Raw genomic sequence first — 57671 nt, 5'->3', positions numbered from 1 at the left:
ACTAAAAGCATTTCTTGCTGGGTTTTTGAAAGGCGGTGAATTTCATCGATGAAAATCAAGGGCTTGTAAAGGCTATTTTCATATTTTGCAAAAAGTTTTCTAAGCTCTTCAAGCTTAAAACTTCCTCCATCAAATTCATAAAAATCAAGCCCAAACTCAAAAGCTACAGCCCTTGCAAAGCTGGTTTTTCCACATCCTGCTGGTCCAAAAAAGATACTATGGGGCAGTTTTTGTTTAGCCAAAAAGCTTTGAAATATCCTTTTAAGCTCATCTTGCCCGCAAAGCTCATCAAGCTTTTTTGGGCGAAAATACAGAGCAAGATTTTGCATTTTATCTTATAATCTTTTTTATTCTTTATAAAGTTCAAAAGCCTTGTCTTGACTAAGATTTCTATCTCCAACAAGCACTTCATCGTTAAGCTTGATTTGAGTAATGTTCTCATTTTTACCCTCAAGCTCGTATTTCATCGTATAAGCATTGTCTTTTTGCACAAAAAACTCGTCCATATCAAACCAAATAAGCACTGGAAAAATAGCACTTGGCAAAATCTCACTATGAGCGTTTAAAAGCACACTGAAATTACTCGAATCACTTTTTGCCAAGCCACTAAGCTTGAATTTTTTACCCTTAGAACTTACTGAAAAGTCATTCAGCATAATTTCAGCTTTTGAGCGAGCAAAAAGCTCAAACAACTCTTCATTATCAAGCAAACTTTCATGATCGATCCAAGGATTGCTTGAAATCAAAAGCTCTTTAGGTAAGTCTTTAGCATTCATATCAAAGTTGATTGCATGTAGGTTAAGCTGCATTTGCTTTGATTTAAAATCCTCAATCTTAAGCTTTATATTCAAATCATCTAATTCTTCGCCCATTTTTCCCATGCTTTCCATCACAACTTTTGAGATATTAATATCATCATAAAGCTCTATATTTTCAGCACTCAAATGTGATTTTGAAGCAACAATGCCTTGAGCATCAATATAATCTTGCAAAAATACAGGCTGCAAAAATCGCTCTTCGTATGCAAAATTTGTGAATTTAAAATGTAAATATTGCATAAAAAATAATGAAAAGTCAAATTCTTTAGTCTTTAAAGCAAAAGAATTTAAGCTTGAGTCCTTATTGACATTTACTTTCAACACAAAATCTTCAAGCTTAAACTCAAAAATATCCTCATTAAAATTTATATTTGTGGGCTTAAATTCAAGATCTAAGCTTTGATTAAATTTGAGTTTTCCATTTAATGTCAGAAAAATTTCTTCTTGTATGCTTTGCTTAAGAGAATCTGGGCTAAAAAAATTCGCCACAAAAGTATTTGGAGCAAAATAGCTGTTATGAAAAGTGATCTCAACTTTTATAGGCTCTGCAAAAGCTGCCAAACTTTCATCATCGATTACAAAATTTGCAGAAGAACTAAAAAATCCTTTTTTTAACTCAACATCTGTCAGTGCATATTGACTTGAAACTTGCTCAAAAAATTCCAAGTTAAGTCCCCTTACAAATGCAACTTGAGCTAAATATAAAACAAACAAAATGATGATTACACTCGAAAAAATAACGCTTTTTTTCATTGGTTATGCCTTTTGTGGAATGTTAAAGCTGTATTTTAATATATTTTTTTAAAAAAACTTCTTAAAAAATACTTTGTTCTAAGAAAACGATACTTTCCAGCTTGTATTTTGATTAATGAAATTTGGTTAAAATACACTTTTAGCTTCAAACTAAGGATAAATTATGAAAATTCTTATCAGCGGTGGGGCTGGGTATATAGGCTCTCACACCTTAAGGCAGTTTTTAAATACCAAACATGAACTTTGTGTTTTGGATAATCTTTCTAAAGGCTCAAAAATCAATCTTGATGCCTTGCAGACTTTAAGAAAGTTTAGCTTTTTTGAGCAAGATTTGGCTGATTTTAAGGCGGTAAAAAAGCTTTTTAAAGAGCAAAAATTTGACGCTGTAGTGCATTTTGCAGCTAGCATTGAGGTGTTTGAGAGTATGAATGATCCTTTAAAATACTATCTTAATAACACCGCAAATACTTCAAATCTTATTCAAACTTGTCTTGAAGAAGGGGTAAATAAATTCATCTTTTCAAGCACGGCTGCAACTTATGGTGAGCCTAGCACTCCTGTTGTAAGTGAGACAAGCCCCCTTGCACCCATCAATCCTTATGGACGCTCTAAACTTATGAGCGAAGAGGTTTTGCGTGATGCAAGTATGGCAAATCCTGAGTTTAAGCATTGTATTTTAAGGTATTTTAATGTGGCTGGAGCCTGCATGGACTTTGATATAGGACAACGTTACCCAAAAGCGACTTTACTTATCAAAGTAGCAGCTGAATGTGCGGCTGGCAAGAGGGACAAGCTTTTTGTATATGGAGATGATTATGAGACTAAAGATGGCACTTGTGTGAGGGACTTTATCCATGTTGATGATATAGCAAGCGCACATTTAGCTGCTCTTGATTATCTTGAGAGTAATGATAGTAATGTCTTTAATGTGGGCTATGGGCATGGTTTTTCAGTCAAAGAAGTCATTTGTGCGATGAAAGAAGTTAGCGGGGTTGATTTTAAGGTAGAACTTGCACCTCGCAGGGCTGGTGATCCTAGTATTTTAATCTCAAATGCAGATAAAATCAAAAGCCTTACAAGCTGGAAGCCAAAATTTGATGATTTAAAGCTTATTTGCAAAAGTGCTTATGAGTGGGAGAAGAAGTGTTAAATTTTGACATATTTTGATTAATAATATAAATTTTAGGTAGTATTTTTGAATTTATTTAACTATTTTTTTGTTATAATTTTTTTGAATTGTTAGGTTTAGAAAGTTAAAATATCTGAGAGGGTTGTAAATTTGAGTGATATTGTTAATAATGAAAAAGAAGATATAGATTTATATTCTGATGTGGAAGAAATGCCACAAGAAGGTGAAATATATCCTGTAAAGGAAGTTAAGATTGAAAAAAAGAGCTTTAGTGTTTTTGAGTTAAATAGAAAAATCGAGAAAGGTGACATCATTGTTAGTCCAGATTTTCAACGAGAATTAAGGTGGAACGACGCACAGCAATCTGAGCTTATAGAGTCTATCTTGATGGGAATTCCTATACCCATTATCTATGCATATCAAGCTACAAAGGGACATTTACAGATAGTAGATGGTAAGCAAAGATTAACTACTCTAAACAAATTTTTATCTAATGGGTCTGAACTAAAGGGTTTGAAAATTTTGAATGAATTAAATGGTAGTTGTTTTGAGAAGTTAAGTGGTCAATATAAAACACAATTAGAAGACTATCAAATAGATATTTATGTGATAATGTCACCAACTCCAGAAAAAATTAAATATGATATATTTGATCGGGTTAATCGCGGTGGGACAAAGATTAATAATCAAGAAATGAGAAATGCCTTATATAATGGTGTAGCAACCAGCGTTATTAACGAGATGTGTAATTTTGAAAATTTTAAGAATGCCACTTCAAATCCTGATAGTAAGGCTATGAAAGATAGGTATTTGGCTTTAAGATTTTTATCTTTTTATCTTTTAAGAACTAAGAAAATAGATGTGGATTTTGTTGTGCCTATGGATGATTTCTTAGCAAAGGTTATGAAAGAAATTAATAAGAAATTTAAAATTGGAGATTTTAAAAAGTTTTTAGCAGATTTTGAAATGATAATGAATGAAATTTATACCAAATATAAAGATAATTTATTTCGTTTTAATCCAAAGCAAGAATCAAAAAATAAAAGGAAGATTAGTATGGCTTTGTTTGAATCGTTAACTTATGCTTTTATTGTGGCACTAGAAAATAGTAAAGAATTTCCAACTAAAGAAAATATTGAAAAATTCAAAAACGAATTAGATAAACCAGAAAGAATTACTTACGGTATAGATAGTAAGGAGAACATTGATTTTAGATTTAATAAAGCTATGGAGCTTATAATATGATTAAAAAAGTCCATATACAAAATTTTAAATCTATCAATGATGAGAAGTTGGATTTTAAACCTTTTACCTTGCTAACTGGAACTAATTCATCTGGAAAATCTTCGGTATTACAGGCTATAAATTTATTTATCCAGCCGCCCAATAACAGCCCTAAAAAATCAATGTATATAAAAGATTTTACCGATCATCTTCGCAGGTTTGATGAGATTCGTAATAAGCAAAATAATAACAATACTATTTATATCCAATTAAATGAAAGTAGTATTGAAATCAAAAAAGACAAAATCAAGGAAAATATAAATTCAAATTTATATTTTGAAGAGAACTTCTATTACTTATGTGCAAATAGAACACTTGTATCAGATATTACAAAGGAAGAGCTTGATATTAAATTTGGTATCAATGGTGAATTTATAACCAGTTATTTTAATTCACACAGTTATAATCCAATTAGTGATTTTTTTATAGAATCAAAAGAGGAGAGTGAAATATTAGCTTACTACCTTGATGTGTGGATACAAAGGATTTTAGATATTAAATTTAGTTTTAATGTGACAAAAAATATAGATACAATTATAGCTAGGTACATTCAAAAAAATTTAAATGCAGAATTTATTCCATCAAATGTAGCTACTGGATTAAATTTTGTTACAAAAATTCTTATTGTAGGACTATCTCTAAAGAAAGGTGATATCTTTGTTGTAGAAAATCCAGAAATTCATCTTCACCCCAAGGCTATTTCAAATTTGGTAGATTTTTTTGCACTATTAGTATCAAATGGGGTGCAAGTTATTTTAGAGACTCACTCAAATTATCTAATAAGCAAACTTCGAATTCTAGTTTATAAAGAAAAGTTAAAACACGATGATCTGATTATTTATTACAAGGATCAGTCGTATGATAATTTTGAAAATATTTTTGTTAATAGCTCTGGATTTTTTTCAAATGAGGATGGAAAAAAGATAGCGTTTCCAACAGGATTTTTAGATAATGGTTTGGCTGAACTTATGGAAATTAGATGAATTACTCCTTAGTGCTTGAAAATGAATTACTCCTTGAATACGAAAGATTCAAACAATGTAAACTTCCCACAGATAGAAAAAAAATAGAATTGTTATTGGCATTGTATAAGCCTTGGCATATCATCAATAAAGATCAAATATCTTTATTAGAAAAAAATGGCTTAGAATTAGACAATGATGAGAAATTACGTATAATGGAAAGTGGCTATGGAAACCTTTCTTTGGAGGATCTAGCTAAAATAACCTTATATAAGATAATTTTAACAATGAAATCTCGTAAAGGCTTACCTTATGTTAATATTCATGGTGGAAAAATAGAAAATAATTATGTTGCAACCTTTAAGACAGGTGTTTCTAGGCAAGTTGCAATCGATCATTTTTCGCTTTTATTTAAGAATTGCAAATCTATCTTTTTCTACGATAAATACCTTAAATCAGATGATTTGCGAAATTTTATGAACCAATGCAATGCTGATAACATAAAAATTTATTTAACAAGAGATAGGTATGAGAATTTTGGAGGTAGAAATTTTGGTATGAATATTAATATAGATCAAAGATATAGTAGAGATTATAATGAAAGCAAAACACACGATCGTTATATTCTAGTTGAATACGAGGTTTATAGTTTGGAAATTATATTGACAAGTGGTATGGAGCATTTGATATCCGATAACAAGGATTTTACTTACATAATTCGTGTAATTGAAAAACACAAGCTCTAGCTAATAATTTTTTTTTGTAATGTTTTAAAGCTATCGAGATGTTGCAAATTTTTACAAGTCTAGAATTTAGGCTTTCTGAGGAATTTTTATGCTTAAAAAACTTTTTGCTGTTTTATCGAAGCAAGATAAACGCTTTTTATTTGCCTTGCTTGCTTTTTCTGTGTTTATTTCTTTTATAGAAAGCTTTGCTATAAGTCTTATCATGCCTTTTGTGAGTTTAGCAAGTGATTTTTCTTATTTTCAAAGCAATGCCTTTTTAAAGAGTTTTTTTAGCAAATTTAGGCTAAGTGAATATGAATTTGTCGCTCTTTTTGGGTTTTTTTTAATCCTTTTTTATCTTTTTAGAGCCTTTTTAAATGCTCTTTATTTTCATCTTTTAGCGCGTTTTTCTAAGGGGCGGTTTCATTTTTTTGCTTTGAGGATTTTTAAGCGAGTTTTGTTTTTAAATTATGAACGCTTTACTCAAAAAAAAACAAGTGAAATCATCAAAACTATCTCTAATGAAACTTACAATCTTAGCACCATGATCGCTTCTTTTATGCTTTTTTTAAGTGAAAGTTTTGTGCTGCTTTTAATTTATATTTTGCTGCTTTTAGTTGATTATAAAATCACTTTGTTTTTATCGGTTTTTTTGCTTATAAATGCTTTTATTTTACTGCGTCTTTTAAGTCCAGCTATAAAGCAAGCCAGCATTAAAAGAGAAAAGGCGATGAGTGGCTTTTTTGAGAGCTTAAATACAAATTTAAACAATTTCAAGCTCATTAAACTTAAGGGCGAGGAACAAAGCGTTGCAAGGCTTTTTGGCGAACAAAGCAAGCTTTTTTCAAAGGCAAATATCAGCAGTGAAAGCATTAATGCCTTGCCAAGAATTTATCTTGAAGCAGTTGGTTTTTGCGTTTTGATTTTCATCGTGATCTTTTTACTTTGGCAAAATAAAGGCGATGTAAGAAGCTCTTTGGCGATGATTTCTATCTTTGTGCTCGCACTTTACCGCCTTATGCCTTGTGCAAACCGCATTATCACAAGTTATCATGATTTACTTTATTATAAAAACTCACTTGACATTATCTATAAAAGCCTAAATGAGCCTTATGAAAGGCTTGAAGATGAAAAAATCAGCTTTGAAAAAAAGATAGAACTTAAGGATTTAAGTTTTCATTATGAGGGCAAAAAAGACTTATTTCATGGGCTTAATTTCACTCTTAAAAAGGGTGAAAAAATAGCCTTTATAGGACAAAGTGGCAGTGGAAAAAGTAGCTTTGTGGATATACTTTGTGGGCTTTTAAAGCCAAAGGCTGGGCAAATTTTAGTTGATGATAGCGTGCTGAGTGAAAAAAATCTCAAAGCTTATCGTCAAAAAATAGGCTATATCCCTCAAGAAATTCATCTTTATAATGATAGCTTAGCCTTTAATATAAGTTTTGAGCAAAATTTTGATGAAAAAAGACTACACAAAGTCATAGAACAAGCCAATCTTAAAAATTTTGTCTCAAATTTAAAAGAAGGCATATATACTCAAATTTCAGATTCCACCCTAAGTGGAGGACAAAGACAACGCATAGCCATAGCAAGAGCACTTTACACAGAGCCTGAAATTCTCGTGCTTGATGAGGCTACCTCAGCCCTTGATAATGAAAGTGAGGCAAAAATCATGAATGAAATTTATGATTTAAGCAAGGATAAAACCCTCATCATCATCGCTCATCGTTTAAGCACTATTAAGCATTGTGAAGCGATTTATAAACTAAAAGCTGGGATTTTAAGGAAGCTTGATGCTAAGCAAAAAGAGCTGATTTTATCTCAGTATAAAGAAGAAAAATGAAAATTTGTTTTATCATCGCGAGTTTAGGAAATGGCGGAGCTGAACGCGTTTTAGTCAGTCTTGCTAATGAGTTTTGTAAAAAACATAACGTGCAAATCATTAAATTTGATGATAAAGAAAGCTTTTATAAGCTTGATGAGAGTATATATTTAAAAGAACTGCCTAAGTTTAACTGGCATAATTTATATCATAAAATAGCAAGCAGGATAAAGAAATTCCTTGCTTTAAGAAAGGCGATGAAAGAGGCTAAGGCTGATATTTTCATCTCTTTTTTAGATACTACAAATATTGCTTGTGTGTGGGCTAAAATAGGCTTAAAAACGCCTTTGATCATCAGCGAGCATAGCACTCAAAGTTATTTAAAAAGCAAAATTTGGCGTTTTTTAAGAAGACTAAGTTATCCGCATGCTCAAGCTTTAACCGTGCTTTCTTTGCAAGATAAAAGCTATTATGAAGCCTTTGTAAGCAAGGTTGAGCTTATCTTTAATCCTTGTCATTTTAGCATATGCCAAAATCCTAAAAAAGAAAATTTAGTGCTTTTTGTAGGCAGGCTTGATGCTAATAAAAACCCAGCCCTTTTTTTAAGGGCAATTTCAAATTTAAGTGCTGATTTAAGAGCAACTTATCGCTTTTGCATAGCAGGAGATGGCGAGCTTAAAGATGAGCTTATCTTACAAGCACAAGAACTTGGCATAAAGGTAGAGTTTTTAGGCAGGGTAAAAGATATGCAAAGCCTCTATGAAAAAGCAAAAATTCTTTGCCTTTGCTCCTTTGTGGAGGGCTTACCAACGGTTTTGATCGAAGCTTTGTTTTTTAAAATCGCTCGCATAAGCACAGATTATGTTAATTCAGCTAGGGATTTAATCAGCCCAGACTTTGATGGCTTTTTAGTGGCACTTGATGATGAAAAGGCTATGGCTAAGGCTTTAGAAAAGCTAATGAGTGATGAGAGCTTAAGAGAACAAATCGCACAAAAAGCCTTAAAACGATGTGAAAATTTTTCAATTCAAAACATTGAAAAACAATGGTTTAAACTCATAAGCGAGCTACAATGAAGCCCTTTTTATCAGTTTTAATTTGCACTTATAATAGACTAGAGCTTTTAAAGCAGGCTTTACAAAGCGTGCTAGAGCAAGACTTTAAAGACTTAGAAATCATCATTAGCGACGATCACTCAAATGATGGCACAAAAGAGTTTATCAACACTTTTGCAAAAAATGAACCTCGTCTTAAATACAGCCTTAATACCAGCTATAAAAAGGGTCCAAATGGAAACAAAAATAACGCCCTTGATCAAGCAAGGGGCGAGTATATTTTGTTTTTAGATGATGATGATATGCTTTTAAATGGGGCTTTAAGCACGCTTGTAAGTAAAGTTAAAGAGGGCTTTTCTCATGTTTTTGGCAATTGCTTGGTTGAAAAAGATGGGGTTTTAAGCACTGAATTGAGCGGAAAAGGCTTTACTAAAGATACTGAAGTAAACAAAAAAGACTTTTTACTAGCTAAGATGAATGGGGAGTTTTTGGGTATGTTTAAAAAATCCTTGCTTGAAAATAGCCGTTTTGATGAGAATTTTTGGGGCAATGAAAGTGTGCTTTGGCTGAACTTATATAAAGAAAAAAGCTTTTATATACACAAGGCTTTGAGAATTTATCGTATCAAAAGAGCAGATAGTGTTACAAATCAAGCCTTTTTAAAGGCTGATCGTGTGTATTTAGGCTATGCAAAGATGGCTGAGCTTTTAGAATGTGAGCTTAAAAAGACTAAGGATAAGGATTATAAAGCTGCTACAGCAATGCAGTATAAAATGGCAGCTTATTATGCAAAGATGGCAGGGCTTTATAAAAAAATGTATATTTATCTTTTTAAAAGTTTGAGTATAAAGCCTAATTTTCCAGCACTAGCCTTACTTTGTTTAAGTTTTGTTCCAAAAGCAATGTTACAATATTTTTCAAAAATCAGAGTGAGTTTAAAGTGCAAAAATTAGGAATTTTTATCTATTCTTTAGGAAGCGGTGGGGCTGAACGCGTTGTAGCTACGCTTTTGCCATCTTTGTCTTTATTTTATGAGGTGCATATCATCTTGATGAATGATAAAATTTCGTATGAGCTCGAAAATGCTCAAATTCACTTGCTTGAAAACTCAAAGCCAAGTGAAAATGCACTTTTAAAATTTCTTAAACTTCCCTTTTTGGCTCTAAAATACAAAAAACTTTGCAAAAACTTAAAGCTAGATAAGCAATTTGTCTTTTTAAACCGCCCAAATTATATAGCCTTGCTTGCTAGACTTTTTGGCTTAAAAATCCCTCTTATCATCAATGAATGCACCACTCCAAGCGTTATGTATCAAAGCCTTAGCCCAACTTCACTTGTAAATAAATTTTTAATACAATGGCTGTATCCAAAGGCTGATTTAATCCTAGCAAATTCTAAGGGCAATCAAGAGGATTTAATTTTAAATTTTAGCATCAATGCTAGCAAATGCAAACTCCTTTATAATGCCATTGATTTAGAAAAAATCACACAAAAAGCAAATGAGCCTATAGACTTTAAGGATGATTTTATACTCAGTATCGGTAGGCTTGATAAGGGTAAAAATCACGCCCTTTTAATCAAAGCTTATGCAAGGCTTGATACAGAGCTAAAGCTTCTTATCTTAGGCGAGGGTGAGCTCAAAGATGAGCTTGAAAGCTTGATAAAAAGCTTAAATTTAAAAGAAAAAGTCTTTTTGCTTGGTTTTGATAATAATCCTTACAAATACCTAAGCAAATGTAAATTTTTTGCCTTTGCTTCAAGCTTTGAGGGCTTTTCAAATGTTTTAATAGAAGCCTTAGCTTGCCATTGTGCTGTATTAAGCTCAGATCATAAAAGCGGAGCTAAAGAGCTTTTTGGGGATAATGAATTTGGACTTTTAGTCAAGGTAAATGATGAAAATGCCATGTTTGAGGGCTTAAAAATTATGATAGAAAATGAAAGCTTAAGAAAAGCCTATCAAGAAAAAGCTTATCAAAGAGCTCAAAACTTTGATAAAAACGAGATCGCTAAAAAAGCTTTAGAGTTCTTAAAAAGCTGTGAAATCAAGGAAAACTAAGATGAAAAAAAATCAAAATTCGCCTCAAAAAACAGAGCCCTTAACAAGAAATTTTTTTGATATAAGTCAATTTTCTTTAAAAAAAGAATTATTTATATACATGGCTTTAGCCTTTGTTTTTAGCGTGCTATGTAGGCTTTATTGGGTGCTTTGGGCAAGTAATTTTAGTGAGTTTTATTTTAATGATGAGCTTATGATTATCTCAAATGATGGATACGCTTTTGCTGAGGGTGCAAGAGATATGATCGCTGGCTTTCATCAGCCAAATGACTTATCTTATTTTGGCAGCTCCTTATCTACGCTGACTTATTATCTTTATAAGCTCACGCCTTTTAGTTTTGAGACTATCATTTTATACATGAGCGTATTTTTTAGCTCCCTTGTTGTCTTGCCTGTTATGCTTATTGCTTATGAGTATAAAATGTTAAAAGCTGGCTTTTTAGCAGCCTTACTTGCAAGCATTGCCAATAGCTATTATAACCGCACTATGGCAGGGTATTATGATACTGATATGCTTGCTATTGTGCTTCCTTGCTTTGTGCTGTATTTTATGATCAGGCTTATCATCAAAAAAGATAAATTCTCCCTCATCATTTTGCCTTTTGTGATGATGTTTTATCTTTGGTATTATCCCTCAAGTTATACTTTAAATGTTGCTTTTGTTGGGCTTTTCTTGCTTTATACTCTTGCTTTTCATCAACAAGAAAGGATAAATTATGAGGCTTTAAGCTTTATGCTTATCGCACTTGCTCCTATTGCTTGGTTTTATCAAGCTGCAATTTTAGCCTTACTTTTTGCATTTTTCAATCTCACAACTCGTTTTTTTACACTCAAAGCTTTAATTTGGCTTTTGATCTTAAGCCTTGTTTTTCTTTTTTTAAGCGGTGGGCTTGATCCTATTTTGTATCAGCTTAATTTTTACATCTTTAAAAGTGCTGCTGTAGGAAGCGTGAGTGAGAGTTTTAGCTATTTTAATGTCAATCAAACCATACAAGAAGTAGGAAGCATAGATTTATCAGTCTTTATGCAAAGAATTGCAGCCAGCGAGCTTGCCTTTATATGTGCGGTTTTGGGCTTAATCTTACTCATCAAAGATCACAAAAGCTTTTTACTAGCCTTACCTATGCTCGCACTTGGTTTTTTGGCTTTACGCGGGGGACTTAGATTTACCATTTATGCGGTGCCTGTGATGGCTCTTGGCTTTGGGTATTTTGTGCATTTTTTAGTTCTTAAATTTGCTCGCTTTAAGATGGCAAAGCCTTTTATACTCACCTTTGCACTCATTATCAGCTTAGGTTTTGCTTTAAAACATATCTACGAATACAAAGCCCCAAGCGTGTTTAATGCAAATGAAGCTCGAATTTTAGATAGGCTTAAAAGTATAGCTAATGCTGAAGATTATGTGCTTGCGTGGTGGGATTATGGTTATCCTGTGCGTTATTATAGCGATGTTAAAACCTTAGCTGATGGAGGCAAGCACTTAGGCAAGGACAATTTTTTACCATCTTATGCTCTAAGTTTTGATCAAGTGAGTGGGGCAAATTTAGCAAGATTAGGTGTTGAATACACCGAAAAAAGTTTTTATGATAAAAATGACAGCCTTTTGCAAGCTGATCTTTTAAAGGCTATGATGAGAGATTATAATGCAAGTGAAGCAAGCTTGTTTTTACACGCTCTTAAGGATAAAAACTTCAAAGCAAATGAAAAAACAAGGGATATTTATTTTTATTTACCAGCTCGTATGTCGCCTATTTTTCCAACTGTAGCGAGCTTTTCACATATTGATTTGCAAAATGGGCAGATTAATGATCCTTTTGTTTTTAGCACAGCTTTAGCTTTAGGAAAAGATGAAAAAACAGGCTTTTATTATTTAAGTAATGGTATGTTTTTAAGCGATGATTTTACACATATAATGCTTGGTGAAAATGCCTATGCGATCAAGGCTGTATATGAATTTGACTCTATAAAAGATGCTTCTTTTAAGCAAAGAATGATTGATGAAAATGGTAATTTTTATGTATTTTATCTTAAAGAAAGCTTAAGTTATCCTATGCAATTTATCATTATGGATAAAACAATGTTTGATAGTCTATTTGTCCAGCTTTTTTTCTTTAATAATTACGACAAAGATTTATTTGAACCAGTCATTTTAGATAAAGATGCGAAAATTTATAAGCTTAAGCGTTAGGTAAAGCTGTGAGAGTAGGATTTTTAAGCCATAGTGGGGCAAGTGTATATCATTTTAGAATGCCTATAATTAAGGCTTTAGAGGCAAGAAATGATGAAGTTTTACTCATCTTACCAAAAGATGAATACGCTTTAAAACTTGAAAAAATGGGCTTTAAGGTTGTTTTTTATGAGCTAAAAAGAAGCTCTATCAACCCTTTTGTAGTGTTTTTGAACTTTCTCTCGCTTTTAAAGCTTTTAAAAAAGCTTAAACTCGATCTCATTCAAAGTGCAGCTCACAAAAGCAATACCTTCGGATTAATCGCTGCAAAATTTGCAAAAATTCCTTATAAACTCGCGCTTGTTGAGGGCTTAGGTAGCTTTTATATCGACAATGACTTAAAAACTCGCCTCGTTCGCCTTAATATAGAGCTTTTATACAAAATTTCTTTTACAATCGCTGATAAATTCATCTTTGTAAATGAAAGCAACGCTCATTTTATGCAAAATCTTGGCTTAAAAGAGGAAAAAATCATCATCATCAAATCAGTTGGTATAAACTTAAGACAATTTTTTCCTATGATTGCAAACAAAGAGCAAAAAGAGCATTTTTTCAAAGAACACAAGCTTAATCCTCATAAACCTTTGGTTATAATGGTTGCAAGGGCTTTATGGCACAAGGGTATAAAAGAATTTTATGAAGCAGCTTTAAACTTAAATAACTTTGCAAATTTTATTCTTGTTGGCGGACGCGATGAGAATAAATCCTGCGCTGATTTAAAGTTCTTAAATGAAGGCAAAGTGCGTTATCTTAGCGCAAGAGAAGACATCGCTTTTTTGCTTAACTTAAGCGATATTTTTGTTCTACCAAGCTATAAAGAAGGCTTTCCAGTCAGTGTTTTGGAAGCAAAAGCGTGTAAAAAAGCTGTGGTGGTAAGTGATTGTGAAGGTTGCGTGGAAGCTGTAAGAAACGGCGTTGATGGGCTTTGGGCAAAAACCGCAGATAGTAAAGACTTAAGTGAGAAAATCAAACTCTTGCTCGATGATGAAAGATTAAGAGTAAATTTAGCCAACAACGCTTATAAAGACGCTCTAAACTACGATGAAAATCTCATCGCTGCAAGGTATTTAAAACTCTATGATAACCTTATAAAAAGCTAAAAATCAAATTACTCTACCATTTATAAATCTCAAGATAAATGAAAAATATTTTAGAGTGAAAAACTCATTAAATTTCATTTAACAAAACACATTATAATCAAGCTTTTAAAGCACAACTTAAAACAAAGAAAGATTATGTATAAACACTTTTTCAAACGCGTTTTGGACTTTTTAGCAGCTTTGTTTTTGCTTATTTTACTTAGCCCTTTAATGCTTTTTGTAGCTTTAATGCTCAAACTCGTGCAAGGAGGCGTGATTTTTACGCAGGCTCGTCCGGGTTTAAATGAAAAGATATTTAAAATTTATAAGTTTAAAACTATGAGCGATGAAAGAGATGAAAAAGGTGAGCTTTTGCCAGATGAAGAGCGTTTAAAACCCTTTGGTAAGCTTGTTCGCTCGCTCAGCCTTGATGAACTTCCTCAGCTTTTTAATGTCTTAAAAGGCGATATGAGCTTTATTGGACCGCGTCCTTTACTCGTTGAGTATCTGCCTTTGTATAATGAAGCTCAAAAACACCGCCATGATATGCGTCCGGGTATTACTGGCTGGGCTCAGGTAAATGGGCGTAATAACATAAGCTGGGCGAAAAAATTTGAGCTTGATCTTTATTATATAGAGCATTGTTCGTTTTTTTTAGATCTTAAAATAGCCTTTTTAACCCTTGAAAAAGTGCTTAAAAGAAGTGGAGTAAATAAAGATGGCAACGCAACCACAAGCAAATTTAATGGCTCAAACTGAAAAAATTTATATTTATGGGGCAAGCGGACACGGGCTTGTGTGTGCTGAAGTAGCTTTAAATATGGGCTATAAAGAAGTGATATTTTTAGATGATGATACAAAAAAAGGCATAGGCTTTAATGAAAGCTTAGAAAAACACGATATTTTTATCGCCATTGGAACTAATCACACAAGAAAAATCATCTTTGAAAAAGTAAAAAAAGCTGGCTTTAAGTGCGTGAATTTAATCCATTCAAGCGCTATTATAAGCCCAAGTGCAAAGCTTGCAAAAGAAGGCATTTTAATCATGCCTCAAGTTGTTGTAAATGCTAGGGCTGTGATTGAACAAGGTGTGATTTTAAACTCAAGCTCTGTAATCGAGCATGAATGTTTTGTAGATGAGTTTAGTCATATCAGCGTAGGTGCAAAACTTGCTGGAAATGCTAAAGTTGGCAAGCAAAGCCTAGTTGGCATAAATGCTTGCATTTTACCAAATATAAGCTTGGCTCAAAAAAGTACATTAGCAGCTGGGGCAGTTTTAACTCAAAATACAAATCAAAGTGGCGTTTATATAGGCGTGCCAGCAAAATTTATAAAGGAGCAAAAATGAGGTATTTTTTATCCCCACCTCACATGGGTGGCAAGGAGCTTGAGTTTATAGAAGAAGTTTTTAAAAGCAATTATATAGCCCCTTTGGGTGAGTTTGTAAATCGCTTTGAAGAAAGTGTAAAGCACTACACCAAAGCCGCAAATGCTCTAGCTTTAAACTCAGCCACAGCAGCACTGCACCTTGCTTTAAGGGTAGCTGGAGTAAAAGAAGGTGATGTCGTGCTTGCTTCAAGCTTTACTTTTATCGCTTCTGTTGCGCCCATTTGCTATCTTAAGGCTAAGCCTGTGTTTATTGATTGTGATGAGACTTTTAATATCGATGTAAATTTGCTTAGAAAGGCTATACAAGAAAGCCCTACACCACCAAAAGCCTTGATTTTAACTTATCTTTATGGCAATGCAGCCAAGCTTGATGAAATTCTAGCACTTTGCAAAGAACATAATATCATTTTAATCGAAGATGCGGCTGAGGCTCTAGGAAGCTTTTATCAAAACAAGGCTTTAGGCACTTTTGGAGAATTTGGAGCATACTCATTCAATGGTAATAAAATCATCACCACAAGCGGAGGTGGAATGCTTGTAAGCAAAGATAAAGAAAAGCTTGAAAAAGCAAGATTTTATAGCACTCAAGCAAGGGAAAATAAAATTTATTACGAACACAAAGACTATGGCTATAATTACCGCTTAAGCAATGTTTTAGGAGCCATTGGCGTGGGACAAATGGAAGTTTTAGAAGAAAGGGTGCTGAAAAAAAGACAAATTTATGAGTGGTATAAAGAGTTTTTAGGCGAAACTTTTTGCTTTTTAGATGAGCTTAAAAATTCAAGATCAAATCGCTGGCTAAGCACTGCTTTGCTTGATTTTGATACAAATGAACTTTTTGAGTATGAAAAAGAGGGAAAAGCTGGCTTTAAAGAAGCAAACTTGCACCCAAAAATTCAAAAGCTTATTAAAGACTTGCAAAATGAGGGCATAGAATCGCGTCCTTTGTGGAAAAGTATGCATACCCAAGAGCTTTTTGAAGGCGAAAAATGCTATATTAACGGCAATAGCGAGCTATTTTTTAAAAAAGGCATTTGTTTTCCAAGTGGCACAACTTTGAGTAAAGACGAGGTAAAACTTATCAGCGAACTTGTGCTAAAAAGCGTCAAAGGCTAATTTATGAGGGATAGTTTTTATAAAAGCAAAAGATTGATCTTTTTTTTGTGCTGTGATTTGATATTATTTGCACTTTCGATTTTTTTGGCTTTTGAGTTACGATTTAGTGGGGATATCCCAAATATCTTTTATGCTGGTATGTTTAAAGCTGGCGTGATTTTGCTTGTGCTTAAAATTGGCTTATTTTTTATCTTTAGAATTTATAAGGTAGCATGGCGGTTTTTTTCTTTGAATGAAGCGCGCAAGATTTTTGTGGCTTTGGTGCTGGCTGAGCTTATATTTTTAGTGATATTTTATTTTTTTGATGATTTTTTCAACCCTTTTCCAAGAAGCGTTATAGGTATAGATTTTGCCCTTTCTTATATCTTCATCGGCACGCTTCGTATTTCAAAACGTATGCTTGTGGATTTTAGAAAAACGCGTTTTGAGAAAGAAACACCTTGTGTGGTTGTAGGAGCAACTTCAAAGGCTTTACATTTACTCAAAGGTGCCAAAGAAGGCTCTTTAGGACTTTATCCAGTAGCCGTAGTTGATGCAAGAAAAGAACTCATCGGCACATATTGTGATAAATTTATCGTTAAAGATAAAAGCAAGCTTGAAGAGTTAAGCAAAGAGGGCGTAAAAACAGCGATCATTGCTCTAAAGCTTGAGCAAGATGAACTTAAAAAGCTCTTTGATGAGCTTGTGGGATATAGGATAAATGATATCAAACTTTTTTCTTTCACAAGCAATCAAACAAAAGATATTAGCATAGAGGATTTGCTTGCTAGAAAGCCAAAAGACTTAGACAATAACGCTGTGGCAAGCTTTTTAAAGGATAAGATAGTCCTTGTAAGTGGAGCTGGAGGGAGCATAGGAAGCGAGCTGTGTAAGCAATGTGTCAAGTTTGGGGCTAAAAAGCTCATTATGCTTGATCACAGCGAATATAACTTATATCAGATCAATGAAGATTTAAGCAAACATAAAGAAAAAATCGTGCCTGTAATGATGAGCTTGTTAGATGAAAGCAAGCTTGATACTCTTTTAAGCACGCACAAACCTGATTTGATCTTGCACGCAGCTGCTTATAAACATGTCCCGCTTTGCGAGCAAAATCCGCACGCTGCAGTGATTAACAACATACTTGCAACAAAGATACTCTGTGATTTGGCTAAGAAAAACAAGGTTAAGCGTTTTGTTATGATAAGCACAGATAAAGCCGTGCGTCCAACAAGTATTATGGGTTGCACAAAACGCGTATGTGAGCTTTATACTTTAAATTCTTCAAGCAAGGATTTTGAGGTTGCTTGCGTGCGTTTTGGCAATGTGCTTGGCTCAAGTGGAAGTGTGATTCCTAAATTTAAAGCTCAAATTGCTGCAAATGAGGCTTTAACCATCACGCATAAAGATATAGTGCGTTATTTTATGCTTGTTAGCGAAGCAGTTCAGCTTGTATTGCAAGCAGCCGCTATTGCTAAAGGTGGCGAGCTTTTTGTGCTCGATATGGGCGAGCCGGTAAAAATCATTGATCTGGCTAAAAAAATGCTTACACTCTCAAACAAACCTGAACTTGGGATCAAAATCACCGGCTTAAGAAAGGGCGAAAAGCTTTTTGAGGAGCTTTTGATCGATGAAAACGATGTTAAAACGCAGTATGAGAGCATATTTGTAACCAAGAGTGAGCCTTATGAGCTTACAAAGTTAAATGAACAAATTCAAACGCTTTGCCTAAGCAAAGATGAGGATATAAGCGCACTTTTAGCCAAAATCGTGCCAGAGTTTAAGCACAACACAAAAGAAGGATAAAATGTATATTAAAGACATACAAAAATTTGAAGAAAATCGCTACAAAGCAAGAGCGTATATGAGTTATATACTCACAAGAAATTTACCAAACAAACTCCCTAAGATAGAGCTTTCAAGTGTATTTAATGCCCTTGATAAGCTCGCTCATGAAGTGAAAAACTTTGACGCTTTATATGTGCTTGATCCTTCAGGCAAACAGCTTGAAGACACCATCAGTCTTAAAAAGGAATTTTGCACCGGTAAAGGCGAGGATAGAAGCAATAGAGCGTATTTTTATAGGGCTGTGAAATTAAGACGTTGTGTTTTAAGCGATCCTTATCCTTCAAGCTTGCATAATGAGCTTTGTGTAACAGCTTCTATGCCGATTTTTAACGCGCAAAATAAGCTTGAATGCGTTGTGTGTATAGATATGAAACTCGTTGAAATTCTTAAGATTATCCAAGCGAGTCAATTTGAGTTTTTCTTTATGCAGTTTTCTCGCGTGGTGTATTTTTGTTTTGCTTTTGTGCTTTTTATCATCACTTGCTTTTTGCTTCACAGAGGCATTGTTAGCCTTTTTTATCAAAGTGGGATTGAAATTCAACAAATGTTTGAAAGCACGATTGCGATTACTTTAGCCTTGGCTATCTTTGATCTAGCTAAAACCGTGATTGAAGAAGAAGTGCTTATGCGAAGCAAAAAAGAAAAAAGTGGTATTCAAAAAACTATGGTGCGTTTTTTAGGCTCTATCATCATTGCCCTAGCAATAGAGGCTTTAATGCTAGTCTTTAAGCTTGTAACTGGCGAATTATCACAGATGATTTATGCCATTTATCTTATTGTAGGCGTGAGCGTGTTGCTTATCGGCTTGAGTATTTATCTGTTCGCGGTAAAATACAAAGGGGAGTATTTGAGTGATTAAAACAAATTTTTGTTTTATTAATTTAAAAATAAAGAAAAAAATGTTATACTTTGTCTTCGCTTTTTAACTTGAAATAAGCTTAAAAAGGGTAAAATACACAAAAGTTTTTGTATAATCGTTTAAAATTTGAAAGGACAAGTCGTGAAATTGTTAGTTGTTGATGATAGCTCTACGATGAGAAGGATCATTAAAAACACGCTAGAAAAACTAGGACACAGCGAAGTTTTAGAAGCTGAGCATGGCGTTGAAGCTTGGGACTTACTCAGCAAAAATGATGATGTAAAAGTTGTGATTACTGATTGGAACATGCCTGAAATGAATGGGCTTGATCTTGTCAAAAAAATTCGTGCTGAAAAAAAATACGAAGATATGCCTATCATCATGGTTACTACAGAAGGCGGAAAAGCTGAAGTTATCACAGCTTTAAAAGCTGGGGTAAATAATTATATCGTTAAGCCTTTCACTCCGCAAATTCTTAAAGAAAAACTAGAAGATGTTTTAGGCACAGGCTCAAGCACCCCAGCCGAATAAGAAAAGACAGCTTTTTGAATGCAAAATCATTATAATGAATTTTTCTTTAAGGTTGATGAAGTCTATAAAAATATATTCACCGACTTTATCTTCGAACTTGGAATAGACGCCCTTGAAGAAAAAGATGGTGGCTTTTATATACGATCAGATGAAGATTTAAGCGATATCATAGATGCTATTTTTCTTCTTAAAAGCAAACTAGAACAACAAAAAAACACAACGATCAATCTTGAAAGCAAATTTGAACAAAAAGAAAACAAAAACTGGATAGAAGAATACAAAAAAAGCGTCGCTGCAATACAAATTGATAATTTTTATATACACAGCTCTTGGCAGGAAAGCAAAAAAGGATTGATAAATATACAAATCGATCCAGCTCTTGCCTTTGGCTCTGGACACCACGAAAGCACACATTCTTGCATACAACTCTTGCAACAATACGCCAAAAAAGATATGAAAGTCCTTGATGTAGGCTGTGGAAGTGGAATTTTAAGCATTATTTTAGCTAAACTCGGATGTAAGGTTGAGGCTTGTGATACTGATGAAATCGCCGTTGAAAGTAGCTTAAATAATGCCAAACTCAATCAAGTAGGTTTTCAACGCATTTGGCAAGGTTCTCTTAGCGATACAAAAGAAAAATATGACTTAATCGTTGCAAATTTAGTCGCTGATATCATCTTGAGCCTTGCAAAAAACCTGCAAGAAAGCCTTAAAATAAATGCTTATTTAATTCTTTCTGGGATTTTAGATAAACACGAAGAAAGAATTAAGCAAGCATTTGTAAATTTAAAGCCTATTACAAGCCTTAAAAATAACGAATGGCTCAGTTTGGTATATCAAAAGGAAAGATAAATGAACGAAAATAATCCAAATCAAAAAAATAACAACAATAGCAACAATTTTTTTAACAAAAATCCAATTTTTCTCTTTGCGATTTTTGCCCTTGTTGCTATATTTTTATTTAGAAGCTTTGTAGATAGTGGCTCTATAATGGGTGGCGAAGGTGGCAGTTTGGCCGGAGCAAGTAGCACGCAAAATGTGCCTTATTCTGAGCTTAAAAGACTTGTAGAAAACAACCAAATCGCTCAAGTAAGCATAGGACAAACAAGTGTTAAAGCCCTTTCCAAACAAAATGTGCTTTATGTAGCCAAAAAGGTAGGCAACGATCCAAGCTTCATCGCCTTGCTTGATAGCAAAAATATCTCTTATGGAGCATATTCTGAAAGCAATTGGTTTACTGATTTGCTCTTTTCTTGGGTTTTGCCGATCTTCATTTTCTTTGGAATTTGGATGTTCTTAGCCTCAAGAATGCAAAAAAATATGGGAAGCTCAATACTTGGCATAGGAAGCTCTAAAAAACTTGTCAATTCAGAAAAACCAAAGGTTAAATTTAACGATGTAGCCGGTGTTGAAGAAGCTAAAGAAGAGGTAAAAGAAATCGTTGATTTTTTAAAATATCCTGAAAGATATATCAACTTAGGCGCTAAAATTCCTAAAGGACTTTTACTCGTTGGACCTCCTGGAACTGGTAAAACCTTACTTGCAAAAGCAGTTGCTGGAGAAGCTGATGTGCCATTTTTCAGTGTAAGCGGATCAAGCTTTATAGAAATGTTTGTGGGTGTGGGCGCATCTCGTGTGAGGGATTTGTTTGAAAATGCCAAAAAAGAAGCTCCGGCTATCGTTTTTATCGATGAAATCGATGCTATCGGTAAAAGCCGTGCAGCTGGTGCTGCTATGGGTGGTAATGATGAAAGAGAGCAAACCTTAAATCAACTTTTAGCCGAAATGGACGGCTTTGGCACAGAAAGCTCACCTGTGATCGTTTTAGCCGCAACCAATCGTCCTGAAGTGCTAGACGCAGCTTTGCTTAGACCGGGACGCTTTGACAGACAAGTGCTTGTTGATAAGCCTGATTTTAAGGGACGTTGTGATATTTTACGCGTGCATATGAAAGATGTTAAAATTTCACCTGAGGTTAAGGTTGAAGATGTTGCGCGCCTTACAGCTGGGCTTGCTGGGGCTGATCTAGCAAATATCATCAATGAAGCTGCGCTTTTAGCTGGACGAGATAGTAAAAAATATGTCGAGCAAAAAGACTTAATCGAAGCTGTAGAAAGAGCCATAGCTGGACTTGAGAAAAAATCTCGCCGTATTAATGAAAAAGAGAAAAAAATCGTGACTTATCATGAATGCGGACATGCGCTAATTGCTGAGACAACTAAGGGTGCAAAAAAAGTCAGCAAGGTTTCAGTTATCCCAAGAGGCTTAGCTGCACTTGGCTATACTCTAAATACTCCAGAAGAAAATAAATTTTTAATGCAAAAACACGAGCTTTTAGCTGAAGTTGATGTGCTTTTAGGCGGAAGAGCAGCTGAACAAGTCTTTATCGGTGAAATTTCAACTGGAGCAAGTAATGATTTAGAGCGCGCTACTGATATCATAAAAGCTATGATTTCTATGTATGGAATGAGTGAAATCGCTGGACTTATGGTGCTTGAAAAGCAAAGAAATGTTTTTTTAAATGGCGGACAAACTATAAAAGATTATTCAGATAAAATGGCTGAGAGTTTAGATGATTATGTCAAAAAGACGCTTGATGAAAGATATAAAGGTGTCTTAGAAACACTTAGCGCATATAAAGGAGCCATAGAAACCATGGTAAGTGCTCTTTATGAAGAAGAGACTATAGAAGGTGCTAAGGTTAGAGAGATCATTAAAAATTATGAACTCGAAAATGATATGCCAACCCGCTTACAAGAGCAAGAAAGCAAAGATATAAAATAATGAAAATAAGCCTTGTAAAATCAGCCTTTGTTTTACTTATCACTGCTGTTGTTGTATTTGTGGTGGTATGGATTTTTTGGCGTTTTTCTTGGCTATTATTTTTTATCTTACTTGCACTTTTTTTTATCCACAGAAAGCCTTCAAGAGAGCTTGTTTGTATGGACAAAAAAGCCGTCTTAGCTCCGATTGATGGTAAAATCATCGCGATAAAAAATATCACACATAAGGATTTGGGCGAGTGCATAGAACTTGATATTAAAAACCTGCTTTATGAAGCTGGTGTGATTTATACAAGCGCAGCTTTGCAGGTGCAAGAGATTAAAACGAGGCATGGGCTTTTCCTGCCTTCAAGTTTTGAGCTAAGCAAAAGCCTTAATGAACGTATTTTTATACTCGCCAAGCAAGAAAAACATTTGCTAGCCATGCGAATTTGTGCTGGTTCTTTAGATAGAAGCATTAAAATTGACAATCTTAAAGAAAGCTATCAAGCCGGCGAGGAGCTAGGCTTTACGCTCAATGGCACAATAAGCTTACTTTTGCCAAAAGATACTCGTTTGCTCGTGGGTGTGGGCGATGAGCTTAAAGCTTGCACTTTGCTTGGCTATCTTTCTTAAAGGTTTAAATATGCAAGAACACAAACCTCAGCTTAGCTATATCCTGCCAAACCTTTTCACAGCCGCATCGTGCTTTTGTGGAGTGATTTCTATCATCTCTTCGATCAATTCAAACTTTAAATTTGCAGTGTTTTATATCTTTTTAGCCCTCGTTTTTGATGGACTTGATGGACGCGTCGCAAGACTTACAAATACCACTTCTAAATTTGGTGTTGAGTTTGACTCTTTGGCTGATCTTGTCGCTTTTGGCGTAGCTCCGGCTGTGCTGTTTTATGTAAGTTTTGGATATGAATACGGCAAAATAGGTTCTTTAATCACAGGCTTTTTTATTGTCTTTGGAGCTATTAGACTTGCTCGCTTTAATGTCACCACAGGCACTTATGAACCTTCAGTTTTTATAGGACTTCCCATACCAACAGCTGCTATTGTAAGTGCGATTTATACCTATGCTTTTTTAAGCTATGAGTGGCTAAAGCCTTATGAGATCGTATTTTTATGCTTGCAACTCATGCTTGCGTTTTTAATGGTAAGCAATATCCGCTACCCAAGTTTTAAAAAGATGGATTTAAGTAAAGCAAATATGCTTAAAGTCTTAGTTTTACTCATCTTAGTTTTTTCAATGCTCTATCTTTTCACGCTTGAAAGCATACTTCTTATCGTAAGTATATATGTGTTTTATGGGATTTTACGAGCAGCTTGGAATTTGCTTACTAAATTTAAAAGACTAAAAAAAGACTAAGTCTTAAAAAGTATGAATGAAGTCTTCTGTTTTTAACATATATATCCATTTTTAAAATTTAAAAACCTTATATAAATGCTTTTTCATTTCCCAAAATACCCCAATATATTCATATAAGAGATAAAAACATAAAAAAATATACAAACCAAGACAAATAGCTTTTTTCTAAAAAATATGGCTTATTATGATAGATAAAGCTAAAATGGATTAAAATCCCCTATTATGATAAAAGCTTTCAAGCTCTTTAAGCTCATCTTCATCAAAGCCAGCTTTTAGTCTTGCTTCAGTGTTTAGCACCTTGCCAGCTAGGCTAAATTCTTTGAATTTTTCACAAATTTGTATAAAGCTTTCTTTTTCATCTTTGCTTGCCTTCCACCATATATCGCCCATGCTTACATGAGTGATCTCATCTTCTAAGATGGTATTTAAAATTTCTTCTAAAAATGTTTTTAGAGCATGCTTGGTACTTTGGAGTTTTTTAACCACAAAAGGATTAGCATCAAGCCCTCTTGCTTCTAATCCTCTATGCACTACGCTCATTCTATATTTAAGTGAGTTTGCAGTGGCTTTTAGGGCAGCTTCTAAGTTATCATGCACTGCAAAGTCCCCATACTCAAAGCCAAGCTCGCTTAAAGCCCTTTGCAAAAGCTTAAAATGCTTGATCTCATCATCTGCTATCTTAAGAAAATCCCTATAAAAACTAAGGTCTAAGCCATGAAAGCGGTAGCTTGAATCAAGGGCTAAATTTATAGCACTATACTCAATATGTGCTATAGAATGAAGCATTTTTGCTAGGGCTTCATTTGAGTTTATCTTGCTTACGCGGCGAATTTTCATGGGCTTTTTTACGCTTAAATTTGGGTGGATATTATCTTTTAACACAGCCTTGTATTCATGATCAAAGATAAAAAGCTCTCTTTTAAAATCATCATAAAAATCAAAAAAAGTTTCAAATTTAAGCCTTAAATCTTGCTCATATAAAATATTTTCTAAATTCCTAAAAAATTCCTTATTCATTTGCCTGCCTTTGTGCTATTATAACAAAAAAAATTAAGGCTTGAATATGAAAAAACTCAGTAAAGAAGAAGAATACATACTCATACACAAAGGCACAGAAGCTCCTTTTACTGGGGCTTATAATGATTTTTTTGAAAAAGGCGTGTATATATGCAAGGCTTGCGGGGCTAAGCTTTATAAAAGCGAGGATAAATTCCCAGCTCATTGTGGCTGGGCAGCCTTTGATGATGAGTATGAAGGGGCTATTTTAAAACAGCAAGATAAAGATGGTATAAGAACTGAGATTATGTGTAAAAATTGCGGAGGGCATTTAGGGCATGTCTTTTATGGGGAGGGCTTTACGCCTAAAAATACGAGGCATTGTGTAAATTCACTTTCCTTAGACTTCATCAAGGATTAAGCTCGTGTTTGCTAGCGTAGAATCTCAAATTTATAGTATGTTTTTAATCTCTATCACTATACTTGCGGTTTTAAATCCCTTTGGTAATCTTACTCAATTTCTTACTATGACAGGTGAGCTTGCTACACCCATACGCCAAAAACTCTTTCGCAATATACTTTATACAGCCTTTATCATAGTTATGGTGTTTTTATTAACCGGTTCTTTTATTATGCGTTATGTTTTTAGTGTGAGCCTTGATGATTTGCGTATCGCTGGAGGCTTGATACTCATCATCATGGCGATAAAAAACTTACTCTTTGTGGCAAAAAAGCAAGAACTTTTGCATTATCAAGGCTTAGATGAAAAGGACTTGCTAGCAGCTAGCGTTGTGCCTATGGCTTTTCCTATGTTAGTAGGACCTGGAACTCTTTCAACAGCCATAGTTGCTTCAGAGGATAGTGGCTTGCTTATCGCTTGTGGGGCTGTGGTGTTTGCTTTTGCTTTTATGTTTTTACTTTTTCATTTTGCAGCCACCATTGAAAGGATTATCGGTAAACTTATCTTGCATGTTTTTTCACGCATAGCTCAGGTTTTTATCATGGCTATAGGCATTAAGATGATGATTATAGGCATTAAAGATATATTTCATCTTTAAATGCAAAAATCCTCATGATCAAGCCGAGCTAAAAACTGCCTTACTCTTGGATGTTTTGGATTTTTAAAAAAGTCTTGAGTTGAGTTTTGCTCTAAAATTTCACCCTCGCTCATAAACACGATCTCATCAGCTACTGATTTAGCAAAATTAAGCTCATGCGTAACTATAAGCATGCTTTGATCTTTTATGTTTTTAATGACTTCTAACACCTCTCCTACTAGCTCAGCATCAAGGGCTGAAGTTGGCTCATCAAAGAGCATAAGGCTAGGATTTACAGCCAAAGCCCTTGCTATGCCTACTCTTTGAGCCTGCCCCCCACTTAGCTCAAAAGCATAAGAATGAAGCTTATCTTTTAAGCCCACAAGTTCAAGTTTTTCATAAGCTAGCTCAAAGGCTTGTTTTTTAGGCATTTTTTTAACCACTATCAAGGCTTCAGCTACATTTTCTATAGCATTTTTGTTGATGAAAAGGTTGTGATGCTGAAAAACCATAGCTGTTTTTTGACGAAAAGCGGCTATTTCTTTTTTATTGATATGCTTAAAATCAAGGCTTAAATTATCCAAACGCACACTGCCGCTTGTAGGAAGTTCAAGTAAATTAATACACCTTAAAAGTGTGGATTTTCCTGCCCCACTTGAGCCTATGATGGCGATGATTTTTCCTTTTTCAAGCTTTAAATTAATATCTTTAAGTATAAGTTTGTCTTTAAAACTTTTGTATAAATGGTTAATTTCAAGCATTAAGCATAAGCCTTTCTAAAGACTTTCATCTTTTTTTCAAGTAAGGAAAAAAGAAATTCAAAAAGCATACAAACACCCCAATACATCAAAGCAGCCATTAAATACGCTTCTAAAAATTTAGAACTTCTGCCAGCTTCAATCTCAGCAAGTCCCATTAAATCATGCACAGTTATGGTAAAAGCTAGGGCTGTATTTTTAAGCTGGATAATGAAAAAATTACACAAATTTGGCAAGGTAATCATAAAAGCTTGAGGTAAAACTATGCGTTTAAAGCTCGCAAAAGCACTCATACCTAAAGAATACGCTGCTTCAAGCTGTCCTTTATCCACACTTAAAATAGCTGAACGCATGATCTCAGCTAAATACGCACTCGCATATAAAGAAAACACTACCAAAGCATAATAAATCGCATCAATTTGTCCAAAAAAATCAGAGCCAAAAGAAGCTGGCAAACCAAAATAAAACACAAAAAGCTGCACTAAAAGTGGCGTGCCTCTAAAAAAAGAAATATACACTATGGCAATCTCATTTAAAAGGCGGATTTTATAAAGGCGAATTAAAGCTAATATAAGCCCAAAAAATAAGTCCAGCACAAAAGAAAGAGCAGCAATGAATATGGTATAATAAATACCCGGATATATCCTTGCTGCACTGGCTAAAAAATAATCAAAATCAAACATTTTAAGCTGATTTTCCTAATTTACCTGCTTAAATCAAGCCCAAAATACTTTTGTGAAAGCTCGCCTATCTTACCATCTTGCAAGGCTTTTTCAAGGGCTATATCAAGCTCTTGTTTTAAAGCAAGTGAGTTTTTCCTAAAGACTAAGAACACTGGCACTTTTTCAAAATAAAACTCAGTCACTTTAATATCCACACCTTGAGCCTTAGCATAATCTAAACTAGCAATTGGATCGTTAATGATAGCATCAAGCCTTGAGTTCGCAAGATCAGCAATGAGTGTAGGCGAGGTTTTATAATGCACTATTTTTAAATCAAGCTCAGGATGATCTTTAGCATATTTTTCAAGATTAAAAGCGTGGTTACTGCCTATGCTTACCCCAATTTTCTTGCCCTTTAGCTCATCTATGTGCTTTGCAGTGCCATTTTTAGAAAGGATTAAAGCACTCACGCCGTAAAAATAAGGCTTGGCTGAAAAGAGGTATTTTTCTTCTCTTTCTTTTGTTTTTGAAATTTGATTAGCAATCACATCAAACTTAGCCCCATCAAGCCCTGAAAAAATAGCATTCCAAGGCACAGAAACAAAAGTTAGCTGAGTATCTTTTAAATATGAGGCTAGGATTTTTACCACCTCATTATCAAAGCCTGTAGCCTCATTGTTTTCATCAAGATAAGCAAAAGGTGCATAAGCGTTTTCACTGCCAACCTTAAGTTCTTTTGCAAAGAGCAAATTTGAAACGATAAATACAAAAATAAGAATTTTTTTCATGGTTTTTTCCTTTTAATTTGAAGTGTAATCTGCGTTAAAATACTTTAAAGACAAAGCTTTAAGCTCGCCTTTTTGCCTTGCTAATTCAAGGGCTTTTGAAATTTTGTTTTTAAGCTCAATATTTTCTTTAGCAAAAACAAAAAATACCGAAGTTTTTTGCAAGCTTAAATCAGTGATTTTAATTTCCACCCCTTGAGCCTTAGCATAATCAAGAGCGACTATAGGATTGTCAAGCAAGGCATCAATTTGCTTATTTTTAAGGGCTAAAAACAAGGCTCCATAATTTTTAAAATGCACTATTTTGGCCTTTAAATTTGGATGAGCTTTGATAAATTCTTCTATCTTTAAAGCTTGATTAGAGCCAACTACAGCTCCTATTTTTTTATCTTTTAAATCCTCAAAGCTTGTTATATTTGATTTTGGTGCTGTGATGAAGTTTAAGAAGACATTAAAATAAGGCGTATCAGAAAAAATGTATTTTTCTTCTCTTTCTTTGGTTTTAGCAATTTGATGAGCAAGCATATCAAACTTAGCCCCATCAAGCCCTACAAAAAGGGTATTAAAAGACTGAGGTGCAAACTCAAAGCTCAAATTCTCATCAATAGTGCTTAAAAGCTTTAAAAGCTCTATATCAAAGCCTACAGCTTCATTATTTTCACCCACATAACAAAAAGGCTTATAGCTATTTCCTGTGCCAACTTTTATCACTAAAGCATGGGCAAAATGTGTATAAAAAACTAGGCTTAAAAGTATAAAAAGTAGTTTTTTCATGGTTTTTCCTTTTGATTTAAGAAAACTAAAATTCAAGTAGCCAAAATGCTACAACAAAAAATGAAATTCAAAAAAAAGCATAAAAAAGATAAATAACAGTGCTCAAAGGCACATACAAGGAGAAAAAAAGCGATAAAAAAGCTGGAAAAAAGTATAAAAACTTGTCATTTGTTCTCCTTTTTTTAGTGAAATGATAGTTAGGATTGTATTCTTTTTTTCCTTAAAGAAAACTAAAGTAAGAAAAAATAAAATACAAGTTTAAAATTTTATAAGCCTTTTTTGAGCTTTCGTATCAAAAAACGGGCTGGGTGAATGTGTGCAATTTGGCTTTTGTTTAAAAAAAGTGGTTCATCACAGATTAAAGCACTTATGTATCTTGCAGCGATGATAGCACTTGCAAAGCCCCTTGAGCCGTGTGCTATGCTAAGATAAAGATTGTCTATATACTTTGGCTTAGGCTGGCCTTTAGTCTTGCTCCACAATAAGCTTTTATATGCTTTTTTATAATAGACCTCATCATACATAGCTCCAAAAATAGCAAAACGATCTGAAGAATACGAGCGAAAAGCCACTCTTGAGCCTATAAATTCAGGTTTTAAATTTTGAGGTAAAAATTCCTTGATATTGCTAAGATTTAAAGCATCGTCACTTTGCAAAGGCTCTTTGCTTGTATTTTGTCTATCATAGCTTGCTCCTATGAGTTGTAAATTCTCTTTAGGCACGCACACATAGCCTTTTGAGCTAAGAGCGTGTTTGGTGCGTAAAAAGGGCTTATATAAGCTTACTTGTCCTCTTACCTTGCTTAAATTCATCGCTTCATACTGGATAAAATCCTTACTCTCACTACCTAAGGCATAAATCAAAATGCCATATCCTTTAAGAGGACTTTGTTCCTTAAAATGAAGCTTAAAGCCCTCATTTTCATAAGTAAAATGCGTAAATTCATGTCCTAAAAAAAGCTCTGCCTTGCTTTTTATGAAAAGCTTATTTACTATATCTTTTGGGCTTAGATCAAGTCCTTGGTCTAAAAAAGCTTGATTAGCCTTTATATCAAATAAGGGATTTTCTTTTTGCAAGTTAAACCTTTCTTGCATAAGCTCATTATATGCAAACTCATAAACCCCATTTGGCTCAAGTTTTAAAATTTGCTGATAAAACCTACTCGCTTCATAAAAACAAAGCTCGCTAAACTCGCCCAAAGCTACTTTTGGCTTTAAGATTAAAGAGCTTAAAACACCGCTTTCATTGCCACTTGCCTCGCTTGCTATGCTTTCATTTTTCTCAAAAACACTGATTTTAAAGCCTCTTAAAGAAAGCTCATAAGCAAGGCTAGCACCTGCTATACCTGCACCGATGATAGCGATTTTATTATTTTTAGCCTTTTGGCTTATGCTTTGAAAATACGCTTCTTTATCCTCAAAATCAAAGCCCATAAAATAGGCTTTTATCATCTCTCTTTTGCAATAACCTTTGCATTTTTGGACTTTAAAATTGTATTTTTTAAGGCTATTTTGCAAAAAAGATGAGGCTGAAAAGGTGCAAAGTTGAGCATTGAGCTTTGAAAGTCTTGCTATTTCTTTGATGATATTTTCATCAAATGCGCTTTGATTTTTTGCTGGTGAAAAGCCATCTAAATACCACACATCAGCCTTAAAATCAAGCTCTTTAAGCGAAATCGCAGCCTCATTAAACACAAGATCTAAAAAAACATCTTTAAAATAAAATCTATATGAGCCATTTTTTTGCTTTGGATACAGCTTTAAAAAAGGCTCTAAAAGCTCTTTAAACTCTTCATATAAACCAAGTTTTTGATAAATCATTCTTAATTCATCTTTTGGGATATAAAAATTTTCCAAACTCACATAAAACAGCCTTTGCTCGCCTTTTTTATCGCGTAAAAAACGTTTTAGGCTAAGAAAGAAATTTAAACCTATACCAAAACCAAGTTCAGCGATGATGAAAGTAGGATTATTTTTAAGCTCAAAAGCCTCGCTATAGACAAAACGGCGTTCTTCAAGGGCATTTTTATGGCTAAAATAAAAATCATCAAAATCCAAAGAAAAAGGGGTATTTTCCTTAAAGATAATCTTTGCTTTTTCCATGAGAGCTTAAGGATTGTTTGCAAAATAATTATCCACACCAGCAGCTATGCCCTGTGCTACAAGCTCTTGATAACTTTTGTTTGCTAGTCTTTTGCCCTCTTCTGGGTGGGTAATATAGCCTATTTCTATAAGCACAGCTGGCATATCTTGAGCGCCTACTAAAACCCAAAATGGAGCCTCTCTTACTGCTCCATCAACGACTTTGTATTTACTTCGTATTTTGCTTAAGAGATTTTTTTGTATGTCTATGGCTAGGCGATTTGAGGCGATAATCTTTTCTCTGCTTAAAGAATGTAAGAAATTTTGTCTTGAGAAAAAATTTGCTTCTTCAAGATCGGATTTGTTTTCAGCAGCCGCAACTTCTTTGCTTCTTTCACTTCTTGCTGGGCTTAAGAAAAAGGTTTCTAAGCCTTGCATGGTTTTAGCTTTATTTGCATTTGGTGCAGCGTTTGCGTGTATGGAGATAAAAAGATTTGCTTTTTTATCATTAGCTATTTTTGTGCGATCTCTAAGATTGATAAATTTATCACTTGTTCTTGTGTAAAAGACTTTATAGCCTTTATTTTTAAGTTCCTCGCCAAGCTTTAAAGCTACGCTTAAGACTATGTTTTTTTCAAGCAACTTGCCTCCACCCCCAACTGCACCGCCGTCTTTTCCGCCATGTCCTGCATCTATGACGATGACTTTGTTTTTTGCACTTGCTCTTGAGCTAGTGTTTTTTGGGCTTGTTTGAGTGCCTTGGTTTTGCTTGTTTTGGGTGGTTTTGGTATTTGAATTTATTTTATTTGAATTTGTTTTGCTAGTTTGTGTTTTAGCATTTATTTGAGAGTTGTTAAAGCCTAGAAAAAGGCTTTTTTTATCAAGCTCTTTAAAAAGTTTAAGTTCTTGCTTTGAGCTAAGCACTACACGAACGATTTTAGGCGTGTATTGAGTAAGGCTTATATCTGCATTTTTAAAATCAAAATTTTTTCTCTTACCCTCAAGCACGCCTTCAAAATTAATCACTATGCGGTAAGCGTCCTTATCTTTCATCTGAAAAATTTGAAGCTCGTCCTCGTCAAGCTCATCACTAAGTCTTAGCATAATACCATTTGTTTCTTTTGTGCTTCCTAGTACAAAAAGCTTTTCTTTGGCTTTATTTTCTTTTGTTTGACTTGTTTTTTGTGGAGTTTGTGTTTTAATTTGTTCTGAATTTGTAGTGCTTGTTTTTTTATCGACTTGCTCCGTTTTCTTTGGCTTATTTTGCTCATCTTTAAATTCAAGTTCAAGCGAATTTTTATCAAGTTTAAGATCAAAATCTGGTTTTTGATCAGCATAAATTACTAATCTTGTGGTTTGTGGATCAAACTGAGCAAGTAAAATTCGAGCTTGAGCTATTTTAAATTCTTTTCTACCTGTATCAAGAGCAGCTTTAAAGTCGATGATATAGCGGTAATTTTGCTTTTCTTTAAGCTCTGATATGCGAAGCTCTTGTTGTTTGAGTTCTTCATTGAGGCTTAAGATGATATTATTTTGTTCTTGCTTAGCTTGCAAAACAAAACGTTTTTTTTCAGCTTCATTTTGAGTTTTTGGGCTTTGTTTTATATCGCTTGAGTTTTTTTCTTGCGTGGCTTTGGTGTTTTGGACGTTTGTTTTTGCTGGTGCTTGCTTATTTTGAGCTTGCAAAGCTTTAATCTCATCTGCTTTAATGCCACTTTCAACAAGTTCTTTCACATAGCCTTTATCATCTAAATTCAAAGCATTTGAGCTGATAACTAAGCGTTTTAAAATTTCGATTTTGCTTTTTTCATCTTCGTTGATTATACTTTGAATGTATAAATTTTTAAGCTGATGATGAAAATCTTGTTTATTGCTTGAACGAGCAAAGTTTTTATCAAAATTTAAAAGCTGTGCTTCATACGCCCCAAAGAGTTGCACGCACAGCAATAAAAAGACAAAAAAGACTTTACGCATCTTCACCATGAACAAGCTTGTGCATAAGCTCTTTAACGCTAATAAGCTTTTCTAAACGATAGCCATTTGCCCCGGTAAAAAATAATCCCGTTTCTTTTTTTCCACTATACGCATCATAAAGCCTATCAGCTATGCAGTAACCTACTTTCGTCGCTTCTTTACCGCGCTGGCAAGGCGAAACGCAGTTGCTGATACAATTGATCTTTGGTCCTTGTCTTTTATCTACAAGATCAAGTAAATTTGTGCGAACACCTCTTGCAGGATAACCTACTGGAGAATGGATAAGCTCGATATCTTCTTCTTTACAAGCAAGTAAAACTTCTTTAAAATGTTCGCTTGCATCGCATTCAAAGGTGCCGATAAAGCGAGTTCCCATTTGAACGCCACTTGCACCAAGTGAGATCATTTTTTCTATATCGTTTTTATCCCATACGCCCCCAGCTGCGATGATAGGAAAGTCTCCCCAATTTTTCGCTTCCTCAGCTACTTGAGGCACGACATTTTCAAGCTGATATTCACTCATTAAGCATTGCTCATAAGTAAAGCCTTGATGTCCGCCACTTTTTGGACCTTCTACAACAACAGCGTCTGGCAAACGTTTGTATCTACCAAGCCATCTTTTGCAGATGATTTTCAGCGCTTTTGCTGAAGAAACGATAGGCACAAGGGCTACATCTTTAAAATCAGCTGTAAATTCAGGTAAATTTGTAGGTAATCCTGCCCCGCTTACGATAACATTAAAACCCACCTCACACGCATCACGAGCTATCCTTGCATAATCATTGCTCGCACAAAGTATATTGCACCCCAAAGGTGCATCACCACAGACTTTTCTTGCATTTGTGATTAAAGCTCTTAAGCCTTCTTTTGAGTAGAAGTTTTCGCTTCCATAAGGCTTTAAATTTAACTCTTTGCTGATATGACTTCTGTTTTCATAATAGCCTGTGCCAACCGAAGAAATGATACCAAGTCCGCCATTTAAAGAAACAGCAGAAGCTAGGCGATCCCAGCTTATACCAAGTCCCATTCCGCCTTGAAAAATAGGATTTTTAATCGTATGTTTGCCTATCTTAAGTGGTTTTAACTGCATTTAATTAACCTTTAATTTTGCAAATTTTCTTTTGCCGATTTGTAAAATATACTCACCAATACCAAGCTTTTTTTGCTCGTCATTTTCTTTTTCGCCATTAATGCTAACTGCATTAGCGTTTATATCGCGTCTTGCAGCACTTGTTGAGCTTGCTAGCTTGCAATGCACTAAAGCTTTTGCAAGCCAAATTTCACCTTCAATCTCAAAGCTTGGCATATCACTTGGCATTTGATTTTGACTATGCACCTTATCAAATTCAGCCTTTGCATTCATCGCTTCATCTTTGCTATGATATCTTTGACACAACTCAAGAGCAAGCTCTTCTTTTGCCTTTTTTGGGTGGATTTTGCCTTGCTTTAAATCCTCTTTTAAGCACTCAAGCTCTTTGGTGCTTTTAAAGCTTAAAAGTTCATAATACCTTAACATCAACTCATCATTAATGCTGAGTATTTTAGCATATATATCATTTGCTTTTTCGCTAATGCCTATATAATTTCCTAAACTTTTACTCATTTTATTGACACCATCAAGCCCTTCAAGCAATGGCATCATCATCACGACTTGTTCTTTACCGACATTATAAATTCGTTGTAAATGCCTACCCATAAGGAGATTAAACTTCTGATCTGTTCCGCCCATCTCTATATCGCATTTTAAGGCTACGCTATCATAGCCTTGTAAAAGTGGATATAAAAACTCGCTGATTGAAATCGGGCTTTGTTCTTTAAAACGTTTGGTAAAATCATCTCTTTCAAGCATTCTAGCCACGCTAAAAGTGGAGCTAAGCTCTATAATACCAACGCTTGAGAGTTCATTTAACCATACTGAATTAAATTTGATAATGGTTTTTTCTGCATCAAGGATTTTAAAGACTTGCTCCTCATAAGTTTTGGCATTTTTAAGCACCTCTTCCTTGCTTAGCTTTTTTCGTGTTGCGCTTTTACCGCTTGGATCGCCAATTTGCCCGGTAAAATCGCCGATTAAAAACTGAACTATGGCTCCATGCTTTTGCAAAAGTGCCATTTTGCTTAAAACCACACTATGTCCTAAATGCAAATCAGGAGCTGTTGGATCAAAGCCAGCTTTTACAAAGAAATTCTCGCCTTTTTCATAATAATTTTTAATCAAAGTAAGCAATCTCTCCTCATCGATGAGCTCAGCGACACCTCTTTTTATATCTAAAATAATTTCATTTAAATTCATTCATATCCTTTATTTGCCATTATATGCGTCATTAAGTGAAGTAAAATCCAAAATTTTATAACGATTTTTTAAACGCTCTTTGATAGTTTCGATTTTTGTATTATCTGGAAATTCTATATGTGCTTCAAAATAATCTAGACTTGAGTTTTGCGCGTTTGCTAGAGTTATGGAAAGTACATTGCCTTGCATTTTAGATAAGGTAGTTAAAAACTCAGCCAAAGCACCTTTTTTATTTTCCAGTGAAAAGATGATTTTATAGCTTTGCGTTGCGTCGTTGTTCCACTCCACAAAAACCATAGGCTTTTGCTCTTCAAGCATTTTATCAGCCTTTTCGCAAAGTTTGTGATGAAGCACAGCATTACCCGCTTCAGCAAATGCCACAACCCCATCGCCTCTTTTAGGGCGACAGCAAAAATCAAAGTCCATATTGGCGATTTTGTGATTACTTAAGACGATAATATTGCCAAATTTTTGCTCCTTAAGCTCGTATTTATCAAAAAGATAAGATTTTTTAGCGTATTTTTTAAGCATATTCACCACATCTTTAAAATACACGCTATCGACGCTGATTTGGCGAATTCTTTTATTTAACCTTTCATCATCTATCCATTTTAGGATAGTTTGATGACTTTCATTAAAAACAAAGGCAAGGATATTTACTGCACTTTCTAAGTCAATCTCTTTGATCTTTTGCTTGCAAAATTCTCTAATATTAGCCTTTGCTTTAGCAGTTTTTACGCTATCTATCCATGAACAGCGGTATAATTTATCATTTGAAGTAACTATGCGGACAATATCGCCATTTTTAAGCTCAGTTAAAAGCGGAACCTTAACGCGATTGACATAGGCTGTTTTTGCGTGAAGCCCTATTTTAGTATGTACTTCATAAGCAAAATCAAGCACAGTCGCACCCCTTGGTAGAGTAAAAATCTCTCCTTTTGGAGAATACACCGCCACATCTTCGATATAAAGGCTGTCTTTGGCGTATTCGTATAATTCAACAGCGTTATAATCCCCCTCGTTTGCATTGATACTTGAATTTTGCATAGAAAGATCACTAATCCAATCAAGCTTAGGTGTAGCCACGCTTGAACCTTCTTTGTATTTATAATGTGCGGCTACGCCAAATTCAGCGATTTTATGCATATCAAAGGTGCGAATTTGGGCTTCGATGATATTTTTAGTATCAAAAAGTGTGCTATGTATGGTTTGGTAACCATTTTGTTTTGGCAAGGCTATATAGTCTTTAAAACGAGACACAAGAGGATTAAAATGAGTATGCAAAATCCCAAGCGCGATATAGCAATCAAGCGTATTTTCAACCAAAATTCTTACCCCAAGCAAATCAAGCACCTCTTCTATAGAAATGCCTTTTCTTTGCATTTTAAGATAAACAGAATAGCTATGCTTAATGCGTTTGTGTATCTCAAAACTTCCTTGTCTAAAGCCGTTTTTATTAAACAAAAGTTCGACTTTTGAGATAAACTCATTTAAACTTAACTGCATATATTGATCGTTTGAATTGATATAGTTGTTAATCTGCTTAAACTCATCTGGCATCAAATACTCAAAGCTTAAATCCTCAAGATAGTTTTTAATACTTGAAATTCCAAGCCTATGGGCTATAGGAGCATACACTACTAAGGTTTCTTCACTAATCCTTTTGCGCTTATCCTCTCTTAAACTTCCTAAGGTAAGCATATTGTGCAATCTATCGCAAAGCTTGATCACCAAAACACCCACATCTTCTATACTTGCTAGGAGCATATTCCTAAAACTTAGGGCTGATTTGGCAAGATTTTTACTCACTTTTGAGTTGAAATTATCCTCTCTAATCTCAGTGATCTTAGTCAGCCCTTGAACAAGCCTAGTTACTTCAGTTCCAAAGTCCTTTCTTAGCTCTTCTTCGCCATGTGGCGTATCCTCGATCACATCATGAAGCAAAGCCGCGATAATCATAGCTTCATTTGAACTTAAAAAAGCAACCAAAGCAGACACCAAGATAGGATGCACAGCATAAGCTTCACCACTCTTTCGAACCTGTCCTTCATGAGCAAGCGTACAAAACGCAACCGCTCTTTTAAGATCCTCACTTGGTGCATATATCTTAAAAAGTAAATTTGTAGCTTGATCTAAGTCTTTGCAATGCTTGATATCTTCGATGAGTTTATCAAGCATAAGTTCTTCATCGATTACTTTCAATGCCACTCTCTAGGGTGATTTTTTCTTCTGCGATCTCATAAAGAGCGATATCAGCAAATTTGACTTTATTCTTATCCAAATCCACTAAGGGCATAGCCCCATTAGCAAGCTCTTCAGCTCTTTTTGCTACAACTAAAGAAAGTTTATAGCGATCATTTCCCATTTTTTGTAAAGCTTTTGCAGCGATTTCTTCTATTCTTTGCATTGATTTTCCTTTATTTAATTTTCTTGATTTTTAACCACAGAGCAAATACTCATATCACCTTGTATGATTCTAAGCAAATTACCCTCGTGAAACATATTACACACGATGATAGGAAGTGCGTTATCTTTTGCTAAGGCTATAGCCGTATCGTCCATGACTTTGATATTGTCATGCAAGGCTCTTTCATAGCTGATTGTATGTAAAAACTGAGCATCATCAAATTTGTGCGGATCTTTATCATACACCCCATCAACTTTAGTCGCTTTAATGATAACTTCAGCCTCGATCTCAACAGCTCTTAAAACAGCCGTTGTATCAGTGGTAAAATAAGGATTTCCAGTGCCAGCTGCAAAGATCACAACGCGTCCTTTTTCAAGATGTCTTTGAGCGCGTCTCATAATATAAGTTTCACAAAAAGCTTCCATTTGTATCGCACTTTGCACTCTTACATCAAGTCCAGCACTTTCTAAGGCTTCTTGCATGGCTATAGCATTAATCACGGTTGCAAGCATACCCATATGATCGCCACTTGTGCGCTTGATAAGCCCATCTTTAGCCGCTGTAACGCCTCTTATGATATTGCCCCCGCCTATAACTATGCCAACTTCTACATCATTAATGAGTAGCTCTTTGATCTGCGAAGCGATGTATTTAAGCACTGAATTTTCTATGCCAAAGCCATTATCTGCAGCCAAAGCCTCGCCTGAAAATTTAACCAAAACTCGTTTTTTCTTTTGCATACCTCATCTCCTTTAAGCTGTTATTATACTCTAAAAGCCTTTAAAATTAGTTAATTTAGGCTAATTAATTCTAAAGGATTGATGTGAAATTTCTCTTGAGTTACCTCAAAAGTAAGATCATTTTTTACCCTACCCAAAACCTCGCCTTTTTTGACATTTTTGCCTACCTTAAGTGTAGGTGCAATCTTATCTAAGTGAGCATAAATCGTATGAAGTCCATTATTATGCTCGATAATGACTACTCTTTGGAGCAAATTTGTCTCTTTAGCAAAGACAACCTTGCCACCAAACACACTTTTAACCCTTGCGTCAGCTGTTTTTGAACGCAAAATCACATTTTCATTAAAAATTTTGATATTATAAATGGGATCTGTAAAATTACCAAATTTTTGTTTAACGATAAAAGAATCAAGTGGAGCTATAGTCTTTTGTCCTTTGTATTTTTTAACAGCTGTATTTTGATAGCTTGAGCCAAGCTGACGCACAGCTTGATTGTTGCTTGAAGAAGAAGTGTTGCTCGCTTTTTCTTGTTTATCGCTTACGATTTTAAGTTCAGCTAGGGTATTTCTTAGCTCAACTTGCTGTTTTTGCACATCATTAAGCTTTTTTGTATAAATATCCTTGTCTGTTTTTTGTCTTTTAATCTCATCAATTTGCTCAAGTTTGAGCTTTTCAAGCTTAATTAAATCATCGTTGTATTTTTTTAAATTTGTATTGATTTTATCGATTTGAGCTTGTTTTGCGTTAATCTGCTTTGAAACAAGCTCATAATCCTTTGAAAGTCTATAAAATTCCTCTTTCAGCACCTCATCAAGCGAATTTAAAAGCTCAAAAGCGATAAAGCTTTCTTCACTTTCTATATATCCGCTTGGTATAGGCAAATCAAAGGCAAAATTTTCAGCGATTAAACTCACAAGTTTGTTTTCCATAGCGTTTTTGTCTTTAAGCAAATCTTGATTTTGCGAATTTAAGGTTTTAAGCTCTTTATTTTGAAGCTTTGCATTTTCTTCAAGCTTTAGTGTTTCTTGGCTGAGTTTTTGAATTTGTCCGGCAAGATTGTTAAGGTTTTTTTCGCTTGCTAAAATATCCTTAGCTAAGTCATCAAGCTTTTTTCCAAGTTGCTTGCTTATCCTTTCACTCTCTTTTAAATCCTTTGTTTTTTGACTCAACTCATCAGCAAATGAAAAAACAAAAAGTAGCACTAAAAGCCACAAAATTTTCATTTTTTAACCTTAAACATTACCGAATTTACACAAAGTAAAGACACAAGCAAACTTAAAGCAAAGATAATGCTTAAATGTAAGATAAAATTCATCTTTGGCAAACTAATATCTACAGCATTTAACGCACTTTGGATAAAACCAAGAGAAAAAATTTGAGTGAAAAAAACAAGCAAGATTAAAAAGGCAATGAAACAATCAAACAAAACTACCCTGTATAACATAAAAGAGCGAAACCAAAAAGGAGCACCAAAAAGACACATAATCTCAACCCTTTCAGTATGCTCAAAAAGCCAAATTCGCATTTGTTTTAAAAAGAGCACAAAAGAAAGCAAGATGATGATAAATAAAAACAACCAAAAGACAAATTTAATCAATACAAGCAAGCTATAAATTTTATCATAAGTCTTTGCAAAAGCCTCGACTCGAATCACATTTGGCATTTTTGAAAGCTTATCTTTTAGCTCTTTAAGCTCGCTTTGAGTAGGCAAGTGATTGAGTTTAAGGCTATAAAAGTGTGGCAAAGAACGTTCTAAAGCAGCAAGATTGTTTGCTGAGACATCGTTTTTAAGCCTTTGCATAAAGCTTTTTGTATCAAGACTTTGCAAGGTTTGTAGTGATGGAATTTGATTTTGCACGCTGGTTTGAGAAAGTTCTTTTGAGCTGGCTATGATAATGCTATAATCTTTGTTTAAAAGACTTTCATAATGTTTCACGGTTTGATTGATGATGAGTATAAACTCAAAAGCAAACATCATAAAAAGAAGTGGCAAAATAAGCCCTAAATGTGTTTTAAATGATTTCATTGACTTTTCCACTTTCTATATCAAAGCGTCTGTATTCAAGCCTAAGATTGCTTGGAATTCTATGCGTTACGACAACAACACAAGTGCCAAGTATCTCTCTTGCTGATTTTAAAAGCGTCCAGATAATATCTGAAGAGTATTCGTCCAAATTCCCAGTTGGCTCATCGCAAAGCAAAAGCTTGGGATTATGAGCTAAAGCCCGAGCCATAGCTGCTCTTTGCTGTTCGCCGCCAGAAAGCTGATCTGGTTTTTTATCTGCTTTAAAAGTAAGTTCAACATGGCTGAGTAACTTCGCGCTTTGTTCTTGACAAATTTTTTTAGAATAACCTTTAATCATCAAAGGCAACATAACATTTTTTTCTATGCTGTATTCTTTGATGAGTTTATAATCTTGAAAGATAATGCCTATATTTTGGCGAAGTTGCAAAAGTTCTTTATTTGAGATACCATTAATCACACTACCACACACCTCAAGACGTCCAGATAAAGGCTCTAAATCTGCGTAAAATGATTTTAAAAGCGTGGATTTTCCACTCCCACTTTTTCCGGTAATAAAAACAAAATCATCATTTTTAAAAGAAAAATTCGCCCGCTCGATGACTAATTCATCATAACCTAAAGATAAATTCTGCGCTCGAATCATAATTGGCATACTTTTCCTTAATAAAAAACTAAATTCTAAATTATGCTCTATTTTATCTTAAAAATCAAGAAATTTAAGCCCTTGATTTTTAAATTTCTTGATTTAAAAAGTCTAAAAGTTTTTGTAAAGCTTTATAATTTTGCTCTGTCTTAAAAGGCTCATTAAACAAAAATGAAAGCTTTTCATCAAACAGCAAATATGTATGTTCTGGGCTATAAAAGCTACCAAAAGCAATTTTAAGCACCACGCTTTGCTCGTCTTTGATATACACATTTTCAAGACTTAAAAAATAATCCTCACCCCTAAAATGCCTTTTTTTAAAGTTTTGCTTGAGTTTTTCTACACTCATTAAGGGTTTAAAATCCTTTAATTTAAAATCAAAGCACGCAAGCTCATTATCATCAAAAGTTTCATTATATACACATAGATCATATATATCTTTTTCTTGTCTTTTCCATCTTGCTTCGTATTTGCTCGTAACGCCCAAATCTGCATTTTTGTTAATCTGTGCTTTGCAAGTTTGTAGGGCTAAAAACTGCTCTAAAGTAAAGTCAAAATACGCCTTGCTGTCTGTTCTTAACTCAAAACAAGCACCTTTTTGAAGCACTCTTTGGCAGTTTTTTACAAAATCAAAACTCACAACCCTTCTTTGAGGCTGTTTGTCCCAAGGCACTGGAAAATGCAAAAATATTTTTGCAAGGCAGTGATTTTTAAGCACGCTAAGCAAAAGTCTAGCATCATTTTGTGTCAGCAAAACATTGTCTAAGCTCTCTTTCATCGCTAAATTTGCAACTTGTTCTAAAGCTGGTGTGTAAATTTCAACACCTAGCATTAAAATGTTAGGATTTTCTCGTGCCTGATAGAGCAAATGCCTACCCGAGCCAAAACCTATCTCTAAATATACCTTTTCAAATTTTTGCACATTTTCAAGCAAAGATAAAATATCATTTTCGATGAATTTGTTTTTTTTAAGCAAATGTGTCTTTTTAAGCGCAAAAGCTTCACTAATCACCTCTTTAGCGAAAGCGTTTTTAAACACAAGCAAAGCCTTTTGCACATAGCCAATTTGCGTTGGTTTGCTGTGCTTTTCAGCCTTAATCACAAAAGCCTCATTTTGTTTCACAATTTGCAAGAAAAAGCACTCATCAACTACCTTTGTAAAAAGTAAGCTTGAGCGCGTATCATGACAAGCCCACAAAAAGCTTACTTCTTCTTGCATAAAAGGCAAAACAAGTGGCTTAACACTTTTGCATTTAAAATTTGGCATTAACCGCCTACCCTTACTCTAGCTGAAGGTTTAGATTCAATGCCATTGCTATCTACGCTAATGACTTCATAAGTATAACTTTGCCCTTGCACGGCTGTAGTATCTTTAAAAGTTGTTTCATTAATCTCTTTAAAGATCACATCGCCTCCGCCATATCGTTTAAGCGTATAGCTTACCGCTCTATCATCATTTGGCGTCCAGCCAAGATCAATACCATCAGCCACAATAGCTGTTAAAGTGATACTTGGAGCAAGCGGAGCATCAAGGGTTTTACCTTCTACTGAATGCTCTGGCATTGTGCTTTCAAGCCCGTCTTTATCAACGATAGTGATTTTATATTCTTTTTTCTTGCCTACTTCATTCACCCTATCTTCATAATTATTATTTTGTGTTCGTGCAAGCTCTGAAAAAGGGAGTAAGCTTGAATTTTTTGCATAAATTTTATAATACGCAAAATCCTCAAAGTTTGGACTATCCCAAGCTAAAAGTATGCGTCCTGCAAGATCAGTTGTAGCTGATAAATGCGTGATTTGCGGTGGTAAAGCTTTGGTGGTAGAGTTTAGAATTTGACTTGATTCTGAATACACGCCATCAAAGGTTTTAGCAAAAATGCGGTATTGAAAATTTTGATTAGGTTTTAAATCATCATCGATATATTCAGCTTCCAAACGATTTTTAAGCTCTTTTATGGTTTTAAAATTTCCATCTTGCTCTGCCCTTTGTATCTCATAAGCTTGCACTCTAAGATCAGGGTGGGGACGCCAAATGAGCTTGATTTTGTTTGGTAAGCCATTAATGGCTTGCACAAAAGGCAAAGGTTGAAGTCTTGGGCTTGTTTTTACTTCGATTAAAACACCTTCGCTTGAAATTTGCTTAAACTCATTAAAGGTTCTCATCGTATAAAGATAAGTCGTATCAGGCTCAAGCGAGGTATCAACATAATGGGTTTGAAATTTGTTCTTAATCGTTGCAACAAGCTTCATTTCAGGTTCATTTGGCGTGCTTTTATAGAGCAAAAATCCTTGTATATTTTCATTATAAAAAGAATTCCACTCAAAAGCAACGCTACTCATATCGCTGATATGCTTGAGTGTTTGCACGCTTGGCAAATCCTCATTTACACTCATTTGCTGGTTTTGTATAGTTAAACCGCACGCATTAAATATGAGCGTTAAAAGCAGAGTAAATAGACTCAAATGAAGTTTTTTCATCAAGTTCTCCTTGTGTAAAATGTGTTTGTAAAATTGTATAAAAATCATCATAAATTGGTGCTTTAATGCAAAGTTTTTTTTGACTTTTTGGGTGTATAAAATACAAAAAATACGCATGAAGCATTACTCTTTCATACTTTGCTCCCTTAAAGCCGTAAAGCTCATCGCCTAAAATATGGCGATTTAAGCTTTCTAAATGAGCTCTTATTTGGTGCGTGCGTCCGCTAAAAAGCTTTGCTGCTATAAGAGCTGGGCTTGTTTTATCTTCTTTGGTAAGCAAATTGATAAAAGCTGATTTTGCACTTTTTGCTCCGTTTAAATTCTCTTTTTGTGGATCAAGGGCGATTTTTTTAAGGCGGTTGTGCGGATTTCTTGCCAACGCTTTTTCCACAAGCATATAATTTTCTTTTAAAGGCAGATCGCTTAACGCTAAATACAAACGCCCCATACTTTTATCCAGAAGTTGTTCGCTTAAAGCCTTGTGCGTAGCGTTATTTTTAGCGATAAGTATAGCTCCGCTCGTATCTTTATCAAGCCTATGCACTAAGCCTGCTCGAAGCTCGCCACCTAGAGTTGAAAGCGTGTAATTTTTAGCCAAAAGATAATCAACTAAAGTTGCTTCTTTTACGCTTAAAGCTGCATGCACGACAAGCTTTGGTGGCTTATTTAAGACGAGTAAATCCTCATCTTCATATAAAACATTTATATCAAAATCAAAGTCAAATTTGCTTTGTTTTGGTGAAGTTTCAAGCTTTTGAATGTTGATTTCATCATTTATTTTAAGCTTAAAAGAAGGCTTAAGCTCCAGACGATTATTGACTTTTACGCCACCATTTTTGATCAAAGCAGCGATTTGATGGCGACTTTGCTGTAAATTTTTACTCAAAAAAATATCAAGTCTTGAAATTTCACTGACTAAAATTTTTTGCATTTTAAAGCGTTTATCCTTTGCAAAGTTAAAATCTTAGCGTATAATACTACAAATTTATTAAGGCTTTTTAAGTGATTAAATTATTTGATAGAAGAATTCTCACTCACTTTGATTTTGTCCAACCTGCTTTGATCTTGCCAATCATCGCCATTTCTTTTATTTTGGTGGCTGAAGTTAGCTCTTTTTTGGCTGAAAAACAGCTCATTTACACTTTAGTAGGCTTTTTGTGCTTTTCGTTTTTTTTCATACTTCCTATTAGAAAGCTTGCATGGCTCATACCTTTGCTGTATTGGATCAATATCTTTTTGCTTTTAAGTGTCGATATTTTTGGTGTTGAAAAACTTGGAGCAAAAAGATGGCTTGAGGTGCCATTTACACACTTTACTATACAGCCTTCAGAGCTTCTTAAGCCTTCTTTTATCTTAATGCTTGCTTATCTTATCTACCGCGATCCTCCGCCTAAAAATGGCTATAAGCTCAAAAGCTTTTTAAAGCTTAGCTTTTATATACTTTTGCCTTTTTTTCTCATCGCTGCAGAACCAGATCTTGGCACAGCGACGGTTTTGATTATCGTTGGTTTTGGTACGCTTTTTATCATAGGAGTAAATTATAAAATTTGGTTGAGTATTTTTTTAGTCATCGCCGTATCCTCGCCCATCATTTACACGCATTTTTTAAAGCCATATCAAAAGCAAAGAATTCATGATTTTTTAGCCGAAAAGCCAAGTTACCAAGTCCAGCAATCCATAATCGCTATTGGAAACGGCGGACTTAAGGGCAAAAATAGCGATGAAGCAACCCAAACGCATTTTAAATTCTTGCCTATCTCAACAAGCGATTTTATTTTTGCGTATGCTGTGGAACGTTTTGGATTTATAGGAGGGGCATTTTTACTTTTACTTTATATGCTCTTGATCTTTCATTTGCTCAGCTTAAATGCTAAATTTAAAGATGATTATTTTACGCGCGTAGCATTAAACTGCGTTGCTTTATTTATCTTTATCTATACGGCTGTAAATGTTTCTATGACTATAGGCTTTGCCCCTGTTGTTGGCATACCACTGCCCTTTTTCAGTCATGGAGGAAGCTCTTTTACAACCTTTATGGTGTTTTTTGGAATTTTACAGCACCTTATCACTTTTAGGTATTTTGCTTTAGATACTAAAATCAGACTTAAGGGTGCTTGATCGCTTAAAAATCCAACTTGTTTTTATAGCGTTTAGTTAAAATTAAGCAAATGTAGAGTATAATTTTTGCTTTCTTACTTTTAAAGGCGGATTTATAGCTCAGTTGGTTAGAGCAACCGGCTCATAACCGGTTGGTCGCAGGTTCGAGTCCTGCTAAATCCACCACTTCTTTTTAATACTCATCAAGGAAATTTTATGCAAAAGACGATTTTGTTTGACTTAGATGGCACTTTAATTGACTCTACTTCGGCTATTTTACACGGCTTCCATAAAAGCTTTGAGTATTTTAAGTATGATTTTCATGATGATGAAGCCATCAAAAATATGATAGGCTTACCTTTAGATGAGATATTTAAAAATTTAGGTATTAAGGTTGAGGATACTCAAAAATACATTCAAGTATATAAAAATGCTTACAAAGAAGTCTATCTTGAACAAACCACACTTTTAGAAAAAACAAAAGAAGCTCTTGAGCTTGCTTTTTCATTTGCTGATTTAGCAGTAGTTACGACAAAAAGTTCTGTATTTAGCCAAATTTTACTTAAGCATTTAGGCGTAGGGCATTTTTTTAAAGTCATTGTAGGAAGAGATGATGTTATCAAGCCAAAACCAGATGCAGAACCTATACTTAAGGCTTTAAACTTACTTTGCAAAGAAAAAACAAATGCTTTTATGCTCGGTGATACTCATCTTGATATACAAGCAGCTAAAAACGCTCAAATTGGGTGTATTGCTTTAAGCTGTGGCTATGAAAGTAAAGAAAGCTTGCTTGCTCAAAAGGTCATAGTTAAAGAAAATGCTTATGAAGCGGTGAGATATCTTGAGAAACTATAATGAGAAATTTGAAAGAAAAGAATGGCTCCGGATGCAGGATTCGAACCTGCGACCAAGTGGTTAACAGCCACCTACTCTACCGCTGAGCTAATCCGGAATTTTTAAAATTAAAAGTGTGATTGTAGCAAAATAGCTCTTTTTTGTCAAGACTTTTTTAAAAAAAGCTCTAAATTTAAGCCCTTAATTGTGCTAAAAGTTTTTCACCTTCAAGGCTTAATTTTGCCCCTTTAAAATAAGCCTTACCAAAGGCTATGATTAAAGCGTGAAAAATTTGATAAAGCTCATACAGCTCATAGTCTTTTTTCAAAGCCTTGCAAAGCTTTGCTTGCTCGCTTTCTATCCCGCTTTGAAAAAACTCCCTTAGCTCCTCATAGCTTTCAAACTCAAAACCTAGAGCTAGGGCTAAACGTTTAGTATAGCTATCAACGACAAGAAATTCTTGCTTGCAAAGATAATTAAGCACGCTATCAACACTTTCAAAGCCAAGCCCTTTGATATTTAAAAGCCACTCTCTACTGGCTTTTGTTTTGAAATTTTCTAAGCTTTCATACTCATTGATGAGTTTTTCGCATAGATTTTTTAAACGTTTTGCCTTGGTATTATAAAATCCACTTGGCTTAATAAGTCTTGCAAGTTCTTCATTTTCAAGCTCTGCGATTTGTTTTATACTTGAAATTTGAGCGTTTTTTAGATTATTTAGGGCTTTTAAGACATTATTCCAATTTGTATTTTGCGTTAAAATCACAGAAATAAGAAGCTCAAAATCACTCAAGCCCCTATTTTCAAGCCAATCAAAGCCCTCATAATCTAAATTTAAATGTATCAAAAAGTCAAAAATCCCAGCCCCATTCATCAAAACTCCTTTTTACGCACTTTGCTTTTTTCTTAAAAATGAAAGCACAGCATCAAGCACATCATCATCGTCCTTACTGCGAGCCTTTATCAGCTCTTTTGTATCATCAAGATAGGTAAATTGTATATTCATCTCAAAGCTTGAAATGCTTTTAAAATGCTTTAAGCCTAGAATTTTTATGATGATAAGAGATAAAAACTGCTGGGTATAAGTATCAAGCTTGCCAAAACGATCATTGATTTCACTTTCTATCTCATAGACTTCATTTACACTTTCACACTTACTTAAACGCCTGTAAAGCTCTAAACGCAAGCGATCTTCATTGATTAGCTCTGGATTTAAAAAGGCATTTACCCCAAGTTTTAAGTCTATTTTTTCTTCATTTAGCACTTCTTTTTTACTTAAGGCATTAATTTCATCTTCAAGCATTTTAAGATAAAGACTCAGTCCAATCTGCTCTATATGCCCACTTTGATCGCTTCCTAATAAATTACCCCCACCTCGTATCTCAAGATCATGATAAGCAAGCACAGAACCAGCCCCTAAAAAAGAATTGCTCTCTAAAGACACAAGACGTTTTAAGGCTTCTTTGGTGATAGCATTTTTATCCTCAACTAAAAAATAACAATACCCTTGCCTATCGCTCCTTCCTACCCTGCCACGAAGCTGATGTAAATCAGCCATGCCAAAACGATCAGCATTTTCAACGATGATGGTATTGACATTAGCTAAATCTATGCCGCTTTCTACTATGCTGGTGCAAAGGAGCATATCGTATTTTTTATTTTCAAACTCAAGCATTTGTTCTTCTTGAATTTTTGAGTCAATTTGTGAATGAAGCACAAGAATTCTTAAACCCTTAAATAGCTCCAAAAGCTCTTTTTTGCGAAGTTCTATGCTTGCAATATGATTGTGTATATAAAAAATTTGTCCGCCCCTTCTTAACTCTCTAGCAATCACTTCTTTAAGCAAGGCTTCATTGTATTCTTTCACATAAGTTCTTACATCAAGCCTTTGCAAAGGCGGAGTTTGAAGGCTTGAATACGACTTGATCTGACTTAAGGCTTGATTTAAACTTCTAGGAATAGGCGTAGCTGACATAGAAAGCACATGAGCATTGTGGCTGAGTTCTTTAAGCTTTTCTTTTTGTTTTACCCCAAATTTATGCTCTTCATCGATGATGACAAGGGCTAGATTTTCACATCTTAAGCTTAAAAGCGCGTGCGTGCCTATAATCACACAAGGAGTATTTAAATCAAGCTTTTCTTTTACAAGCTTTTTTTCTTTTGTGCTTGTAAAACGATCAAATTTAAAAACTTCTATACCAAAACTTGCAAAGCGTTTGCTTAGAGTTTTATAATGCTGGTGTGATAAAAGCGTGGTTGGCACAAAAAAAAGCACGCTAAAGCCACTTTTTAGCACCGGTAAAATGGCATTCATCGCCACTTCAGTTTTACCAAAACCAACATCCCCACTAATAAGCCTATCCATAACCCTACCACTTTGAAAATCTTCTAAAATAGCCTCACAGGCCTTAGTTTGATCCTCAGTATAAGTAAAATTTGCACTTGCTACAAATTTAGCCTGCTCTATATAATCAATATGAATTTTTTTAGGCTCAATCAAAGCCCTTTTAGCAGCCAGTATCACAAGTTGTGAAGCGATCGCAAAAAGCTTTTCTTTGAGCTTTTCTTTAAGGCGTAAAAAAGTGCCTTTGCCAAGCTTATCCATGCTTGGGACACTTGAGCTTATATATTTATCAATCATATATAAGTTTTCAACAGGAAGCAAAAGCTTGTCATCATTTTGATACAAAAGAGCTACAAATTCTTTTTTTACTCCGCTAATCTTAATCATCTCAAGCCCCAAAAACTTTCCCACACCATAATCTTGATGCACGATAAAATCGCCCTTGCTTAGCTCATCGATGATTAAACTTGCTTTTCGCACGCGTTTTTTAGGCGTTTTTTGATTTAAAGAAAGTATGATCTTTTCTTGACTGATAAGATGAAGCCTTAAAGGGCTTATCTGCAAACTTAAATTTGGAGTTTTTTCTATATTTAAAGCCTTAAAAAGAGCTTCATTTCGTGCGAGTATGAGAATTTCTTTATCTTGATGAAAACTAAAAAAATCCCTTGAATAAGTGCTTTGCAAGTCTTTATAATGCTTAGCATCTTGTAAAACTCTAGCATTAATCTTTTCAAGCTTAGCCTTATCTAGCCCTTCAAATTCTAAGTCCTTAAAGCTTTTTATGCTCTTAAAATCAAGCTCTAAATAATCACAAAAATCATCTATGCACCAAAAACCAAAAGAATTAAAATCACTAATCAAAGCCGAATTTTCAAATTTTTCAAGCTTATTTTGCAAATGCTCAAACTCGCTTTGAGAAAAATGAGCCAAAAAAGGACAAATGTAAAGCTCTTGAAGTTCATTTTGTATAGATTTTTGAGTATTTATATCAAAATACCGCAGGCTTTCTATTTGGGTGCCAAAAAAAAGTATCCTAAAGGGCTGTTCTTCATTGAGTGCAAAAATATCTAAAATCTCGCCACGCCAGGACAGCTCGCCCTTATCTTGCACTATATCTACAAAGTCATAACCAAGTCTTATAAACTCATCTTTTAAAGCTTTTTCATCAATATGCTCGCCAAGTTTAAGCCTGATATTTTGCAAATGCTTTTTACCTGGTAATTTATGTAAGATAGTATGCAAAGGAGAAATGAGTATTTTTTGAGAGCTTTGTTCTTGATGATAGGCATTAAGCACCTTACAAAGCTCAAAAAGCTCTTTTGAAAAAGGGCGTAAATCATCATCTTGCCTTGCTCTAAAATCTGGCAAAACAAAGCTTTTAAAGCCCAAAAATAAAGCAACTTGAGCTAGCTCATCAGCTTCTTTATCATCCTCGCAAAGCAAAAGTTCGCATTTTGGCTTGCTTTGCAAGAACTCGTAAAATTTAGCCTGAATCAAAGCTTATTCTTCGGTTTTTGAAGCAGTATTTTCAATAAGTGTAAGTGTTTCGTCTTTGATCTTGCTATTGCCATTAAACTTACCACCATTTTCTATAGCAAAGCCCTTTATAGCAATGTTTCCATTGACTAAACCACCCATAAGAATTTCAAGATTGTTTGCATCAAGCTCACCATCAAAAATTCCATTCACAACGACCTTATCAGCATTAAGCTGTCCTTTAACGATCCCTGTTTTACCGATAACAACTACACTTTGTGAGTGGATTACACCGCTGATCTCGCCATCAACATGAAGCATAGAATCAAAGTAAAATTGCCCTTCTATCCTTGCTCCTGCTGAAATTACTGTTGTTTCTGAGACGCTGCTGTTGATATTGCTTTTATTAAAGATTGCCATGGCACTCTCCTTTCTTGATTAAAAAATTTATCCATATTTTTACGATCTAAATTCAAAAAATACAGAGGTTCTAAAGTCTTATTGATAAATCTTACCTCATAATGCAAATGAGGACCAGTTGATGCTCCTGTGTTGCCTGTATAACCAATAAGTTCTCCTTTTGAAACAAATTGTCCGGGTTTTACCACATCTTTTCGCGTCATATGAGCGTAGATGGTTTTAAAGCCAAAATTATGCTGTAAAGTTACCATATAACCATAACCATTGCTATTATAGCCTGAAAACTCAACAACTGCATTTGCTGGAGCATAAATTGGCGTGCCAACGGTTGCTCTTAAGTCAATACCAGTGTGAAATTCCTGCCTTTTTAAGATAGGATGATCCCTCCAGCCATAATTACCAGAAATCCCTTTGTTTTCTATAGGATAACCATTTGGAATTTGAAGCAAAACACCTAGTTGCTGTTCGTTTGTAAGATTGAGCTTTTCAAGTCTTGCATTTAAAGTCAGATTATTTTCATTACCAAGCCCAAGCTGTTCTTCAAAAATGGCGATTTTATCTTCTATAGCGGCATATTGTTCAGCTTTTTCAGCAAGACTTGCTTGCATTTTTTCGTTATTTATGACTAAATCTTTGCTATTTTGTATCAACTCTTCTCTTTTTGCGTCAAGTTCGCTGACTTTAGAGTCCAGATAATGGATATAAAAAGCACTAAAGATTAAAAAAAGCAAAACAAAAGCGATAAGATAAAAAGCAATTTTCTTAATCACTTGAGAAAGATAAAAATGCTTTGAACCATTTACATCAGTGATTGTAATGGTAAATTTATTCAGCATACGCTTATGCGGTCTCAAAATGCTCCTTTAAAAAATGCTGCACCAAAACAAAAGAGCCAAAGACAAGATAAGTTCGATCTTTTTCAAGTTTTGTGAAATCCTCGCACTTTATATCAAGCTTTAAAGCTACTTCTTTAATATGTTTTGTAGCAAGCTCTCTTTGACTTTCGTATTTGTAAATCATAATTTTATCAATTATAGGCTTAGTAATTCTTAAAATTGCAAAAATATCTTTATCTAAAAAAGAATTATAAATCAAACAAAGCTTTTGTCCTTTAAATTTTTCAATCAAAGCTCGTGCTGCAAGCTCGTTGTGTCCCACATCAACAAAGATATTTTCACTTATTTGCTCGCACCTGCCTCTTAAATCAAGCTTTTGAAGCTTTTTGATGGCATGAAAAGCTTGAGTTTTATTTTGTAATACTCTTAAAGCAGCAAGTGCGAGATTAAGATTGTGTTCTAAAAAAGAAGGGAGTTTGTGCTTTTGTGCGTAAGCTTTGCTTGCTTTAAGTAAATTAGTATCTAAAAGCTCATTTGCATAAAACAGCTTTGCTTTTTTTAAAAGGGCTATTTTTTGACTAAGTTGCAAAACAAGCTCTTCTTGCTCGTTTGCAATCACAGCCTTTTTTGCCATAACTTTAAGCTTTGTTCGAGCAATCATTTCAAGCCTATCGCCTAAAATTTGAGTATGATCAAAGCCTATTTTTGTGAAAATACTTAATCTTTTTTCAAACAAAGAAGTGCTGTCAAACTCTCCTCCCAAGCCTGCTTCAAAGATAACAAAATCACATTTTTTAAACACAATCGCAGCCAAAAAAGTCGCATACTCAAAATAACTCAAACGTTCTAAATCACTTTGAAAAATTTCACTCAAACGCTCATGAGCTTTTTGCAAGGTTTCATCATCAAGTATTTTTTGATCAAGCCAAAATCTTTCATTAAATTCAAAAATATGCGGACTTGTAAAATGCCCTACTTTAAAGCCAAGTTTATATAAAAGCTGGGCTAAAAAGCGTCCTGTGCTACCTTTGCCATTTGTGCCTATGATATGAATGATGGGTTTAAGCTTTAAGTCTTTTTTGTATTTGTGATATAAACTAAACGCACGAAAACGATCGATTCGCGTTGAGTATTCTACTTTTTGTTCTAAAAAGGCTTTAAATTTCATTAACTTTCTTTAAAAGTTCATCTAAAAGACTTAAGTGAGGATAGCTTGCCTTATCCATAAAAAAGCTCACTATGCTTGGAATGATGACATCTTGTTTATAAATAAATTTAAAATTCTCAATCTCATTGATATTTTTTTGCATAAAAGGGATAATTTGCTCATAAGTTTTTGCACGCACGATAAGTAAATACGACTTTTCATCAAGCATCCAAAGCTCATCGTTTCCGTCGCAATTTTCTTGTAAAATTTTCTTAAATCGTTCTAAAATTTCACTTAAATTACTCACGCCGTATTTTTCCATGATAAAACGATAATTTGAAACACTAAACACGCACAAAGCATAATTTATCTTATATTGCAAAAACACTTCATCAAGCTTGAGTATGTGCTTTTGAAGCGTCCAATTTTCTCTTTGTTTGGTATCACTTGCCTTGTGAAGCTGGGCGTGAATATGTGTGATTTTTTCGTTTAAAGCAAGGAATTTGTTTTTCAAATCATCAAAAGAAACTTTCACGCTGCCATCTTGTTCTTTTTGTAAAGAATTCACAAAAGCGACATTGTTTTGATTGATATTATTAAGCAAATCGATGAGCTGGTTAAGCTTTTGGAGATTTTGATCAAAAAAATTAAGGTTTTGTTGCACGAAGATTAAATCCGTGCTGATTCTTTTATTGACCATTTCTAAAAGTTCATTTTTAAAAGTATCGCTTTTGTCCTGATCAAGAGCAAGGATATATGGCTTTTCTTTAAGTTTTTGTTCAAATTCAGCAATCTTATCACTATGAAGCAAAGAAGGACGCAAGCACAAAGCAATGAGCTTGGCAAATCTATCATATGATCGAGCCTTAAGTTGAAAAAGAAGTTTTTTAATGATAAGAGTAAAATCATCATTTTTGATACCATATTTTTTAAGTTCTTCTTCAAGTTCGTGATCTTCATAATCTTGCTGCCATTGCTGCCATTTTTTTTCAAGCAAATAAATACTTTCAAGATCCATTGCTTTTGAAATTCGAGCCAAAGTCATAGAAGCTATATCTTTAACCTTTTTATCTTTACTTGCAAGCAAGCTTTTCATAATGATATTTAAAAACTCAAAAAGCTGAGGGGATTTTTCTTTGTTTTGGCGATTAATCTTTGAGATGAGAAAAAAAAGCAATTCATCAATGTTCTTAATATTTTTAAGCTGGATATCATTTTGATGTGCTGGGATTAACAAAGCTTTAAATTTTTCTACCTTTTCTTTGGTGCCTCCACTCACACCACGTTTTGAAGAAAGCTCTTCAAAAACTTCAGTATAATTTTCTGGCGTAGGTTTTAAGCCTCGTTGCCCGAGCAAGAGCAAGGTTTGCTTTGCAAGCTCGTTGATATTAGTCATTGTGCTGTCCTTTAATCGCAACTATAGAGACAAACTCATCAAATGCCTCGCTTGAAGCAAAACGCATCGCATCAAGCCTTGCTGTATCACTGATAACACTATTTGGCGAGATAGCAAAATCATAACTCCCCTGCGTTTTGATAAGCTCTTCTTTACCATCTTTAAACACAACATTAAATTCAAGATTAAGCTTTGCTTTATATGCGATAACATAGCCATTTTCATCATAGATTATTGGAGTGAAGTCAAGATTTCCTACTCTTACATTGATGCTTTCATCAGCTTCTTCTTTAAGGGCTGGGCTTTTGCCAAGCTTATTGATAATCACTTCTCTTAAGGTATCAACGACAAAAACGCTATTTTGTGGGTCTTGTGGCGAAATTTCAACGCTAACATACACCTTATCACTAAAAACTTTTTGAGCGACTTTACTTGTTGGCACATAACCACACGCAATAAACAAAAAGCTTATACCCAAAGCAAATAAAGTTTTTATCATTTTATAACCAAATTCACAAGCTTCTTATCAATATAAATTTCTTTGATAAGCTCTTTACCCTCAAGCCATTTTGCCACGCTTTCTTTAGCCTTACTTATAATCTCATCTTTGCTTAAATTTGCTTCTATTTCAAGCTCAGCTCGCTTTTTGCCATTCACACTTACGCCTATATTAAAGCTATCTTTAACAAAAACTTCACTTAAAAGCTCAAGTTTTTTAAAATTTTTACACTCAAAAAGCTCATTTGAAAGCTCGCTTGCTAGGTGAGGAATGATAGGCTCAAGTACATTTAAAAGTATATAAAAGCCTTCAAGCTCTAAATTTTCATTCTTTGCTACACTTAAAGCATTTAAGGCTTCCATACAAGCTGCGATTAGGGTATTAAAAGCAAAATTGCTCTCATATAATTCATTTGATTTTTTCAAAGCCTCATAAACTTTAAGCCTTGCAAGTTTTTCATCCTTGTTTAAGGCATTTTGATCTATAGCTTTTAAGCTTTTGCCTTTAAGCTTTAAGGCTCTTTCATATAGCCTTGCTAAAAAGCGATATGCTCCATCAACAGCATCAGCATTCCATTCAAGCTCTTTTGCTGGTGGGGCTGCAAAAAGTATAAAAAGTCTTGCTGTATCGGCTCCATATTTGTTAATAATCTCATCTGGATCAATGACATTGCCTTTTGACTTACTCATTTTGGCTCCATCTTTAAGCACCATTCCTTGCGTTAAAAGACGTACAAAAGGCTCATTAGCTCTTAAATACCCCAAATCCCTTAAAGCCTTTTGGAAAAAACGAGCATACAGCAAATGCAAGATAGCATGCTCTATACCGCCTATGTATTGATCCACTCCAAGCCAATAATCCGTGCTTTTTTCATCAAGTGCCTTTTCTTGCCAAGTTTTTTCATCACTTGCAAAACGCGCATAATACCAAGAACTTTCAAAAAAAGTATCTAAAGTATCACATTCTCTTTGAGCTTCAAGCCCACATTTTGGGCATTTACAATGCTTCCAAGTGGGGTGCTTTTCTAAAGGATTGCCCTCTCCTGTGATACTTACATCATCTGGCAGGGTTATAGGTAAGCTCTCAAGCCTTTCACTGACTAAACCACAGCTTTTACAATGCACCATAGGTATAGGACAACCCCAATACCTCTGCCTTGAAACGCCCCAATCACGAATTTTAAAATTAGTAATTGTTTTGCCTATGCCAAGTTGCTCAAATTTCTTCGCTATTTTTACTCTTGCTTCATTGCATTCTAAGCCTTCAAATTCGCCACTATTAATAAGCTTGCCTTTTTTATCTGTATAAGCCTTGCTTGGATCGTAATTTTCATCATCAATGACTTGCTTTATACTTAAATCATATTTCTTAGCAAATTCAAAGTCCCTTTCATCATGAGCTGGCACAGCCATAACTGCCCCACTACCATAATCAGCCAAAACAAAATTTGCTACCCAAACTGGAATTTTTACTCCTGTTAAAGGATGAAGGGCGTAAAGCCCTAAAAAATAGCCTTCTTTGTCATTCATCTGCCTTTCTCTTGGGCTTTGATTTTGTATGGCTTTAATCTTTTGTGTTGTATGTTCATCAAGTAAGTTTTTTTCAAGCAAAGCATTTACTATGCTATGTTCTGGAGCTAAAGCCACATAAGAAACGCCAAAAAGTGTGTCAGCCCTTGTTGTAAAGACCTCAAAAGAAGAAGCTTCAGCCTTTAAAGCACTTTCATCATCAAGTTTAAAAGCAAACTCAAGCCCATAACTCTTGCCTATCCAATTTTCTTGCATGGTTAAAACCTGAGGACTCCACTTACCCTCAAGTTCCTTAAGTCCAGCTAAAAGCTCATCTGCATAAGCAGTGATTTTTACGTAGTATCCAGGCATCTTTTTTTGGATAACCTCATGCCCACAACGCCAGCATTTTCCATCCTCAACCTGTTCATTTGCAAGCACAGTTTTATCATGATCACACCAATTCACAAGGGCATCTTTTGTGTAAATAAGCCCCTTTTCAAACATTTTGATAAAAAATTCTTGCTCAAATTTGGTATAAAGAGGATCAGAAGTTGCTAGCATACGTTTTCTTGAAAAAGAAAAGCCCAAAGAAAAAAGCTCTTTTTGCATATAAGCTATATTTTCATAAGTCCAAGTTTTAGGGTGAATTTTATGTTTTATAGCAGCATTTTCAGCAGGCATACCAAAGCTATCAAAGCCTATGGGGTGAAGCACATTAAAGCCCATTTTTCTATAGTGTCTTGCAAGCGCATCGCCTATGGTATAATTTCTTACATGCCCCATATGTATGCGTCCGCTTGGATAAGGAAACATAGATAAGATATATTTTTTAGCTAGGCTTAAATCATCTTTTGGCTCAAAAGCCTCACTTTCTTGCCAAAATTGCTGCCATTTTTTTTCTATCACACTTGCTTCATATGCCATTATTTTTTCTCTCCTTAAACACTGCCTTTTTCATACATGGCACGCATTTTTTCTTTTTCTTGTTTTTTCTTAAGTTTATCTAGTTCTTTTTGTCTATACGCATTAACACTAAATTTAAACCAAAGCAAAGCCGGACTTGCCACAAAAATGGAGCTTAAAGTCCCTGCTACAAGCCCTACAATGAGTGCAAGTGAAAAGCCTTCTATCATAGAACCACCAAAAAAGTATAAGATCACAACTGTAGCTAAGGTAAGCCCTGAAGTAAGCACAGTCCTTGAAAGCGTGGCTGAAACACTTTCATTGATAATAGGAGCTAGCTCGTTTTTCTTGCTTGTTTTTATGCCCTCTCTTATACGATCAAAAATGATAATAGTATCATTTAAAGAGTATCCAAGCACGGTTAAAACAGCGGCTAGGGTATCTAAGTTTACATCTATCTTAAATAAAGAAATAGCCCCTAAAGTGATGATAACATCATGCACCTCAGTAATGATAGCTGCCATAGCAAAACGCCATTCAAAACGAAAAGCTAAATAAATCAAAATCGCAAGCAAGGACACGCTTACTGCCATAATGCCTTTATTTCTCAGCTCATCGCCCACTTTTGGACCCACTACATCAACGCGTCTGATCTCAAAAGAGCCTGTATCTTTTAAAAGGTTTGTAATTTGTGAATTTAAATCAGTTTTTACATCTTCATGTGAGCCTAAAAAACGTATAGTTACCTCATCGTCAGAGCCAAATTCAGTTACACTTAGGTTTTG

The 57671-nt window shown here is 34.5% G+C and carries 53 protein-coding genes and 2 tRNA genes (2 of these 55 cut by a window edge); 25 read left to right on the top strand and 30 right to left on the bottom strand.

Features of this window, described 5'->3' with window-relative positions:
• Together CQA38_RS01695 and CQA38_RS01690 are read right to left on the bottom strand one after the other, a co-directional pair.
• A protein-coding gene (locus CQA38_RS01695) for a replication-associated recombination protein A (RefSeq protein ID WP_137632268.1) crosses the window boundary here: on the bottom strand, window positions 1–329 show its beginning. The gene continues 862 nt to the left of window position 1, outside the view; only the first 329 of its 1191 coding nucleotides appear in the window; it begins with the start codon at window positions 327–329; its stop codon lies off the left edge, out of view.
• 18 nt (window positions 330–347) lie between these two features.
• Window positions 348–1571, bottom strand: a complete 1224-nt coding sequence (locus tag CQA38_RS01690; protein WP_137632267.1) for a DUF945 domain-containing protein — start codon at window positions 1569–1571, stop codon at window positions 348–350.
• A gap of 163 nt (window positions 1572–1734) precedes the next feature.
• Between CQA38_RS01690 and galE the strand changes: the two genes are divergently transcribed.
• From galE to pssA, 20 genes are all read left to right on the top strand, one after another.
• Window positions 1735–2721: a UDP-glucose 4-epimerase GalE gene (galE, locus tag CQA38_RS01685; RefSeq protein ID WP_137632266.1), complete on the top strand. Its 987-nt coding sequence runs from the start codon at window positions 1735–1737 to the stop codon at window positions 2719–2721.
• A 129-nt stretch (window positions 2722–2850) separates the two neighbouring features.
• Entirely contained in the window at window positions 2851–3945 is a 1095-nt protein-coding gene (locus CQA38_RS01680) for a DUF262 domain-containing protein (RefSeq protein WP_170999458.1), read from the top strand.
• Window positions 3942–4967 (top strand): AAA family ATPase, encoded by a 1026-nt coding sequence (locus tag CQA38_RS01675; protein ID WP_137632265.1) that lies wholly within the window; start codon window positions 3942–3944, stop codon window positions 4965–4967. Before CQA38_RS01680 ends, CQA38_RS01675 begins: the two co-directional genes overlap by 4 nt.
• Window positions 4964–5692 carry a hypothetical protein gene (locus tag CQA38_RS01670; RefSeq protein WP_170999457.1) on the top strand — a complete coding sequence of 243 codons (729 nt, stop codon included), beginning with the start codon at window positions 4964–4966 and terminating at the stop codon, window positions 5690–5692. The genes CQA38_RS01675 and CQA38_RS01670 overlap by 4 nt, the downstream gene beginning before the upstream one ends.
• 88 nt (window positions 5693–5780) lie before the next feature.
• On the top strand, window positions 5781–7514 hold the full coding sequence (locus tag CQA38_RS01665; protein ID WP_137632263.1) for an ABC transporter ATP-binding protein: 1734 nt from the start codon (window positions 5781–5783) through the stop codon (window positions 7512–7514).
• Window positions 7511–8569 (top strand): glycosyltransferase, encoded by a 1059-nt coding sequence (locus CQA38_RS01660; RefSeq protein ID WP_137632262.1) that lies wholly within the window; start codon window positions 7511–7513, stop codon window positions 8567–8569. Before CQA38_RS01665 ends, CQA38_RS01660 begins: the two co-directional genes overlap by 4 nt.
• Complete coding sequence (locus CQA38_RS01655) at window positions 8566–9501, top strand: glycosyltransferase family 2 protein (protein WP_137632261.1); 936 nt, start codon at window positions 8566–8568, stop codon at window positions 9499–9501. Before CQA38_RS01660 ends, CQA38_RS01655 begins: the two co-directional genes overlap by 4 nt.
• Window positions 9489–10604 (top strand): glycosyltransferase, encoded by a 1116-nt coding sequence (locus tag CQA38_RS01650; protein WP_137632260.1) that lies wholly within the window; start codon window positions 9489–9491, stop codon window positions 10602–10604. Before CQA38_RS01655 ends, CQA38_RS01650 begins: the two co-directional genes overlap by 13 nt.
• A 100-nt stretch (window positions 10605–10704) precedes the next feature.
• Complete coding sequence (locus CQA38_RS01645; RefSeq protein WP_137632312.1) at window positions 10705–12792, top strand: STT3 domain-containing protein; 2088 nt, start codon at window positions 10705–10707, stop codon at window positions 12790–12792.
• An 8-nt stretch (window positions 12793–12800) separates the two neighbouring features.
• Window positions 12801–13931, top strand: coding sequence for a N,N'-diacetylbacillosaminyl-diphospho-undecaprenol alpha-1,3-N-acetylgalactosaminyltransferase (pglA, locus tag CQA38_RS01640; RefSeq protein WP_137632259.1), 1131 nt, complete (start codon window positions 12801–12803; stop codon window positions 13929–13931).
• Window positions 13932–14066: 135 nt separating this feature from the next.
• Window positions 14067–14669, top strand: coding sequence for an undecaprenyl phosphate N,N'-diacetylbacillosamine 1-phosphate transferase (pglC, locus tag CQA38_RS01635; RefSeq protein ID WP_137632258.1), 603 nt, complete (start codon window positions 14067–14069; stop codon window positions 14667–14669).
• Window positions 14656–15258 (top strand): UDP-N-acetylbacillosamine N-acetyltransferase, encoded by a 603-nt coding sequence (pglD, locus tag CQA38_RS01630; RefSeq protein ID WP_137632311.1) that lies wholly within the window; start codon window positions 14656–14658, stop codon window positions 15256–15258. Before pglC ends, pglD begins: the two co-directional genes overlap by 14 nt.
• A complete protein-coding gene (locus CQA38_RS01625; protein WP_137632257.1) occupies window positions 15255–16415 on the top strand; it encodes an aminotransferase class I/II-fold pyridoxal phosphate-dependent enzyme in 1161 nt (386 codons plus the stop codon). The genes pglD and CQA38_RS01625 overlap by 4 nt, the downstream gene beginning before the upstream one ends.
• A gap of 3 nt (window positions 16416–16418) precedes the next feature.
• Complete coding sequence (locus tag CQA38_RS01620) at window positions 16419–18200, top strand: nucleoside-diphosphate sugar epimerase/dehydratase (protein ID WP_137632256.1); 1782 nt, start codon at window positions 16419–16421, stop codon at window positions 18198–18200.
• Between the two features lies 1 nt (window position 18201).
• Window positions 18202–19101: a PDC sensor domain-containing protein gene (locus CQA38_RS01615; protein WP_137632255.1), complete on the top strand. Its 900-nt coding sequence runs from the start codon at window positions 18202–18204 to the stop codon at window positions 19099–19101.
• A gap of 141 nt (window positions 19102–19242) precedes the next feature.
• Entirely contained in the window at window positions 19243–19632 is a 390-nt protein-coding gene (locus CQA38_RS01610; protein ID WP_137632254.1) for a chemotaxis response regulator CheY, read from the top strand.
• 18 nt (window positions 19633–19650) lie between these two features.
• A complete protein-coding gene (locus CQA38_RS01605) occupies window positions 19651–20484 on the top strand; it encodes a 50S ribosomal protein L11 methyltransferase (protein WP_137632253.1) in 834 nt (277 codons plus the stop codon).
• Window positions 20485–22416 carry an ATP-dependent zinc metalloprotease FtsH gene (gene ftsH / locus CQA38_RS01600; RefSeq protein WP_137632252.1) on the top strand — a complete coding sequence of 644 codons (1932 nt, stop codon included), beginning with the start codon at window positions 20485–20487 and terminating at the stop codon, window positions 22414–22416.
• Entirely contained in the window at window positions 22416–23030 is a 615-nt protein-coding gene (locus tag CQA38_RS01595) for a phosphatidylserine decarboxylase (RefSeq protein ID WP_137632251.1), read from the top strand. Before ftsH ends, CQA38_RS01595 begins: the two co-directional genes overlap by 1 nt.
• A gap of 10 nt (window positions 23031–23040) precedes the next feature.
• Window positions 23041–23769, top strand: a complete 729-nt coding sequence (gene pssA, locus CQA38_RS01590; protein ID WP_137632250.1) for a CDP-diacylglycerol--serine O-phosphatidyltransferase — start codon at window positions 23041–23043, stop codon at window positions 23767–23769.
• A gap of 207 nt (window positions 23770–23976) precedes the next feature.
• On the opposite strand, the gene CQA38_RS01585 is transcribed toward pssA, so the two are convergent.
• The gene (locus CQA38_RS01585; RefSeq protein WP_137632249.1) at window positions 23977–24786 is read right to left on the bottom strand and encodes a ferritin-like domain-containing protein; all 810 of its coding nucleotides are present in this window, start codon (window positions 24784–24786) and stop codon (window positions 23977–23979) included.
• Between the two features lie 46 nt (window positions 24787–24832).
• Between CQA38_RS01585 and CQA38_RS01580 the strand changes: the two genes are divergently transcribed.
• A complete protein-coding gene (locus CQA38_RS01580) occupies window positions 24833–25186 on the top strand; it encodes a methionine-R-sulfoxide reductase (protein ID WP_137632248.1) in 354 nt (117 codons plus the stop codon).
• Window positions 25187–25190: 4 nt separating this feature from the next.
• A complete protein-coding gene (locus CQA38_RS01575) occupies window positions 25191–25823 on the top strand; it encodes a MarC family protein (RefSeq protein WP_137632247.1) in 633 nt (210 codons plus the stop codon).
• Here CQA38_RS01575 and CQA38_RS01570 read toward each other — a convergent pair.
• The 17 genes from CQA38_RS01570 to CQA38_RS01490 form a co-directional block, all read right to left on the bottom strand.
• The gene (locus CQA38_RS01570) at window positions 25820–26563 is read right to left on the bottom strand and encodes an amino acid ABC transporter ATP-binding protein (RefSeq protein WP_137632246.1); all 744 of its coding nucleotides are present in this window, start codon (window positions 26561–26563) and stop codon (window positions 25820–25822) included. The two genes, CQA38_RS01575 and CQA38_RS01570, sit on opposite strands and share 4 nt — an antisense overlap.
• The gene (locus CQA38_RS01565; protein WP_137632245.1) at window positions 26563–27243 is read right to left on the bottom strand and encodes an amino acid ABC transporter permease; all 681 of its coding nucleotides are present in this window, start codon (window positions 27241–27243) and stop codon (window positions 26563–26565) included. The genes CQA38_RS01570 and CQA38_RS01565 overlap by 1 nt, the downstream gene beginning before the upstream one ends.
• Before the next feature lie 20 nt (window positions 27244–27263).
• Window positions 27264–28010 (bottom strand): transporter substrate-binding domain-containing protein, encoded by a 747-nt coding sequence (locus CQA38_RS01560; RefSeq protein ID WP_137632244.1) that lies wholly within the window; start codon window positions 28008–28010, stop codon window positions 27264–27266.
• 12 nt (window positions 28011–28022) lie between these two features.
• Window positions 28023–28781: a transporter substrate-binding domain-containing protein gene (locus tag CQA38_RS01555; RefSeq protein WP_137632243.1), complete on the bottom strand. Its 759-nt coding sequence runs from the start codon at window positions 28779–28781 to the stop codon at window positions 28023–28025.
• Window positions 28782–29047: 266 nt separating this feature from the next.
• A complete protein-coding gene (gene mnmC, locus CQA38_RS01550; protein ID WP_137632242.1) occupies window positions 29048–30883 on the bottom strand; it encodes a bifunctional tRNA (5-methylaminomethyl-2-thiouridine)(34)-methyltransferase MnmD/FAD-dependent 5-carboxymethylaminomethyl-2-thiouridine(34) oxidoreductase MnmC in 1836 nt (611 codons plus the stop codon).
• 6 nt (window positions 30884–30889) lie between these two features.
• Window positions 30890–32836 carry an N-acetylmuramoyl-L-alanine amidase gene (locus CQA38_RS01545; RefSeq protein WP_137632310.1) on the bottom strand — a complete coding sequence of 649 codons (1947 nt, stop codon included), beginning with the start codon at window positions 32834–32836 and terminating at the stop codon, window positions 30890–30892.
• On the bottom strand, window positions 32829–33926 hold the full coding sequence (locus CQA38_RS01540) for a nitronate monooxygenase family protein (protein ID WP_137632241.1): 1098 nt from the start codon (window positions 33924–33926) through the stop codon (window positions 32829–32831). Before CQA38_RS01540 ends, CQA38_RS01545 begins: the two co-directional genes overlap by 8 nt.
• The gene (gene tyrS / locus CQA38_RS01535) at window positions 33927–35129 is read right to left on the bottom strand and encodes a tyrosine--tRNA ligase (protein ID WP_137632240.1); all 1203 of its coding nucleotides are present in this window, start codon (window positions 35127–35129) and stop codon (window positions 33927–33929) included.
• A 9-nt stretch (window positions 35130–35138) separates the two neighbouring features.
• Entirely contained in the window at window positions 35139–37307 is a 2169-nt protein-coding gene (locus CQA38_RS01530; protein WP_137632309.1) for a RelA/SpoT family protein, read from the bottom strand.
• A gap of 7 nt (window positions 37308–37314) precedes the next feature.
• Window positions 37315–37536, bottom strand: a complete 222-nt coding sequence (locus CQA38_RS01525) for a DNA-directed RNA polymerase subunit omega (RefSeq protein WP_137632239.1) — start codon at window positions 37534–37536, stop codon at window positions 37315–37317.
• A 14-nt stretch (window positions 37537–37550) separates the two neighbouring features.
• On the bottom strand, window positions 37551–38276 hold the full coding sequence (gene pyrH, locus CQA38_RS01520; RefSeq protein WP_137632238.1) for a UMP kinase: 726 nt from the start codon (window positions 38274–38276) through the stop codon (window positions 37551–37553).
• A 50-nt stretch (window positions 38277–38326) separates the two neighbouring features.
• Window positions 38327–39499: a M23 family metallopeptidase gene (locus CQA38_RS01515; RefSeq protein WP_137632237.1), complete on the bottom strand. Its 1173-nt coding sequence runs from the start codon at window positions 39497–39499 to the stop codon at window positions 38327–38329.
• A complete protein-coding gene (locus tag CQA38_RS01510) occupies window positions 39496–40302 on the bottom strand; it encodes an FtsX-like permease family protein (protein ID WP_137632236.1) in 807 nt (268 codons plus the stop codon). The genes CQA38_RS01515 and CQA38_RS01510 overlap by 4 nt, the downstream gene beginning before the upstream one ends.
• Window positions 40289–40954 (bottom strand): ABC transporter ATP-binding protein, encoded by a 666-nt coding sequence (locus tag CQA38_RS01505; protein WP_137632235.1) that lies wholly within the window; start codon window positions 40952–40954, stop codon window positions 40289–40291. The genes CQA38_RS01510 and CQA38_RS01505 overlap by 14 nt, the downstream gene beginning before the upstream one ends.
• 79 nt (window positions 40955–41033) lie before the next feature.
• The gene (trmB, locus tag CQA38_RS01500) at window positions 41034–42212 is read right to left on the bottom strand and encodes a tRNA (guanosine(46)-N7)-methyltransferase TrmB (RefSeq protein WP_137632234.1); all 1179 of its coding nucleotides are present in this window, start codon (window positions 42210–42212) and stop codon (window positions 41034–41036) included.
• Window positions 42212–43423: a fibronectin type III domain-containing protein gene (locus tag CQA38_RS01495; RefSeq protein WP_137632233.1), complete on the bottom strand. Its 1212-nt coding sequence runs from the start codon at window positions 43421–43423 to the stop codon at window positions 42212–42214. The genes trmB and CQA38_RS01495 overlap by 1 nt, the downstream gene beginning before the upstream one ends.
• Window positions 43371–44354 (bottom strand): RluA family pseudouridine synthase, encoded by a 984-nt coding sequence (locus tag CQA38_RS01490; RefSeq protein WP_137632232.1) that lies wholly within the window; start codon window positions 44352–44354, stop codon window positions 43371–43373. The genes CQA38_RS01495 and CQA38_RS01490 overlap by 53 nt, the downstream gene beginning before the upstream one ends.
• A gap of 74 nt (window positions 44355–44428) precedes the next feature.
• On the opposite strand from CQA38_RS01490, the gene CQA38_RS01485 reads away from it, so the two are divergent.
• The 3 genes from CQA38_RS01485 to CQA38_RS01475 all read left to right on the top strand — a co-directional run bounded on the left by CQA38_RS01485 (window position 44429) and on the right by CQA38_RS01475 (window position 46375).
• The gene (locus CQA38_RS01485; protein ID WP_137632308.1) at window positions 44429–45541 is read left to right on the top strand and encodes an FtsW/RodA/SpoVE family cell cycle protein; all 1113 of its coding nucleotides are present in this window, start codon (window positions 44429–44431) and stop codon (window positions 45539–45541) included.
• A gap of 88 nt (window positions 45542–45629) precedes the next feature.
• Window positions 45630–45706: transfer RNA gene (locus CQA38_RS01480), tRNA-Ile, on the top strand.
• A gap of 30 nt (window positions 45707–45736) precedes the next feature.
• Complete coding sequence (locus CQA38_RS01475; protein ID WP_137632231.1) at window positions 45737–46375, top strand: HAD family hydrolase; 639 nt, start codon at window positions 45737–45739, stop codon at window positions 46373–46375.
• A 22-nt stretch (window positions 46376–46397) separates the two neighbouring features.
• Here CQA38_RS01475 and CQA38_RS01470 read toward each other — a convergent pair.
• The 10 genes from CQA38_RS01470 to secF form a co-directional block, all read right to left on the bottom strand.
• A tRNA-Asn gene (locus CQA38_RS01470) sits at window positions 46398–46472 on the bottom strand.
• A 75-nt stretch (window positions 46473–46547) separates the two neighbouring features.
• Window positions 46548–47228, bottom strand: a complete 681-nt coding sequence (locus CQA38_RS01465; protein ID WP_137632230.1) for an endonuclease III domain-containing protein — start codon at window positions 47226–47228, stop codon at window positions 46548–46550.
• 12 nt (window positions 47229–47240) lie between these two features.
• Window positions 47241–50192 carry a DEAD/DEAH box helicase gene (locus CQA38_RS01460; RefSeq protein ID WP_137632307.1) on the bottom strand — a complete coding sequence of 984 codons (2952 nt, stop codon included), beginning with the start codon at window positions 50190–50192 and terminating at the stop codon, window positions 47241–47243.
• 6 nt (window positions 50193–50198) lie between these two features.
• Window positions 50199–50594: a polymer-forming cytoskeletal protein gene (locus CQA38_RS01455; protein WP_137632229.1), complete on the bottom strand. Its 396-nt coding sequence runs from the start codon at window positions 50592–50594 to the stop codon at window positions 50199–50201.
• Window positions 50540–51430 (bottom strand): M23 family metallopeptidase, encoded by an 891-nt coding sequence (locus CQA38_RS01450; protein ID WP_137632306.1) that lies wholly within the window; start codon window positions 51428–51430, stop codon window positions 50540–50542. The genes CQA38_RS01455 and CQA38_RS01450 overlap by 55 nt, the downstream gene beginning before the upstream one ends.
• A gap of 4 nt (window positions 51431–51434) precedes the next feature.
• Window positions 51435–52598 (bottom strand): Mur ligase family protein, encoded by a 1164-nt coding sequence (locus CQA38_RS01445; RefSeq protein WP_137632228.1) that lies wholly within the window; start codon window positions 52596–52598, stop codon window positions 51435–51437.
• Window positions 52588–53973 (bottom strand): hypothetical protein, encoded by a 1386-nt coding sequence (locus CQA38_RS01440; RefSeq protein WP_137632227.1) that lies wholly within the window; start codon window positions 53971–53973, stop codon window positions 52588–52590. The genes CQA38_RS01445 and CQA38_RS01440 overlap by 11 nt, the downstream gene beginning before the upstream one ends.
• Entirely contained in the window at window positions 53966–54472 is a 507-nt protein-coding gene (lptE, locus tag CQA38_RS01435; RefSeq protein ID WP_137632226.1) for an LPS assembly lipoprotein LptE, read from the bottom strand. Before lptE ends, CQA38_RS01440 begins: the two co-directional genes overlap by 8 nt.
• Window positions 54469–56907, bottom strand: a complete 2439-nt coding sequence (leuS, locus tag CQA38_RS01430) for a leucine--tRNA ligase (RefSeq protein ID WP_137632225.1) — start codon at window positions 56905–56907, stop codon at window positions 54469–54471. The genes lptE and leuS overlap by 4 nt, the downstream gene beginning before the upstream one ends.
• Window positions 56908–56921: 14 nt before the next feature.
• Window positions 56922–57671, bottom strand: the 3' portion of a protein-coding gene (gene secF / locus CQA38_RS01425) for a protein translocase subunit SecF (RefSeq protein WP_137632224.1). The gene runs 222 nt beyond the window's last position; the window shows 750 of its 972 coding nt (coding positions 223–972); the start codon falls outside the window, past its right edge — the gene reads right to left on this strand; its stop codon occupies window positions 56922–56924.

The sequence above is a fragment of the Campylobacter sp. MIT 12-5580 genome, from assembly GCF_005406235.1.
Classification (GTDB): domain Bacteria; phylum Campylobacterota; class Campylobacteria; order Campylobacterales; family Campylobacteraceae; genus Campylobacter_D.
The sequence above is the reverse complement of the archived record's forward strand: the minus strand, read 5'-3'. Positions and strand labels throughout refer to the sequence as shown.

What these genes read in the sequence shown, in the direction of transcription:
- CQA38_RS01495 (WP_137632233.1), bottom strand. Translation starts at nt 43,423, where the DNA reads ATGAAAAAACTTCATTTGAGTCTATTTACTCTGCTTTTAACGCTCATA.
- leuS (WP_137632225.1), bottom strand. Translation starts at nt 56,907, where the DNA reads ATGGCATATGAAGCAAGTGTGATAGAAAAAAAATGGCAGCAATTTTGG.
- mnmC (WP_137632242.1), bottom strand. Translation starts at nt 30,883, where the DNA reads ATGGAAAAAGCAAAGATTATCTTTAAGGAAAATACCCCTTTTTCTTTG.
- CQA38_RS01540 (WP_137632241.1), bottom strand. Translation starts at nt 33,926, where the DNA reads ATGCAGTTAAAACCACTTAAGATAGGCAAACATACGATTAAAAATCCT.
- CQA38_RS01675 (WP_137632265.1), top strand. Translation starts at nt 3,942, where the DNA reads ATGATTAAAAAAGTCCATATACAAAATTTTAAATCTATCAATGATGAG.
- CQA38_RS01450 (WP_137632306.1), bottom strand. Translation starts at nt 51,430, where the DNA reads ATGCTGAATAAATTTACCATTACAATCACTGATGTAAATGGTTCAAAG.
- CQA38_RS01645 (WP_137632312.1), top strand. Translation starts at nt 10,705, where the DNA reads ATGGCTTTAGCCTTTGTTTTTAGCGTGCTATGTAGGCTTTATTGGGTG.
- CQA38_RS01510 (WP_137632236.1), bottom strand. Translation starts at nt 40,302, where the DNA reads ATGAAATCATTTAAAACACATTTAGGGCTTATTTTGCCACTTCTTTTT.
- CQA38_RS01560 (WP_137632244.1), bottom strand. Translation starts at nt 28,010, where the DNA reads ATGAAAAAAATTCTTATTTTTGTATTTATCGTTTCAAATTTGCTCTTT.
- pyrH (WP_137632238.1), bottom strand. Translation starts at nt 38,276, where the DNA reads ATGCAAAAGAAAAAACGAGTTTTGGTTAAATTTTCAGGCGAGGCTTTG.
- CQA38_RS01620 (WP_137632256.1), top strand. Translation starts at nt 16,419, where the DNA reads ATGAGGGATAGTTTTTATAAAAGCAAAAGATTGATCTTTTTTTTGTGC.
- CQA38_RS01570 (WP_137632246.1), bottom strand. Translation starts at nt 26,563, where the DNA reads ATGCTTGAAATTAACCATTTATACAAAAGTTTTAAAGACAAACTTATA.
- CQA38_RS01670 (WP_170999457.1), top strand. Translation starts at nt 4,964, where the DNA reads ATGAATTACTCCTTAGTGCTTGAAAATGAATTACTCCTTGAATACGAA.
- CQA38_RS01690 (WP_137632267.1), bottom strand. Translation starts at nt 1,571, where the DNA reads ATGAAAAAAAGCGTTATTTTTTCGAGTGTAATCATCATTTTGTTTGTT.
- CQA38_RS01505 (WP_137632235.1), bottom strand. Translation starts at nt 40,954, where the DNA reads ATGCCAATTATGATTCGAGCGCAGAATTTATCTTTAGGTTATGATGAA.
- trmB (WP_137632234.1), bottom strand. Translation starts at nt 42,212, where the DNA reads ATGCCAAATTTTAAATGCAAAAGTGTTAAGCCACTTGTTTTGCCTTTT.
- CQA38_RS01585 (WP_137632249.1), bottom strand. Translation starts at nt 24,786, where the DNA reads ATGAATAAGGAATTTTTTAGGAATTTAGAAAATATTTTATATGAGCAA.
- ftsH (WP_137632252.1), top strand. Translation starts at nt 20,485, where the DNA reads ATGAACGAAAATAATCCAAATCAAAAAAATAACAACAATAGCAACAAT.
- CQA38_RS01455 (WP_137632229.1), bottom strand. Translation starts at nt 50,594, where the DNA reads ATGGCAATCTTTAATAAAAGCAATATCAACAGCAGCGTCTCAGAAACA.
- pglD (WP_137632311.1), top strand. Translation starts at nt 14,656, where the DNA reads ATGGCTCAAACTGAAAAAATTTATATTTATGGGGCAAGCGGACACGGG.
- pssA (WP_137632250.1), top strand. Translation starts at nt 23,041, where the DNA reads ATGCAAGAACACAAACCTCAGCTTAGCTATATCCTGCCAAACCTTTTC.
- CQA38_RS01475 (WP_137632231.1), top strand. Translation starts at nt 45,737, where the DNA reads ATGCAAAAGACGATTTTGTTTGACTTAGATGGCACTTTAATTGACTCT.
- CQA38_RS01660 (WP_137632262.1), top strand. Translation starts at nt 7,511, where the DNA reads ATGAAAATTTGTTTTATCATCGCGAGTTTAGGAAATGGCGGAGCTGAA.
- CQA38_RS01530 (WP_137632309.1), bottom strand. Translation starts at nt 37,307, where the DNA reads ATGCTTGATAAACTCATCGAAGATATCAAGCATTGCAAAGACTTAGAT.
- CQA38_RS01580 (WP_137632248.1), top strand. Translation starts at nt 24,833, where the DNA reads ATGAAAAAACTCAGTAAAGAAGAAGAATACATACTCATACACAAAGGC.
- lptE (WP_137632226.1), bottom strand. Translation starts at nt 54,472, where the DNA reads ATGATAAAAACTTTATTTGCTTTGGGTATAAGCTTTTTGTTTATTGCG.
- CQA38_RS01440 (WP_137632227.1), bottom strand. Translation starts at nt 53,973, where the DNA reads ATGACTAATATCAACGAGCTTGCAAAGCAAACCTTGCTCTTGCTCGGG.
- galE (WP_137632266.1), top strand. Translation starts at nt 1,735, where the DNA reads ATGAAAATTCTTATCAGCGGTGGGGCTGGGTATATAGGCTCTCACACC.
- CQA38_RS01545 (WP_137632310.1), bottom strand. Translation starts at nt 32,836, where the DNA reads ATGCGTAAAGTCTTTTTTGTCTTTTTATTGCTGTGCGTGCAACTCTTT.
- CQA38_RS01445 (WP_137632228.1), bottom strand. Translation starts at nt 52,598, where the DNA reads ATGAAATTTAAAGCCTTTTTAGAACAAAAAGTAGAATACTCAACGCGA.
- tyrS (WP_137632240.1), bottom strand. Translation starts at nt 35,129, where the DNA reads ATGAATTTAAATGAAATTATTTTAGATATAAAAAGAGGTGTCGCTGAG.
- CQA38_RS01515 (WP_137632237.1), bottom strand. Translation starts at nt 39,499, where the DNA reads ATGAAAATTTTGTGGCTTTTAGTGCTACTTTTTGTTTTTTCATTTGCT.
- CQA38_RS01605 (WP_137632253.1), top strand. Translation starts at nt 19,651, where the DNA reads ATGCAAAATCATTATAATGAATTTTTCTTTAAGGTTGATGAAGTCTAT.
- CQA38_RS01665 (WP_137632263.1), top strand. Translation starts at nt 5,781, where the DNA reads ATGCTTAAAAAACTTTTTGCTGTTTTATCGAAGCAAGATAAACGCTTT.
- CQA38_RS01525 (WP_137632239.1), bottom strand. Translation starts at nt 37,536, where the DNA reads ATGCAAAGAATAGAAGAAATCGCTGCAAAAGCTTTACAAAAAATGGGA.
- CQA38_RS01655 (WP_137632261.1), top strand. Translation starts at nt 8,566, where the DNA reads ATGAAGCCCTTTTTATCAGTTTTAATTTGCACTTATAATAGACTAGAG.
- CQA38_RS01615 (WP_137632255.1), top strand. Translation starts at nt 18,202, where the DNA reads ATGTATATTAAAGACATACAAAAATTTGAAGAAAATCGCTACAAAGCA.
- CQA38_RS01555 (WP_137632243.1), bottom strand. Translation starts at nt 28,781, where the DNA reads ATGAAAAAACTACTTTTTATACTTTTAAGCCTAGTTTTTTATACACAT.
- CQA38_RS01625 (WP_137632257.1), top strand. Translation starts at nt 15,255, where the DNA reads ATGAGGTATTTTTTATCCCCACCTCACATGGGTGGCAAGGAGCTTGAG.
- CQA38_RS01490 (WP_137632232.1), bottom strand. Translation starts at nt 44,354, where the DNA reads ATGCAAAAAATTTTAGTCAGTGAAATTTCAAGACTTGATATTTTTTTG.
- CQA38_RS01595 (WP_137632251.1), top strand. Translation starts at nt 22,416, where the DNA reads ATGAAAATAAGCCTTGTAAAATCAGCCTTTGTTTTACTTATCACTGCT.
- pglC (WP_137632258.1), top strand. Translation starts at nt 14,067, where the DNA reads ATGTATAAACACTTTTTCAAACGCGTTTTGGACTTTTTAGCAGCTTTG.
- CQA38_RS01465 (WP_137632230.1), bottom strand. Translation starts at nt 47,228, where the DNA reads ATGAATGGGGCTGGGATTTTTGACTTTTTGATACATTTAAATTTAGAT.
- CQA38_RS01565 (WP_137632245.1), bottom strand. Translation starts at nt 27,243, where the DNA reads ATGTTTGATTTTGATTATTTTTTAGCCAGTGCAGCAAGGATATATCCG.